General features: G+C 68.0%; 53 protein-coding genes and 3 pseudogenes. 26 read left to right on the forward strand and 30 right to left on the reverse strand.

Features of this window, described 5'->3' with window-relative positions:
• Nucleotides 1-81: 81 nt before the first annotated feature.
• Entirely contained in the window at nucleotides 82-615 is a 534-nt protein-coding gene (locus tag ACFY1U_RS38605) for a hypothetical protein (protein ID WP_390698722.1), read from the forward strand.
• A gap of 90 nt (nucleotides 616-705) precedes the next feature.
• On the opposite strand, the gene ACFY1U_RS38610 is transcribed toward ACFY1U_RS38605, so the two are convergent.
• From ACFY1U_RS38610 to ACFY1U_RS38625, 4 genes are all read right to left on the reverse strand, one after another.
• The gene (locus ACFY1U_RS38610; RefSeq protein WP_390698723.1) at nucleotides 706-4839 is read right to left on the reverse strand and encodes a hypothetical protein; all 4134 of its coding nucleotides are present in this window, start codon (nucleotides 4837-4839) and stop codon (nucleotides 706-708) included.
• A 384-nt stretch (nucleotides 4840-5223) separates the two neighbouring features.
• Nucleotides 5224-5727: a TetR/AcrR family transcriptional regulator gene (locus ACFY1U_RS38615; RefSeq protein WP_387861823.1), complete on the reverse strand. Its 504-nt coding sequence runs from the start codon at nucleotides 5725-5727 to the stop codon at nucleotides 5224-5226.
• A gap of 892 nt (nucleotides 5728-6619) precedes the next feature.
• Nucleotides 6620-7084, reverse strand: coding sequence for a MarR family winged helix-turn-helix transcriptional regulator (locus ACFY1U_RS38620; RefSeq protein ID WP_390698724.1), 465 nt, complete (start codon nucleotides 7082-7084; stop codon nucleotides 6620-6622).
• Between the two features lie 163 nt (nucleotides 7085-7247).
• Nucleotides 7248-8474, reverse strand: a complete 1227-nt coding sequence (locus ACFY1U_RS38625) for an acyl-CoA dehydrogenase family protein (protein WP_067257809.1) — start codon at nucleotides 8472-8474, stop codon at nucleotides 7248-7250.
• 63 nt (nucleotides 8475-8537) lie between these two features.
• Here ACFY1U_RS38625 and ACFY1U_RS38630 point away from each other — a divergent pair, with 63 nt between their 5' ends.
• From ACFY1U_RS38630 to ACFY1U_RS38645, 4 genes are all read left to right on the forward strand, one after another.
• A complete protein-coding gene (locus tag ACFY1U_RS38630; RefSeq protein ID WP_067257806.1) occupies nucleotides 8538-9365 on the forward strand; it encodes an NAD(P)-dependent oxidoreductase in 828 nt (275 codons plus the stop codon).
• 452 nt (nucleotides 9366-9817) lie between these two features.
• On the forward strand, nucleotides 9818-11305 hold the full coding sequence (locus tag ACFY1U_RS38635) for an amidase (protein WP_390698725.1): 1488 nt from the start codon (nucleotides 9818-9820) through the stop codon (nucleotides 11303-11305).
• 39 nt (nucleotides 11306-11344) lie between these two features.
• A complete protein-coding gene (locus ACFY1U_RS38640) occupies nucleotides 11345-11584 on the forward strand; it encodes an AMP-binding protein (protein WP_199832775.1) in 240 nt (79 codons plus the stop codon).
• 228 nt (nucleotides 11585-11812) lie between these two features.
• Nucleotides 11813-11923, forward strand: coding sequence for an AMP-binding protein (locus ACFY1U_RS38645; protein WP_324613857.1), 111 nt, complete (start codon nucleotides 11813-11815; stop codon nucleotides 11921-11923).
• Between the two features lie 50 nt (nucleotides 11924-11973).
• On the opposite strand, the gene lpdA is transcribed toward ACFY1U_RS38645, so the two are convergent.
• Together lpdA and ACFY1U_RS38655 are read right to left on the reverse strand one after the other, a co-directional pair.
• Nucleotides 11974-13386, reverse strand: a complete 1413-nt coding sequence (lpdA, locus tag ACFY1U_RS38650) for a dihydrolipoyl dehydrogenase (protein ID WP_390698726.1) — start codon at nucleotides 13384-13386, stop codon at nucleotides 11974-11976.
• 131 nt (nucleotides 13387-13517) lie between these two features.
• Nucleotides 13518-14744: a saccharopine dehydrogenase NADP-binding domain-containing protein gene (locus ACFY1U_RS38655; RefSeq protein WP_390698727.1), complete on the reverse strand. Its 1227-nt coding sequence runs from the start codon at nucleotides 14742-14744 to the stop codon at nucleotides 13518-13520.
• Nucleotides 14745-14788: 44 nt separating this feature from the next.
• On the opposite strand from ACFY1U_RS38655, the gene ACFY1U_RS38660 reads away from it, so the two are divergent.
• The gene (locus ACFY1U_RS38660; protein ID WP_390698728.1) at nucleotides 14789-15418 is read left to right on the forward strand and encodes a TetR/AcrR family transcriptional regulator; all 630 of its coding nucleotides are present in this window, start codon (nucleotides 14789-14791) and stop codon (nucleotides 15416-15418) included.
• Between the two features lie 50 nt (nucleotides 15419-15468).
• Here the strand turns inward: ACFY1U_RS38660 and ACFY1U_RS38665 are convergent, their stop codons facing one another.
• From ACFY1U_RS38665 to ACFY1U_RS38675, 3 genes are all read right to left on the reverse strand, one after another.
• Nucleotides 15469-16530, reverse strand: a complete 1062-nt coding sequence (locus tag ACFY1U_RS38665; RefSeq protein ID WP_387861808.1) for an LLM class flavin-dependent oxidoreductase — start codon at nucleotides 16528-16530, stop codon at nucleotides 15469-15471.
• Nucleotides 16530-17063: an SRPBCC family protein gene (locus ACFY1U_RS38670; protein ID WP_055705465.1), complete on the reverse strand. Its 534-nt coding sequence runs from the start codon at nucleotides 17061-17063 to the stop codon at nucleotides 16530-16532. Before ACFY1U_RS38670 ends, ACFY1U_RS38665 begins: the two co-directional genes overlap by 1 nt.
• Nucleotides 17064-17177: 114 nt before the next feature.
• Nucleotides 17178-17675, reverse strand: a complete 498-nt coding sequence (locus ACFY1U_RS38675; RefSeq protein ID WP_390698729.1) for a winged helix-turn-helix transcriptional regulator — start codon at nucleotides 17673-17675, stop codon at nucleotides 17178-17180.
• A 107-nt stretch (nucleotides 17676-17782) separates the two neighbouring features.
• Here ACFY1U_RS38675 and ACFY1U_RS38680 point away from each other — a divergent pair, with 107 nt between their 5' ends.
• The gene (locus ACFY1U_RS38680; protein ID WP_390698730.1) at nucleotides 17783-18679 is read left to right on the forward strand and encodes an SDR family oxidoreductase; all 897 of its coding nucleotides are present in this window, start codon (nucleotides 17783-17785) and stop codon (nucleotides 18677-18679) included.
• A 48-nt stretch (nucleotides 18680-18727) separates the two neighbouring features.
• On the opposite strand, the gene ACFY1U_RS38685 is transcribed toward ACFY1U_RS38680, so the two are convergent.
• Nucleotides 18728-19411, reverse strand: a complete 684-nt coding sequence (locus ACFY1U_RS38685) for a TetR/AcrR family transcriptional regulator (protein ID WP_390698731.1) — start codon at nucleotides 19409-19411, stop codon at nucleotides 18728-18730.
• A 211-nt stretch (nucleotides 19412-19622) separates the two neighbouring features.
• On the opposite strand from ACFY1U_RS38685, the gene ACFY1U_RS38690 reads away from it, so the two are divergent.
• From ACFY1U_RS38690 to ACFY1U_RS38700, 3 genes are read left to right on the forward strand one after another with little or no spacing between them, the layout of a single operon-like run.
• Nucleotides 19623-20597 carry an enoyl-CoA hydratase/isomerase family protein gene (locus ACFY1U_RS38690; protein WP_390698732.1) on the forward strand — a complete coding sequence of 325 codons (975 nt, stop codon included), beginning with the start codon at nucleotides 19623-19625 and terminating at the stop codon, nucleotides 20595-20597.
• Nucleotides 20598-20604: 7 nt separating this feature from the next.
• Nucleotides 20605-21525 (forward strand): alpha/beta hydrolase, encoded by a 921-nt coding sequence (locus ACFY1U_RS38695; RefSeq protein WP_067257782.1) that lies wholly within the window; start codon nucleotides 20605-20607, stop codon nucleotides 21523-21525.
• 35 nt (nucleotides 21526-21560) lie between these two features.
• A complete protein-coding gene (locus ACFY1U_RS38700; protein ID WP_390698733.1) occupies nucleotides 21561-23027 on the forward strand; it encodes a class I adenylate-forming enzyme family protein in 1467 nt (488 codons plus the stop codon).
• 229 nt (nucleotides 23028-23256) lie between these two features.
• Here the strand turns inward: ACFY1U_RS38700 and ACFY1U_RS38705 are convergent, their stop codons facing one another.
• Entirely contained in the window at nucleotides 23257-23535 is a 279-nt protein-coding gene (locus ACFY1U_RS38705; RefSeq protein WP_390698734.1) for an alpha/beta fold hydrolase, read from the reverse strand.
• Nucleotides 23536-23585: 50 nt separating this feature from the next.
• Nucleotides 23586-24128 carry an alpha/beta fold hydrolase gene (locus ACFY1U_RS38710; protein WP_390698735.1) on the reverse strand — a complete coding sequence of 181 codons (543 nt, stop codon included), beginning with the start codon at nucleotides 24126-24128 and terminating at the stop codon, nucleotides 23586-23588.
• A 65-nt stretch (nucleotides 24129-24193) separates the two neighbouring features.
• On the opposite strand from ACFY1U_RS38710, the gene ACFY1U_RS38715 reads away from it, so the two are divergent.
• Nucleotides 24194-24799, forward strand: coding sequence for an ABATE domain-containing protein (locus tag ACFY1U_RS38715; protein ID WP_055705473.1), 606 nt, complete (start codon nucleotides 24194-24196; stop codon nucleotides 24797-24799).
• A 34-nt stretch (nucleotides 24800-24833) separates the two neighbouring features.
• On the opposite strand, the gene ACFY1U_RS38720 is transcribed toward ACFY1U_RS38715, so the two are convergent.
• Entirely contained in the window at nucleotides 24834-25307 is a 474-nt protein-coding gene (locus ACFY1U_RS38720) for a helix-turn-helix domain-containing protein (RefSeq protein WP_031143657.1), read from the reverse strand.
• A 139-nt stretch (nucleotides 25308-25446) separates the two neighbouring features.
• Between ACFY1U_RS38720 and ACFY1U_RS38725 the strand changes: the two genes are divergently transcribed.
• Nucleotides 25447-26460, forward strand: a complete 1014-nt coding sequence (locus ACFY1U_RS38725; RefSeq protein ID WP_390698736.1) for an NADP-dependent oxidoreductase — start codon at nucleotides 25447-25449, stop codon at nucleotides 26458-26460.
• Nucleotides 26461-28123: 1663 nt separating this feature from the next.
• On the opposite strand, the gene ACFY1U_RS38730 is transcribed toward ACFY1U_RS38725, so the two are convergent.
• Entirely contained in the window at nucleotides 28124-28963 is an 840-nt protein-coding gene (locus ACFY1U_RS38730; protein WP_217236359.1) for an alpha/beta fold hydrolase, read from the reverse strand.
• Between the two features lie 68 nt (nucleotides 28964-29031).
• Here ACFY1U_RS38730 and ACFY1U_RS38735 point away from each other — a divergent pair, with 68 nt between their 5' ends.
• Complete coding sequence (locus ACFY1U_RS38735) at nucleotides 29032-29703, forward strand: TetR/AcrR family transcriptional regulator (RefSeq protein ID WP_232032676.1); 672 nt, start codon at nucleotides 29032-29034, stop codon at nucleotides 29701-29703.
• Between the two features lie 346 nt (nucleotides 29704-30049).
• On the opposite strand, the gene ACFY1U_RS38740 is transcribed toward ACFY1U_RS38735, so the two are convergent.
• Complete coding sequence (locus ACFY1U_RS38740; protein WP_055705477.1) at nucleotides 30050-30637, reverse strand: TetR/AcrR family transcriptional regulator; 588 nt, start codon at nucleotides 30635-30637, stop codon at nucleotides 30050-30052.
• Between the two features lie 167 nt (nucleotides 30638-30804).
• Here ACFY1U_RS38740 and ACFY1U_RS38745 point away from each other — a divergent pair, with 167 nt between their 5' ends.
• A complete protein-coding gene (locus tag ACFY1U_RS38745; RefSeq protein WP_055705478.1) occupies nucleotides 30805-31518 on the forward strand; it encodes an SDR family oxidoreductase in 714 nt (237 codons plus the stop codon).
• Nucleotides 31519-31770: 252 nt separating this feature from the next.
• Here the strand turns inward: ACFY1U_RS38745 and ACFY1U_RS38750 are convergent, their stop codons facing one another.
• The 4 genes from ACFY1U_RS38750 to ACFY1U_RS38765 all read right to left on the reverse strand — a co-directional run bounded on the left by ACFY1U_RS38750 (nucleotide 31771) and on the right by ACFY1U_RS38765 (nucleotide 35490).
• The gene (locus ACFY1U_RS38750) at nucleotides 31771-32604 is read right to left on the reverse strand and encodes an enoyl-CoA hydratase/isomerase family protein (RefSeq protein ID WP_055705479.1); all 834 of its coding nucleotides are present in this window, start codon (nucleotides 32602-32604) and stop codon (nucleotides 31771-31773) included.
• Nucleotides 32605-32723: 119 nt separating this feature from the next.
• On the reverse strand, nucleotides 32724-33530 hold the full coding sequence (locus ACFY1U_RS38755) for a strictosidine synthase (RefSeq protein WP_390698737.1): 807 nt from the start codon (nucleotides 33528-33530) through the stop codon (nucleotides 32724-32726).
• 31 nt (nucleotides 33531-33561) lie between these two features.
• Complete coding sequence (locus ACFY1U_RS38760; protein WP_390698738.1) at nucleotides 33562-34428, reverse strand: alpha/beta fold hydrolase; 867 nt, start codon at nucleotides 34426-34428, stop codon at nucleotides 33562-33564.
• A 66-nt stretch (nucleotides 34429-34494) separates the two neighbouring features.
• Nucleotides 34495-35490 carry an NADP-dependent oxidoreductase gene (locus ACFY1U_RS38765; protein ID WP_390698739.1) on the reverse strand — a complete coding sequence of 332 codons (996 nt, stop codon included), beginning with the start codon at nucleotides 35488-35490 and terminating at the stop codon, nucleotides 34495-34497.
• 158 nt (nucleotides 35491-35648) lie between these two features.
• Between ACFY1U_RS38765 and ACFY1U_RS38770 the strand changes: the two genes are divergently transcribed.
• The gene (locus tag ACFY1U_RS38770; protein ID WP_390698740.1) at nucleotides 35649-36272 is read left to right on the forward strand and encodes a TetR/AcrR family transcriptional regulator; all 624 of its coding nucleotides are present in this window, start codon (nucleotides 35649-35651) and stop codon (nucleotides 36270-36272) included.
• Nucleotides 36273-36463: 191 nt separating this feature from the next.
• Here ACFY1U_RS38770 and ACFY1U_RS38775 read toward each other — a convergent pair whose 3' ends face one another.
• The 3 genes from ACFY1U_RS38775 to ACFY1U_RS38785 form a co-directional block, all read right to left on the reverse strand.
• A complete protein-coding gene (locus ACFY1U_RS38775; RefSeq protein WP_390698741.1) occupies nucleotides 36464-37474 on the reverse strand; it encodes an enoyl-CoA hydratase/isomerase family protein in 1011 nt (336 codons plus the stop codon).
• A gap of 164 nt (nucleotides 37475-37638) precedes the next feature.
• A complete protein-coding gene (locus ACFY1U_RS38780) occupies nucleotides 37639-37863 on the reverse strand; it encodes an iron-containing alcohol dehydrogenase (RefSeq protein ID WP_232032683.1) in 225 nt (74 codons plus the stop codon).
• Nucleotides 37860-38009, reverse strand: a complete 150-nt coding sequence (locus ACFY1U_RS38785; RefSeq protein WP_362244096.1) for a hypothetical protein — start codon at nucleotides 38007-38009, stop codon at nucleotides 37860-37862. The genes ACFY1U_RS38780 and ACFY1U_RS38785 overlap by 4 nt, the downstream gene beginning before the upstream one ends.
• 468 nt (nucleotides 38010-38477) lie before the next feature.
• On the opposite strand from ACFY1U_RS38785, the gene ACFY1U_RS38790 reads away from it, so the two are divergent.
• The 4 genes and pseudogenes from ACFY1U_RS38790 (at nucleotide 38478) to ACFY1U_RS38805 (ending at nucleotide 42429) form a co-directional block, all read left to right on the forward strand.
• Nucleotides 38478-39389 carry an alpha/beta hydrolase gene (locus ACFY1U_RS38790; RefSeq protein ID WP_067257749.1) on the forward strand — a complete coding sequence of 304 codons (912 nt, stop codon included), beginning with the start codon at nucleotides 38478-38480 and terminating at the stop codon, nucleotides 39387-39389.
• Nucleotides 39390-39574: 185 nt separating this feature from the next.
• On the forward strand, nucleotides 39575-41464 hold the full coding sequence (locus tag ACFY1U_RS38795) for a propionyl-CoA synthetase (protein WP_390698742.1): 1890 nt from the start codon (nucleotides 39575-39577) through the stop codon (nucleotides 41462-41464).
• 160 nt (nucleotides 41465-41624) lie between these two features.
• Nucleotides 41625-42007 (forward strand): annotated as a pseudogene (locus ACFY1U_RS38800) (transposase); the annotation flags it as partial.
• On the forward strand, nucleotides 42007-42429 hold the full coding sequence (locus ACFY1U_RS38805; RefSeq protein WP_390698925.1) for a hypothetical protein: 423 nt from the start codon (nucleotides 42007-42009) through the stop codon (nucleotides 42427-42429). The pseudogene ACFY1U_RS38800 and the gene ACFY1U_RS38805, both read left to right, overlap by 1 nt.
• 75 nt (nucleotides 42430-42504) lie before the next feature.
• On the opposite strand, the gene ACFY1U_RS38810 is transcribed toward ACFY1U_RS38805, so the two are convergent.
• Nucleotides 42505-42933 carry an ester cyclase gene (locus tag ACFY1U_RS38810; RefSeq protein WP_067257740.1) on the reverse strand — a complete coding sequence of 143 codons (429 nt, stop codon included), beginning with the start codon at nucleotides 42931-42933 and terminating at the stop codon, nucleotides 42505-42507.
• A gap of 371 nt (nucleotides 42934-43304) precedes the next feature.
• On the opposite strand from ACFY1U_RS38810, the gene ACFY1U_RS38815 reads away from it, so the two are divergent.
• Together ACFY1U_RS38815 and ACFY1U_RS38820 are read left to right on the forward strand one after the other, a co-directional pair.
• Nucleotides 43305-43574: a hypothetical protein gene (locus tag ACFY1U_RS38815; RefSeq protein ID WP_390698743.1), complete on the forward strand. Its 270-nt coding sequence runs from the start codon at nucleotides 43305-43307 to the stop codon at nucleotides 43572-43574.
• A 650-nt stretch (nucleotides 43575-44224) separates the two neighbouring features.
• Nucleotides 44225-45292: an alkene reductase gene (locus tag ACFY1U_RS38820; protein WP_362243929.1), complete on the forward strand. Its 1068-nt coding sequence runs from the start codon at nucleotides 44225-44227 to the stop codon at nucleotides 45290-45292.
• A gap of 202 nt (nucleotides 45293-45494) precedes the next feature.
• On the opposite strand, the pseudogene ACFY1U_RS38825 reads toward ACFY1U_RS38820, so the two are convergent.
• Nucleotides 45495-45998: pseudogene (locus ACFY1U_RS38825) on the reverse strand (PaaI family thioesterase).
• Between the two features lie 92 nt (nucleotides 45999-46090).
• Between ACFY1U_RS38825 and ACFY1U_RS38830 the strand changes: the two are divergent.
• Together ACFY1U_RS38830 and ACFY1U_RS38835 are read left to right on the forward strand one after the other, a co-directional pair.
• A complete protein-coding gene (locus ACFY1U_RS38830; protein ID WP_390698744.1) occupies nucleotides 46091-46558 on the forward strand; it encodes a winged helix-turn-helix transcriptional regulator in 468 nt (155 codons plus the stop codon).
• A 117-nt stretch (nucleotides 46559-46675) separates the two neighbouring features.
• Nucleotides 46676-47248 carry a TetR/AcrR family transcriptional regulator gene (locus ACFY1U_RS38835; RefSeq protein ID WP_055705492.1) on the forward strand — a complete coding sequence of 191 codons (573 nt, stop codon included), beginning with the start codon at nucleotides 46676-46678 and terminating at the stop codon, nucleotides 47246-47248.
• 274 nt (nucleotides 47249-47522) lie between these two features.
• Here the strand turns inward: ACFY1U_RS38835 and ACFY1U_RS38840 are convergent, their stop codons facing one another.
• Nucleotides 47523-48125, reverse strand: a complete 603-nt coding sequence (locus ACFY1U_RS38840) for a TetR family transcriptional regulator (RefSeq protein WP_390698745.1) — start codon at nucleotides 48123-48125, stop codon at nucleotides 47523-47525.
• Between the two features lie 429 nt (nucleotides 48126-48554).
• On the opposite strand from ACFY1U_RS38840, the gene ACFY1U_RS38845 reads away from it, so the two are divergent.
• Nucleotides 48555-49427: an alpha/beta fold hydrolase gene (locus tag ACFY1U_RS38845; protein WP_390698746.1), complete on the forward strand. Its 873-nt coding sequence runs from the start codon at nucleotides 48555-48557 to the stop codon at nucleotides 49425-49427.
• 69 nt (nucleotides 49428-49496) lie between these two features.
• Here ACFY1U_RS38845 and ACFY1U_RS38850 read toward each other — a convergent pair whose 3' ends face one another.
• Nucleotides 49497-50093, reverse strand: coding sequence for an amidohydrolase family protein (locus ACFY1U_RS38850; protein ID WP_390698926.1), 597 nt, complete (start codon nucleotides 50091-50093; stop codon nucleotides 49497-49499).
• A gap of 146 nt (nucleotides 50094-50239) precedes the next feature.
• Complete coding sequence (locus ACFY1U_RS38855; protein WP_390698747.1) at nucleotides 50240-51652, reverse strand: UvrD-helicase domain-containing protein; 1413 nt, start codon at nucleotides 51650-51652, stop codon at nucleotides 50240-50242.
• Here ACFY1U_RS38855 and ACFY1U_RS38860 point away from each other — a divergent pair.
• Entirely contained in the window at nucleotides 51545-52117 is a 573-nt protein-coding gene (locus ACFY1U_RS38860; RefSeq protein ID WP_390698936.1) for a hypothetical protein, read from the forward strand. The genes ACFY1U_RS38855 and ACFY1U_RS38860 overlap by 108 nt on opposite strands.
• A gap of 155 nt (nucleotides 52118-52272) precedes the next feature.
• On the opposite strand, the gene ACFY1U_RS38865 is transcribed toward ACFY1U_RS38860, so the two are convergent.
• The 3 genes and pseudogenes from ACFY1U_RS38865 to ACFY1U_RS38875 all read right to left on the reverse strand — a co-directional run bounded on the left by ACFY1U_RS38865 (nucleotide 52273) and on the right by ACFY1U_RS38875 (nucleotide 53573).
• A complete protein-coding gene (locus ACFY1U_RS38865) occupies nucleotides 52273-52497 on the reverse strand; it encodes a hypothetical protein (protein ID WP_324613864.1) in 225 nt (74 codons plus the stop codon).
• Nucleotides 52498-52770: 273 nt separating this feature from the next.
• A pseudogene (locus ACFY1U_RS38870) lies at nucleotides 52771-53151 on the reverse strand (DUF6083 domain-containing protein); the annotation flags it as partial.
• A 152-nt stretch (nucleotides 53152-53303) separates the two neighbouring features.
• A complete protein-coding gene (locus ACFY1U_RS38875; RefSeq protein ID WP_067259018.1) occupies nucleotides 53304-53573 on the reverse strand; it encodes a helix-turn-helix transcriptional regulator in 270 nt (89 codons plus the stop codon).
• Nucleotides 53574-54006: 433 nt separating this feature from the next.
• Between ACFY1U_RS38875 and ACFY1U_RS38880 the strand changes: the two genes are divergently transcribed.
• A complete protein-coding gene (locus tag ACFY1U_RS38880) occupies nucleotides 54007-54792 on the forward strand; it encodes a hypothetical protein (RefSeq protein WP_390698748.1) in 786 nt (261 codons plus the stop codon).
• Nucleotides 54793-55228: the final 436 nt, after the last annotated feature.

Raw genomic sequence — 55228 nt, forward strand, 5'->3', positions numbered from 1 at the left:
TACGCAGCAGCGTGCCGATCAGCCCGCCTCACCGCATCAGGAACTGGCCGCGTTCATCCGTACGCGGGTGGGGACGTTCAGGTGTACGCCGACACCAGGCCACTCCTCGAACACCTCGCCACGGTCGCCGGCCACTCGCCCGAGGCACTCGAGCGCGCCCTGGCCGACGCCAGCGCCCTGGGTGGCGCCAACAGACCACGCCGCCGCCTGCCCAGGAAGAATCCCTTCGCCCGGCGCCAGGACCTGGCGCACCGCATCGCCCAAGAGGCCCTGAAAGGCACACGGGTCCACACGCTCGCCAAGCGCTACAACCTCCGCTGCTGGGATATCCGCTTCGCCCTGGAGACCCCACGCCTGACCACCACAGAGACGGGACAGCTGGCCGACCCGATCACGGGCGAACTCGCCGACCTGGTCGAGAACATGATCAGCAGAGGGCTGAACAAGAGGCAGATCTGGATCGAGCTCATGGACGACCACGACTACCTGGTCAAATACCACAGCATCCGCCACTACATCGACTACACGCGATCCGGCAGACAACGCAAGAAGCGGTCAGCTTCCCCCTTGACATCCAATCTAGTCGCCCCAGGTCAGCGCACTGCACGCGACTAACTTCGATGTCAAAGGACAGTCACCAGCCCTACGCACAGCCGACCGCTGGCGCAGTCGGCACGGGGCGCGTCGCCAGCCGCTGCAGGCTACTCAGAGGTGCTGCTCACCTTCTTGAAGCTCCTCAACAGACCGAGCAGGGGCCAATGCTGCCGTACGCCATTCGTCGCCCCTGGCGGGGAGGCCGCAGTCAAGGGTCACCGCGGCAACCGACACGCCCTTCATCTGTCGCTGCGTCTCCGCCTCCCTCTCCTGGTGCAACCTCACTTCGGCGAAACTGTGGGCGCGGGCCGGACACTTCCGCTGCTTTGAGTGACCCCAGCGATCGCAGTGGAAGTAGGCCGTGAGGAAAATCCCAGCAGTCCTGGGGGTTTGGAGGTACTCGGCTACGAGTTGCTGATCCAAGGCCGTTTCGAGTGCTGCGTTCCAGCAGCCCTTGCATTCGATGACTACCTTGATGGGGTCGTTCCCGGCCCCTTCTTGGGTGGGCACTTCGATTTGAATGTCGGTGCGCAGGCCCGGGAAGCCCGGTCTGCGGACCTGGACCTCTCGGTTGACGACGACTCGGTGGCCACCGATGTCGTGCAGGAGGAAGGTAGTGACGACATCGCTGAAGTCCTCTTCCCAACACGGCCACCATTCAGAGTGGTTTACTCCGGCTTGGTCTCGGTTCCACAGCGCCGTGATGAGCCCGTTGGGGCGGTGCAGTGCCTGGGCGAAGCGTTCGAGTGACTCCAGGACGATGTCCTGGAGGTGTCTCTCGTCCGCGATCCAGCGGAGTCGCGCGGTGTCGGCGAGTCGGATCAAGTGCTCGGGTTCGACCGGCACGGCGTATCGGGCGGCCGCAGCAAGCGTGGTAGTGCGGGCCTCGACACGCAGCCGCCAGATGGCCGGGTATTCGTCAGCAAGAGACCGCAGTTCGGCGGCAGCCTCCAGGGTGCCCTTGTGGGCGAGGATTTTGGGCAAGGAGCGAGCCATCTCGAGCAGTCGGTCGTCGTCGCCGACGAAACCGGAGTGCAGGGGAGCATTGGCCACGTCGTCGATGCCTATGTGGTTCACGAGCAGCCGATACAAGTCCGCGAGGCTGCCATCCAGCAGCAGGCCAGCGGCTGTGGGCCAGCTTCCCGGCGGAGCGGGCAGGCGCGTCAGCGCTTGCAGGTACGCCTCAAGGGTGGCCGGGGTGTCGAGTCGGCGCCTGATGAGTGGCCAGAAGGCCGGAAGGACTGTGAGATGCAGAAGGGCAACTGCTGCCAGCATCCAGCGCACGTGTTCTGGTGACTGTGGTGCGTGGTCCGATGGATCGTCGGTCAGTACAGCAGCCAGCTGGACCGATGCGTTCGTGTCCCCTCGGACCGCGAGTTCGCTCAGAACGCCCTGCCATTGCTCCGGTCGGCGGTCTTCGTGAGCGGCCCACGTCAGCAGGGCGTGGCGAATCTCGTCCTGCGGTAGCTCCGCAGACGCACGGGCGATGGTCCGGACAACATCGTCGCGGACGCCGTCAAGGACCTCCGTCATCAGCCGGGCAAGCTCGCCCTCGGCCCTGCTCGTGCACACGAGAAGCAGCCGCTGTTGCATCTCCTGGGCGTCACCATCGGCGTGAAGGCTGGAGAGGGCGACGGCCCATCCGGCCCACCGGCCGGGTTCGGCCGGGATGGCGGGGAGGGAGTCAAGGAGACCCAGTGCCGCGAGTTCGGGGGCGTTCGCAAAGCCGAGGGCTCCATGGGGAATCAGTCTCTCGGCACTCAACGGCTGAACAACACACAGCACATAGTGGGCGGCCTGCAGGAGAAGGCTGTCCAGCTCCGTGCCCGCCGACGGCCGAGAGGGTGCCTTGGTCACCGCCATGAGCCACGAGTTGTCCCACTTGGGAGACGAGCCGTCTGCTGTGCGGTGAAGTTCGGCGACAACCCGCCCCCAGGCACTCCTTACCTCGTCGGGCCCTGCGGCAAGGACACCAGCGAGTGCCTTACCCAGGGCGGCTTCGTCATAGGTGTTCCGCCGACGCTCGGCCTCTTCCAGCTCGCGTTGCTCTCGCTCCCACGAGGCCTCTTCTGGCGGATTGTCCCAAAAGGCCGTGGCCACGTGCAGACTCGGGTGGGAAGCGCGGGCTGCTCGGGCCCGGTCCAGGTCGGCTTGGTCTTCAGGTGGCGGGAAGGCAACGGCCAGGCGTGCGAGCCTCTCGTCGATCCCGGACAGCAGGTCCCAATGCTCCATCCAGTACAGGGCGTCTTCCCGGGGAAGCAAGGCCCTGGTGAGTCGTCCCATGTGCAGCGCGAAAAGTTGCTCGTCGGTAACCCGAGTCATCAGTGCGGAAGCAAGGGTGCGGCGGACCTCGACGTCCTTGCCGAGCGCAGCTGCCAGATCCTGCAACGGGGTATGTACGTGCTGACGCAGAAGGAGTTCATGACGGTCGGCGAGACCCACCAGAGCTTCCGCGGCCTCGGACAGCAAGGCGTCAGGGGTTGATGACTGGCCGGCGAGGCTGACGGCGCGGGCAAGAACTGCGATAGCCAGTGTCGTGCTTCCGCCCTCTGTCGTGTCGCAGCAGGTGTTGCGGGCCCAGTTAACGGCTTCTTCCACGTCCGTCGCGTGGATGAGCTCGGGGATCTCCTGGCGCAGCATGTAGGCACGGCCGATCAAGTCCGGCTCCGGGTCGCGCGCGTGCCCGAGAAACTCCGTCAACGTGATGTGGTGCGGCCACAATTGTCGCAGCGCCGCCGCCACGACCTCCGGGGAGTCGTCGTTCATCAGCTCCCGCATGCGCTCGACAGCTTCGGTTTGCGGCTCGGTGATGCCGAGCAAGGCCGAGACTCTGACGTCCGTGTAGGCGTCCTGGTCTTCGGCGAGCGCCAGCAGATCGGGCGTCAGCTCGGGCCGCCGACAAGCCCGGGCCATGCCAACTGCGCCGAAGAGGAGATTCACCTCTGTGGTGGCGTTCAGGTGCGGGCGCAGCTGGTTCGCGATTTCGGGGTGGTCCAAGCGATGAAGTGTCGTGTTGTCGAGTCTTATGGTGTCATCGCTCTTGAGCAGGGCGAGAAGCGCCTCGACGACGCGGCCCCGGTCGCGCTCCTTGCGCCGAGGGAGGTCGGCGAGGAGTAGAACCAGCGGGTCATCGCGGAGCAGGTCCTCGAACACCGTCGTGCTCGTGTTGCTGCGCCAGGCAGCTACCTCCTGATGGGCGGGCAGGACGTGCCGGGACGGCCCGTCGCCGATCCACAACAGTTCTCGTTCCACTGCGGGCTGAATCTCGCGGGCGCGCAGGAACTCGGCGGCAAGGAATTCCCGGTAGCTCTTGTGCACGAACGCCCAGCGATAGTCGCCGAGTGGAACCAACAGACTCGACTCGGTGAGCTGACTCAACTCATTCATCGTGCAGGGCACCGGGCTCCCAAGAGGTCCCGGCTCGTTGCCCGACGCCAAGCGGGACAGCTCAAGGTCGGCAACGGCCGATTCCGTCGACGGAGACCCTCCATCCACGAGCACCGTGTACGGGCCGAACTGCAGAGCTGCGGCAACCCGTGCCGCCGCTGCGAAGAGGGTCTCGGCCGTCGCCTGCGTGCGCCGCAGTTCCGTGCGCTTGGGACGACGGATCTCCTTGCACAGGTGCAGGCACGCCTCGTGGTACGCCTCCGCGGTCGAGTCGGGCAGGCTTCCACGCGCCGTGTAACTCGTCAGCATCTGCCGCAAGGTCATCGGGTGGGTGGCCAGCGCCACCAGACCTCGCTGCTGAACCGCCCTGCAGAAGGCTGTGGGGTCTTCGAGGCCCACGGTGTCGGCGGCGAGGACCACGTCATCCCGCGACAGCGGCGCCAGACCGACCATCTCCACGGCGTCCGCCGGCCAGAACCGCCTAAGGCCCGTCTCCAGCCCGCTCGGCCACCGAGCCGAACGGCAACTGATGCGCAGTCGCAAACTCCTCCTGGCCTCGTCCACCAGATCCTCCAGCTGCTCGACGATCAGCTGATCCAGATCCGGCAGATCGTCCAGCCCCTCGTCCAGGCCGTCGAGAAGCACATGCCACTCGGTCGCCTCCGCGGGCGGCTGGAACACCGCGCCGAGTTTCGCCGCAGCGCGGCTCGCGTCGGTCCCGCAGTTGCCGAGGTTGAGCCGTCGCACCACATGGCCTGCGGTCTCAAGATCGCGATGTTCCTGTTCCAACGCGAAAGACTTGCCCATTCCCCATTCGCCACGCAGGACCAGCAGCGAAAGGGCCCGCTCGTCAGCCAAAGACCGCCCGGGAGCGACCCCGGTAAACGGAGACAACAGCGGCCAGCCGTAGCGGTCCGACTCCGGAGGTTCCCCGAGCGGAAAAATTCGCCGTCTCCACGGCAAACACGGCCACTCCACGCTTCGCCACATCCCAACAGTCTTCAACCATTCCTCACCGCTCTACACGGCGCTCACACGATAGGCCTCACCACTGACAGAGCTCCCCCTCGGGCGACTTCCTCCGTACCTCGACCGCTGCAGCCGGAGGCAGCCCGCAGTCGACACCCGCCAATGCCACGAGGTGCGGTCCACCGCAACAGAGCGGCCATGACTCGCTGAGGGCAGCGACGGTGACCGGCTGACTGCCGGAACGGCGTCACCTACGGGACCAGCTCTACACCCCTACCTGGTTGCGTCGGCATTTCCAGGGAGGTTGCCGACCTCGGCGAGGGCTGCGTCGATCAACGACTCTGCGATGGATCGCGCGCACGCGGCGGTGTGGCTGCTGTTGAGGGCGGGGCCGCGTGCGGCCGCGCCGTCGAAGAACAGTGCCAGTCGCTCACCGAGGGTTTCCGGATCCGCGGCCCCGGCCTGCCGTGCGATGTCCGAGAGGCGGCGGGCGAACTCGCCCTTGTACGCCGCGGCCAGTTGGTGGGCGGAATGCCCAGGGTCGGGTACTTCAACGCTGACGTTCAGGAACGGGCACCCCCGGAACGGAGCGGTGGTTTCCGGCGGCTTCCAGTCGAAGACGGCGAGCAATTGCTCACGCGGGCTCGAGGTCGGTGGGGCGGACGGCGGGGGGACGGGGAGGAGGTCGTCGCCCAGGGACCGCAGGTATGCCCCGACCAGCTCGTCCTTACTGGGGAAGTGCGTGTAGAGAGTGCGCGGTGACGCCTCCCTCGTCATCCAGCCCGCCGTGCCTGTGGCCTGAGCCGCGGATCCTGCCGCCGACGGCCCCTGCCGTCGACGCCATTCTCCGTTCCGCTTCGTGTGCCTGGTGCGCGACGGTGCCGTGTGGCGGTCCGTGGCAGATCCCACCCAGCCGTCACAGCGCCATCGTGTCGATCGTTGGCGAAGCAGAGGGACAACGCGCGCCTTCGACCTCCTGGGCAGGAACGGTTGGCCGAGTAGGTGAGGGACTGGGGTATCAGCACTGCTGAACCTAGTCGCCGGACAAAAGCGTGAGGGCTCCCGACCACAGCACGTCCGGGTTGATGTACTCGGGGTGGAAACCCGTCATCCCCTCAAGGAACTCCATCGTTGTGGTGGAGTTCTTCAGTTGCCGGTCCGCAGCGTCGAGGTAGCGCCTCGTGCGGCCGATGTGGGGCCGCGTCGTCCGGGCGGGCCGGGTCTTGGTGGCCGGCCACCACGAACTCCACTCCGAGCGCCTTCACTTGGCGGGGTGCCCTTCGCGCGTCGCGGCCACCACCCTCGGATTCCGCGAGCGAGAGGTGCACGCCGTTGTAGACGACGCCCCCCTCGACGGGGACGAGCGCGTGCCCCTCCAGACTCAGTCTGCCGACCGGCGCACTTTTCGTGGAGCCCGGTCGCCCAACCCTCCGAGCAACACCACACAAACCGCTCGGCGAACGTGGTGACGAACCTGCCGGGAACGAGCACCTCGATCACGGTCAGGGACTCGGGTGTTGCCCCATGCTCGACCCAATTGACGCATGGCCTACGAACAGGGCGCCCCCTGCCCACCACAACGAGTCCGCCGGATGGCATACGGCCCGGCAAGCCGACTTCACCATAACCGGGGCATAGCGCTATACCTCGGGGCGATCCCCTAGAGCCGTTAAGCCCGTTTCCCACCGTTCTGCTCCCGGACGGTGTCGAACAGGGACGTCAGAGTGGGACTTGCCGCGAGACTGCCCAGCAGGACGTGAAGCGACTGCCGTTCCGTGGCACCCAGGTCTGCGAGGATTTCGCCGTCGAGATCTACGAGTGTGTGGTTGAGGCGGGCCAGGACCTTGCGCCCTTCGGTGGTGATGTCCACGGCGTAGCGGCGACGATCCTGCGGATCTCGTGTCCGCTCCGCGTATCCGGCGCGCTCCAGGTCGTCGAGACTCGTCACCATCGTCGCGGGGTCGATGCGCAGGAACGAGCCAAGTGCCAGTTGCGGCATCGCACCGTTGTCCGCCAAAGCCTGCAGGACGCTGTAATGCCGCACCCGCAGGCCGGTCCCGCCAATGCCGTCCTCGGCGATCCTGAACGCCACCTGCCCGAGTTTGACCAGCAGGCAGATGGTGTGTTCGGCCACTGTCCCCGGAACCAGCGGAGCCTCGGACATCGTTTATCCCGCCCATGGTTAGTCGTACGTATGGTCCTGTCCATCGTACGAGAAGGCCCGAGGCACCAGGACCGCTGCAGGCCGGCGGGATTCCCCACCTTCCGCCGGCTTACGGCCGGTGCGTCCTGGGTGCTCAGCCGACGATGGCCCGACCGAAGATCTGCCGGGCTATGACCCACTTCTGGATCTCGTTGGTGCCCTCATAGATCTCGCCGATCTTGCTGTCCCGGTAGATCGCCTCGACGGGGCCGGGGCTGCCGTCGGCACCCAGTTCGCGCGCGAAGCCGAGGCCTCCGAAGGCCTGGACGGCGTCGCGCGCCATGTCCACCGACAGCTTGGTGGCGTAGTACTTCGCCATCGCGGCCTCGGGCTCCGGGGACGGGTTGCCCGCGTCCAGGCGCAGGGCGGCCTTGGTGTAGAGGGTGCGGGCGTTCTCGATCTCGGTGGCCCGTTCGGCGAGCAGGAACTGCCAGTGCTGGTTGGCGGCCACCGGCTTGCCGAAGGCGTGTCGCGTCGACAGGTGGGCCACGGTGTGGTCGAAGGCGGCCTGCGCCATGCCGACCCCGGCAGCCGCGATGCCGATCCGGCCGTAGGTCAGAGTGGACAGTGCATGGCGCAGTCCGTGTCCCTCGGCGCCACCGAGGAGATCGTCGTCGGTCAGGTGCACATCCGTGAAGCGGACGTCCGCGGTGAGCTGGCCGCGGTTGCCCATCTTGCGGTCGGGAAGGCCGACCTCCACTCCGGGAAGCGCCGTGTCGACGATGAACATGCTCAGCCGGGTGCCGGTGCGGGCGAGAACCACCACGAACCCGGCGACGGGCGAGTTGGAGATCCACCGCTTGTGGCCGTTCAGCACCCAGCCGGCCTCGGTGCGTATCGCCTCGGTCTGAACCGCCTGCGGGGACAGGTCACTTGAGGCATCCGGCTCGGTGGTGGCGAACGCGCCGACCACTGAGCCCTCCGCGACCTTTCGCAGCCATCGCTGCTGCTGCTCCTCGGTGCCCTGCCGCAGGGCGTTGCCCGCCAGGATGCAGTGCACGTCGAAGACGGCCGCGACGCTGCTGGAGTAGTAGGCCAGTTCCTCGATGGCCGCGGCGGTGGCGCTCGCCGGGTGGGTCAGACCGTCGCCGCCGACCTCGCTGGGGAAGGGGATCCGGAAGACCCCCGCCGACGCAAGCCCGTCAAACACCTGCCGGGGGAAGCCGTCCGTGCGCTCGTCGCCGCCCGCGATCGCCACGGCGTGCGGAGCCACTTCGTGCTCTGCGATCCGGCGCACGGCAGCGCGAACGGACTGTGTCTCTTTGGGGGCCAGGAGCTCGTGGTAGAGCCGGTCGATCTGGCGTGCGGGAGTGGAAGTCATACGCGGAAGATACCATTAGCATCGCGTACGATTAGCTCGGCAATCTATTTTGGAGGTTCGACCATGACACAGACGCTGGCCGACAAGACCATCCTGATGTCGGGAGGCAGCCGCGGCATCGGACTCGCCATCGCTCTGCGCGCGGCCCGCGACGGTGCGAACGTGGTGATGCTCGCCAAGACCGCCGTGCCGCATCCGAAGCTCGAAGGCACGGTCCACACCGCCGTTGACGAGATTGAGCGCGCGGGCGGCAAGGGGCTGGCCGTCGTCGGTGACGTCCGCGACGAGGACGATGTGCGCACCGCTGTCGACGCGGCGGTCAGCGCCTTCGGTGGCATCGACATCGTGGTGAACAACGCCAGCGCGATCGACCTGTCGTCGTCGGAGCAGCTGGAGATGAAGCGGTACGACCTGATGCAGGACATCAACACGCGTGGCACGTTCCTGCTGAGCAAGGCCGCTATCCCGCACCTGCGCAAGGCGGGCAACCCGCACATCCTCACGCTCTCCCCGCCGTTGAACCTCGCGCCGCACTGGGTGGGGAAGCACCTCGGTTACACGCTGTCGAAGTACGGCATGAGTCTGTGCACCATCGGGCTCGCCGAGGAGCTCGCCGCCGACGGCATCGCCGCCAACTCGTTGTGGCCGAGGACCCTGATCGACACGGCCGCCGTGCGCAACGTGGTCGGCGGCGCCGGACAAGCCCGTAGTCCGCGGATCATGGCTGACGCCGCGTACGCCATCCTCACGCGTGACGCGCGGAAGTGCACCGCCAACCTGTTCATCGACGACGAGGTCCTGTCGGACGAGGGCGTCACCGACCTGTCCGTCTACAGCCCTGCCGACTTCGAAGGCGATCTCGCGCTCGACATATTCGTCGATCCGGCCTGATCCCACACTGCTCAGTCGATGAACGCGAGGGCGTTCTCGATGCCCTTCTCGAGGACCTCATCGGCGAGCTTCGAGTCGAAGGCGGCGCGGGACAGCTGCAGCGACCCAGGCCTTCGCAGCGGTCGAACTAGTCGATCAGGGCGCGGAGGGACATCCGACGCCGCACTGGTCCCGGTGCTCGGGCGACAGATAGCCGAGAACGAGATCCTCGAAGCTGGGCAGCCGGGCCGCCGGGCCGCAGAGTGCCGTGCCGCCTGCATGCGTAGCTCCTCTACGACGACGTTGGCGACGAGGTCGGCCCCTTGATGCCACAGGATCCTCTGACGCCACAGGATCCTCCGTTCATTCCGCAGGGCCATTGCCTTGCACGTCATCCCGAGCCTATGGTCTGTCGAATGTAATGCTATGACTCACATTTGATGGCGCCGTCAGAGTCAGAGATGAGGCATGCCGTGAGTGAGGTCCCCTTCCAGCCCGCAGTGGAGCAGTCACGCGCGCTGGCCGCGGGTGAGATCTCGAGCCGAGAACTCGTCGAGCTCTATCTTGAGCGGATCGCCACCCATAACACCGCGTTGAACGCGGTGGTGACCCTTGACCCCGAGCGGGCCCGTCGCGAGGCCGGGGAAGCGGACGCCGCGCGGGCGGCCGGGCGAGACCTCGGTCCTCTGCACGGTGTGCCGATCACGGTCAAGGACAGCTTCGAGACAGCCGGGATGCGCACCGTCTGCGGGCGAACAGACCTCAAGGACTACGTGCCCGACCAGGACGCCGAGGCGGTCAAGCGGCTGCGTTCGGCCGGTGCCGTGATCATGGGGAAGAGCAACATGCCTCCGGGTAACCAGGACGTCCAGGCCGACAACCCGGTGTTCGGTCCTTCATCGAACCCGTGGGACACGACCCGTACCTCGGGCGGATCCGCCGGGGGCGGCGCCGTCGCCACCGCCGCGGGCCTAACGGCGTTCGACTTCGGCTCGGAAATCGGCGGATCGACCAGGATCCCGTCCCACTTCAACGGCCTGTACGGGCACAAGTCGACCTGGCGGTCCATACCCCTCATCGGGCATGTGCCCTACGGCCCGGGCCCGGGACGATGGACCGAGGCCGACATGGGCTGCGGCGGCGCGCAGGTCCGCGACGCCCGTGACCTCGTCCCGATCTTGCGGGCAACGGTCGGGCCCGCCGACTACGACGGCGGTTTCAGCTACACACTCGCACCGCCGCGCGCGACCAAGCTCGCCGACTTCCGGGTCGCCGTCTGGAGTGAGGATCCCGCGTGTCCCGTCGACAGCGACGTCGCGGCAGCCGTGGACGATGCAGTCACTGTGCTGCGGGCGGCCGGCGCGAAGATCACGGTCCAGCCCGCCGGCCTCCCTGTCGACATCGCGACGAATCACGGGAAGGCTTTCCAGCCCCTGCTCTTCGGCGCGGGCGACCGCACCGGCCTCGCTCCTGCCTCCAGCGCCGCGGTGCTGGCGCGGTTCGTCCAGCACCCGCGGGGTGACGCCGGTCCCGCCCTGCTCGGAACCTTCCAGTCCCACTATCACTGGCTGCAGGCCCACATGGTGCGCAATGAGATCCGGCAGCGATGGTTCGAGTTCTTCCAGGACTTCGACATCGTGCTCATGCCGGTCACCCCGACGGCCGCCCCCGCCCACCACAACAAGCTGATCGACTGGTTCGGGCGGCCATTCGAAGTCGAAGGTGTGCGACGCCCTTACTGGGACCAGGTCAAGTGGAGCGCCGTCGCCAACGTCTCCGGGGGGCCGGCGACGACCATCCCGGTGCGCCGAGGCAGGAGCGGACTGCCCATCGGTCTGCAGGCCATGGGCCCGAGCGGGGGCGATCTCACCACCATCGAGTTCGCCGCCCTGCTGGGCCGGGAAGTAGACGGCTTCGTGCCGCCTCCGGCCTTCGTCCAGACCCCCACCACTGGACCCTGACCACCCGCCCGATGACCCCGAAGAACGACGATGCACGGCTTGAGCCGCAACGCGTCACGACTGCTGACGGATTCCGCGTCCCGCTACCCGGAACGCACCGCGATCGTCTTCGGCGACGACCGCATCACGTACGAGGCCCTCGACGCCGCGGCCAACCGGGGGGCGAACCTGCTCGTCTCGCGCGGGATCCAGCCCGGGGACAAGGTCGCGCTGTCCTGCCCCGATTCTCCGGCATCTACTTCGGCATCCTCAAGGCCGGCACCGCGGTCGTGCCGCTGAACGTGCTGTTGCAGGGCCGCGAGGTCGCCTACCACCTCACCGACTCCGACGCGAAGGGCGTACTTCGCCTTCGAGGGCACCCCGGAGCTGCCGATCGGAAAGGCCGCCTGGAAGGGATTCCGCGAGAGGGCGGACTGCACCCAGTTCTTCCTGATCGAGAGCGGCGGCGCGCCGTAGTCCGGGAACGAGACGCCGGAGTCCTACACCTCGGTCGTAGCCGAGCAGCCCGTGACGTTCCGGACGGTCGAACGCGACGAAGACGACACAGCGGTAGTCCCCTACACGTCCGGCACCACCGGCCACCCCAAGCGCAGAGCTGCGTCACCGCAACGTGTATGACAACGCGCTCGCCGGCATCGACCTGTTCGTTTTGAGGGGGCAGCGCCCTGTTACATGTTGATCATGTGGCCCGCGAGGCCGTGGACGGCTTCCTTGACCGCCTCGCCCAGGGTGGGGTGGGCGTGGACGTTGCGGGCGACCTCATGGACGGTGAGGTCCCACTGCTGGGCCAGGGTCAGCTCGGGAAGGAGTTCGGTGACGTCGGGGCCGATGAGGTGGCCGCCGAGGAGTTCGCCGTACTTGCCGTCGCTGATCAGCTTCACGAAGCCGCCCGCGTCGCCCAGGCCGTGGGCCTTGGCGTTCGCGGTGAACGGGAACTTGGCGACCTGGACGTCGTACCCCTTCTCCCTCGCCTGCGCCTCGGTGTAGCCGAAGCTGGCGATCTGCGGCTGGCAGAAGGTGGATCGCGGGATCATCACGTAGTCCAGCTCCATGGTCTCCGCGTCCGCGATCGTCTCGGCGGCGACCACGCCCATCGCCTCGGCGGCGTGCGCGAGCATCAGCTTCGCGGTGACGTCGCCGATGGCGTAGATGTGCGGTACGGAGGTGCGGCAGCGGCCGTCCACGTCGATCGCGCCGCGCTCGGTGACGCGGACGCCGGTGTTCTCCAGGCCGTATCCGGTGACGTTCGGGGCGAAGCCGATGGCCTGCAGGACCTTGTCGGCCTCCAGCACCTGCTGGGTGCCGTCCTTGCCGGTGACGGTGACTCGGACCTGCGGGCCGGACTCGTCGATCGACTCGACGCGGGTCGAGGTGAGCACGTCGATGCCCAACTTCCGGTACTGCTTGGCCAGTTCGGTGGAGACCTCGGCGTCCTCCAGCGGGGCGATACGGTCCAGGAACTCGACGACGGTGACCTTGACGCCGTAGTTGTGCAGCACATAGGCGAACTCGACGCCGATGGCCCCGGCGCCGGCGATCACGATCGACTGCGGAAGGTCCTCGGCGAGGATCTGCTCCTCGAACGTCACCACGCGCGCGCTGCGCTTGGTGCCGGGCAGCAGCTTGGGGGTCGCCCCGGCGGCGATGATGCAGTTCTCGAAGCCGATGGTGCGGGTGTTGCCGTCGTAGTCGGCCACCTGGAGTGTGTGCGGGTCGAGGAACGAGCCGCGTCCGCTGATTTCGGTGATCTTGTTCTTCTTCATCAGGTAGTGGACGCCCTTGACCCGGCCGTCCGCGACCTTCCGACTACGGCGGAATGCCTCCCCGTAGTCGAAGGAGACCTCACCGTCGACCTTGATGCCAAAGGTCTTCGCCTCGCGCGTGAAGACGTGCGCCAGTTCGGCGTTGCGCAGCAGGGCCTTGGTGGGGATGCAGCCCACGTTCAGGCAGACGCCGCCCCAGTACCTCTCCTCGACGACTGCTACACGCTTGCCCAGTTGGGCGGCCCTGATGGCGGCCACGTACCCGCCCGGGCCCGCGCCGAGTACGACGACGTCGAAGTGCTCACCCTGCTCGTCCATGGACCGTTCCTTTCCCCTGGGACCGTCGACTCCATGTCAGTGGCCGACTCGCTCCCGATCGCACAACCTGTTCATCAGCTCAGTCGCTGTGGTTCAACGTCCCGGTGCCGTGATCCATGCCCGCGCGGCGATCACCGACGGGCCGACGCCCCGTCGACTTCATGCACTCCCGCCTCGGCGGCACCGAGCCTGAGGGTGTCGAGCCCGAAGGCCGCGACCGGACCGTGCACACCGGGCTTGAGGACGGCATCCGGCGCCGCCGCACGGACTGCGCCCCACGCCAGGAGGGAGCCCGTCATCTCGTAGGGATCGGGTCCGGTGAGGGCCGTCGTGGCCAGGGGACGCCCGTGGCCGTCGCGGGCGACCGCGATCACCAGGGAACGGCCGTCGGGGTCCGGCTCGCGATGTGCTCCCGGGAGCCGCCCGGACCACCGCGTCAGGGCAGCCCGCGCCTTCGCCGACCTCAGCAAGGGCGCCTGGAGCATGGCGGCGATCTGTACCGGACGGGTCCAGCGCCCGAGCCAGCCCATCCCCACCTCGACGGTCTCCAACCGAGGGAAGACCTCGGGCAGGCCGAGATGCTCCGTACCCGGGACGGTCATGGCCGGGCGTCGCACACCGGCGTAGCGGAAGGTGAGGACCCGCTTGGCGGCCCGCTCGTCGACCAGTCGGGAAGCGGCTCCGGGGCGTGGGGAGCGGTAGGCGAACCCGTCCTCGGCCGCCGCGGCGACCAGCGTCTGGCGGGTGCCACCCGTGGTCAGGTCCCAGGAGTCGCGCAGGGTGCTCCGGTAATGCAGCTCACTCCCGCGCCCCGAACGGGTGATGAAGTAGCCGATCTCGACCTGGCATGCGCGCTCGCCCGCCTGTTCCAGGGCCAGGGCGCCGGCGAGGTTGCCGGGCACGTAGTCGTAGCCGAACGCGGGCACGAGCATCGCTCCCCGGTCGGCCGCGATGGAGTCCAGCTCAAGGAGGACCCGGCGGGCGAAGGGGCCCTCCCCCGTGGAGTCGAAGTAGTGCGCTCCCGCCCGCGCGGCAGCCGCGACCGTGGCGATGCCCAGCTGCATGAACGGCCCGACCGTGGAGACGACCACATCACTGGGGCCCAGAAGGCGCGTGAGGTGGGCGGAAGAGGTGTGGTCCACTTCTGCCACCGGCAGTTCCGCCTCGAAGCGGTCGGCCAGGGTCAGCATCTTCGTTCGGTTTCGCCCGACCAAGGTCGGCTTCTCACCTCGTGCGAGCAGTTCCCTGAGAACTCGCCGCCCCGTGTACCCAGTCGCACCCAGCAACAAGATTCTGCGCTTTTCCACGGCTACGTCTGCCTTCCGGAGGGCACTGTCACGATGACCCTGACCGACCACGAGTCATTCACTGACCTCAGGTCACCGAATATACGATGGTCGACATGAGAGGGCCAAACCGACGACAGCTGTATGCGGAGCAGACCCGGGCGGACCTGGTGGCGGCGGCGCGCAAACTCTTCGTCGACAACGGGTTCGCAGACACGTCGGTCGAGGCCATCACCGCGTCGGCGCAGGTGAGCAAGGGCACCTTCTACCACCACTTTCCGGACAAGAAGGCGATGTTCGCCGAGCTCTACACGGAGCTGCTCCAGCGGGTCGGAGCGCTCGCCGACGCGGCGTCCGAGGCGATCCGTGCGACGCCGGGCGAGCCCGCCTTGGCCGCCGTTTCGAACCTCACGCACGCCTTCTTGCGGCGGACCATCGACGATCCCCTGCATCGAGAGCTGATGGCCCAGGCGCCCTCGGTGCTGGTGGAGCAGTACCGGCGCATCAACGACACGGTGGCCCAGCCGCCGATCGAACGGCTCTTGACCGTCCTGGCCGAACGCGGTGAGGTGGAATCGAATGTTCCGGTCGCCACCGTCGCCCGGCTGCTGTTGGCCGTCCTGTGCGAGGGCAACCAGATCATCGCCGCCGCGGCGGACCGCGAGGACGCCCTGGCCAGGACGTTCCACACGATCACCCTGCTGATGTCGGGCCTGGCGGCGGACGGCGTCAGCGCGCACGGTTGACGTCGACCAACGCCTGCAACAGCACTCCTCGACCGCACCCGGCCGTGCCGCTACCGTGCCGCCTCGTCCTCGATGTCACGGACCAGGTCGATGGCCCGGCCGATAGTGGTGAGCCGAGCGTCGAGGGTCTCTCCGGCCGGATAGAAACGTACGGTGTCCACACCGGCGTCGCGCCACACACGCAGCCGTTGGCGCACCATGCCCTCGGTTCCGATCAGAGTGGTCGCCAGCACCATTTCGTCGGTGACCAGGCCGGCCGCGCCGTCCCGGTCCCCGGCCTGCCAACGTGTGCGGACTTCGGCCGCCACTTCGGCCCAACCCTGGCGGCTGTAGGCGTTGTTGTAGTAGTTTGTGGTCGCGGAACCCATGCCGCCGAGGCTGAAGGCAAGTTCCTTCTTGCGTCCGGCCACCATCGCGCTCAGCGCGTCCTCGTCGTCCGCGAAGGCGACCTCGGCGCCTTGGCAGATGTCGAGGTCGGCACGGGCGCGACCGGCGGCGGCAAGGCCCTGGTCCAGGTGGTCGAAGTACGCCTCCTTGGCGCCCTCGGGCACGAAACTGGTGCCCAGCCACCCATCGGCGATCTCACCGGTCAGGTGCAGCATCTTCGGCGAGAGAGTGGCGAGGTAGACCGGAATGTCATGCTCGGCACGCATCGACAGACGCATGGGCTTCGCCTGCCCGCCCGGCAGCGGAATCCGGAACTCCTTTCCTGAGTAGGAGACTTTGCCGCCCGCGGCGGCCTCCCGCACGATCTCGACGGTCTCCCGCATCCGCACCAGCGGCCGGGCGAAGGGCACGCCGTGCAGCCCCTCGATCACCTGCGGCCCGGAGGGGCCCAGGCCGAGAAGGAAGCGCCCCTCGGAGATCTGCGACAGTGTGATCGCGGCGCGGGCGATGGCCATCGGCGTGCGGGTGCCGAGTTGGATGATTCCGGATCCGAGGAGCATGCGCTCGGTCTTCGCCGCGAGGTAGCCCAACGGCGAGGGGGCCTCGGAGCCCCACGCCTCCGCCACCCAGCAGATGTCAAGACCGAGCTTCTCCGCCTCGGTGACATAGGCGACGATCTCCCGCCAGTCGCCCCCGGAAGCCTCGATCGTGGTGGAGGTACGCATCAGAGCCTCGCCTCGCCCGCGGGCCGGGCCCTCTCGGCCAGCTTCTTGATCTCTTCGAGGGTGATGGTCATGTTGGCCTCGAACTCCCGCATGCGCACGAAGACGATCTTCTGCTCCTTCTCCGGCATGCGATCGATGGCGAAGGAGAGGCCCGAACGGGCCGGCCCCATCTGCATCCATTCGCTCAGCAGAGTGCCACCGCCCTGCGGCTCCAACGTGAACCGCCAGATCGCCGTCGGGTTCTGCGGGTTCTCGACGGCCCAGGCAAGCAGCCTCGGCGGCTCGCACTCGACGATGTGGGAGGTGGTGGCCCACTCCCCGAGTGCCTCGTGCTTGCTCCGGCCGATGAACCGGGCTCCCAGGGCAGGGGCGGTCCTGCCGTCCAGCCATTCGACGGACTGCAGTTCGGAGCTCATACGCGGCATCAACTCGATGTCGGACACGAGCGTCCACACCTGTTCGGGCGGAGCAGCGATCCAGGTGCGGACCTCCACCGTCGGCTTGTCCGCATAGCGCGCGCCTGTCCACTCCATGTTCCTGCAGCCTCCATGCCGATCCGAGAACTCCCATGACCAGATGTGACCAGTAAAGTTGCGTAGATAGACTCACATGTCAAGGGAAAGCGCAGCCCCGGCAGAGCCGCTGAGTCAGCCGGCGAAACGCTCCCGCACATCCGGCCGTTCGGCCAGGTGTGGCGGATAGCCGGGGCCCATCCGAGGACTGGTGTTCTCCGCGGTCATCTGCTCACCACAGGAAGAACACACCACCTCGGCGTGGGCTTCCTGTCCGCAGGCCTCGTGCCGCATGACTACCGGCGAGCCCTGTTCACCGGACAGCCAGCGGTCCCCCCACCGGTTCATCACCAGCAGCACACCGTAGAAGTCGCGCCCCTTCTCCGTGAGCACGTAGTCGTACCGAACCGGCTCCGTCTGGTACGGCCGTTTCTCCAGCAGCCCCTCGTCCACCAGCCGACGCAACCGGTCCGTCAATGTGTTGCGCGCGATCCCCAGTGACACCTGGAACGCGTCGAACCGCCGGATCCCGTAGAACGCCTCACGCAGCACCAACGGCGTCCACCAGTCCCCGAGCAGGTCCATGGTGCGCGCGATCGAACAGGGCCAGTGCGCAAAGGATGTCCGCCTCATGACCGTCAGCATAGGTTCGTCCAGTCGTAAGACCCAGCAGGTGGAGCGGTGACAATTCATCCGCGCGACATCTTGCGCTCAATAAATAACGAAGTTATGTTGCGGCCATGAAACGTGACTTGCTGGGCAGAAAACTGGTTGTCACCGGAGCGGCGCGCGGCATCGGCGAGAAGGTGGCCCGCCTGGCCATCGCCCGAGGCGCTCAGGTGGCCTTGATCGGACTGGAACCCGATCGGCTCCGTGACCTCGCCCGCGAGCTGGGCCCCGCCGCTTCCTGGCGTGAGGCCGATGTGCGCGACGGCACCGTCCTGCGGTCAGCGATCGACGAGGCCGCGGGGGTCATGGGCGGCATCGATCTGGTCGTCGCCAATGCCGGGGTCGTGGCGTACGGGACCGTGCGACAGACGGACGAGGCGTCGTTCGAGCGGGTCCTGGACATCAATCTGAACGGTGTCTTCCGGACCCTCAAGTACGTGACGCCCCATCTGGAGCGCAGCCGGGGACACGTGCTGGTCGTGGCGTCCGCGCTGTCCTTCATGCCGCTGGCGGCGATGGCCTCCTACGGCGCCAGCAAGGCCGCGGCCGAGCTGCTCGCCCTGACCTACCGCCAGGAGGTGGCGCACCTCGGCGTCACGGTCGGCCTGGTGCACCCCTCCTGGATCGACACGGATCTCGTCCGGGGCGCCGAGGCGGACCTTCCCTCGTTCCAGGGCCTGCGCAACCGGCTTCCCTACCCGGGCAATGTCACCACGAGTGCCGACCGGGCGGCTGCCGCGATCGTCGACGGGCTCGCGCGCCGTCGCAGCCGCGTGTACGTCCCCCGCGCGGTCGTCATGGCCAACTGGGCCAAGGCAGCGCTGAATTCGCCACTGGCCTGGCCATGGGCGAGGCGCTTCGCGGCCCGTGCCGTTCCGTCCCTCGAACGGGAGGTCGCGGCGCTGGGGAGGCATGACCAGCTCACGCCGGGCACCGGTGCCTCTGCCGCGGAGACCAAGTCGCCCTAGCCGCACATGGGTGGTCCCGCGCGGGACAGCGCCCTGCCCTACCGACTTTCACCGACCTTGAACGATCGAGTCGTAAAGGCGCGCGCCCGCCTCGTGCGAGGCTTCGGCCCGTTCCCGCTCGTCGCCCAGACCGACAGAGAAGTTCACGCCCATCGGCCGCATCACCTGCGCCACGGGGTCCTCGAACTCGCCGAAGTGCTCGGCCAGCTCAAGGGTGATGTACCCGTGGACCAGACTCCACAACTGGGCGGCTATGACTTCAGGTTTCTGCCGCTCGGCCCTGCCCGAGTCCACGAGCCGTTGACATGCCGCGGTGATATGGACGTGGGCATCCCGGAAGGCCGGCGAATGTCCGCTCAAGCGAAGGTCCGCGTCCGACAGCGGCCGGTACGTCGCACGAGTGGACAGGCCGAACATCAGGTCGTACAGGTGAGGGTTCTCGTGGGCCACTCGGCGGCAGGTCAAAGCCATGGCGAAGAGATCCGCGATCGGATCATCCGTCACCGGCACCTGGGCGAACGCCGCGCCGAGCTCCCTGAAGCCGTGGTCGGCGACGGCGCGCATCAGTTCGGGGATCCCACCGAAGTGGCCGTAGACGACCATCGTCGACAGCCCGCTCGCGGACGCCACCGTACGCGCCTTAATGGCCGACGGCCCCTGTTCGGCCAGCAGGCCGACAGCGGCTCGCACAAGCCGCTCCGGTGCGTCATCGAGCCTCGGCCGCCCTGCCATGCCTCTCGCGCCTCCACCATTGACACTCTTGAAATAACTTGGTTATGTAACTCGTCACGGCAATAGTACACATCTCGAGCGACGTGCCGTTTCGGACACGGGCGCGCCTCCCCGGACGGGCTTTCACGCACTGTCCCAGATTCCTGGCGCCGGCAGCCCCTCCCTCACTCGCTTTGCACTCCCCCATGAACCCAGCACGGGAGCAGAATCCATGCCATACAAAGACAAGGGTCATCTGGAGATCGAGGACCGCGGAGCCGTCCTTGTCGTCCGGGTCGACGGCGGCCCGCACCAGTTGTTCGGCCTCGACATCGCCCATCAGCTGGACAAGCTGGTGACCCGGGTCGACCGCGATCCGAGCATCCGTGCCGTCGTCTTCACCGGGGCACATCCCGAGCGGTTCGTCAGCCATGCCGCGGTCCGGTGGCTGCAGGAAGAGGGCGCCGCGAGCCCGACGGTCGGCCGACGCGGTGCCGCCGCCGTCGTACGCATGGCGAAGCACGTGGACCGGTCCCGGGTCCTCGGGGCACTCATGCGCAGGACCCCGATGCGGGGTGCCCTCCAGCTGGAGCGTCTGCACACGACCTTCCTCCGGATGAACGCCAGCGGTGTCCTCTTCGTCGCCGCGCTCAACGGTTCGGCTCTCGGCCTCGGCGCCGAGTTCGCCTGGGCCTGCGATCTGCGGGTCATGGCCGACGGGGACTTCTTCATCGGCCAGCCCGAAATCCTCCTCGGCATCATCCCGGGCGGAGGCGGCACCCAGCGGCTGACCCGCCTGATCGGCACCCACCGGTCCCTGGCCGCGATCCTCGAAGGCAAGCCGTTCACGCCCGCGGAAGCGCTCGCCAACGGGGCGGTCGACAAGGTCGTACCCCAGGACAAGGTCGTCGCGCAGGCGGTCGAGCTCGCAGAGCACTTCGGCCGGCGGTCGAAGGGGTCGGTCGCGGCCGCCAAGAGGTCGGTATACCTCGGCGGCTCGATGCCCCTGGAGGACGGACTCCACGTCGAACGCGCCGAGTTCTTCACCCGAGTCATGTCGAAGGACGGCCAGGAACTGATGCTCGACTACATGAAGACGACGGACGTCACCGGCGAGCTCCCGCTCTACAACCCGGACACCTACGCCCAGGCGCTCGCCTCGGGCAGCGTGCCCGGGCACCGCTCGACGAAGACGACGCGGCGGTGAGCAGACGATGACCACTGCGCACTCCTTCACCCGCCACGACATCACCTTCCCCTCCGGCGACAGCACCTGTGCCGGATGGCTCTACCTCCCGACCGGCGTCACCTCCCCGCCCGTCGTCATCCTCGGGCACGGCCTCGGCGCCACCCGCGAGATGCGCCTGGACGCCTTCGCCGAGCGTTTCGCTCAGGCCGGCATCGCCGCCGTGGCCTTCACCTACCGGCACTTCGGCGACAGCGGCGGCCACCCGCGCCAGCTCCTGTCGATCAAGCGTCAGCTCGCCGACTGGGACGCCGCCATCGCCTACGTCAAGGCCCGCCCTGACGTCGACCGCTCCCGCATCGCGGTGTGGGGCAGCTCCTTCGGCGGAGGCCACGCCATCACCGTCGCCTCTCGGCATCCCGAACTGCGCGCGGCCGTGTCCCAGTGCCCGTTCACCGATGGTCTCGCCTCCGCGCTCGCGCTCGGCCCGGTCGCCTCGCTCAAAATGACCCCCGTGCTCGCTCGGGACATGGCGGCCAGAGTGCGCGGCAAGGCACCCGCGATGGTTCCCATCGCCTCCGCCCCCGGTTCGCCGGCCCTCATGAACGCCCCTGACGCCCTGCCCGGCTACCAGACGCTCCAGCCGCCCGGCACGACATTCCGCAACGAGGTGGCGGCACGGGTCATTCCGACCATCGCTACCTACCGGCCTGGGCGTGCCGCGAAGAAGGTCGCCATGCCGATCCTCTTCTGCGTCAGCAACACCGACTCCGTCACGCCTCCCGCCCAGACCCTCAGGTACGCGCGCACCGCACCCCGGGGAGAGATCAAGAGGTACGACGCCGGCCACTTCGACTTCTACACCGGCGAGACCTTCGAGGCCCTGGTCCGCGACCAGATCGAGTTCCTCACCCGGCAGCTGCGCCCCGCGCCGGCATCGACTCCTTGACCGGACCGCACAACACCGAGACAGGTACGCCCGCCATGAACTTCGCTTCACTGCCCGACCGCCGCGCCGCTCACGACCCCGATGGGGCAGCGGTCTCGGACGGGCGCCAGTCACTCACCAACACGCAGTTGCTGGACCGCGTCCGTGCGGCAGCGCGTCAGCTCCAGGACCTCGGCATCGGTCCCGGCGATGTCGTGGCCCTCAAGCTGACGAACCGCATCGAGTTCGTGCTGCTGTTGTTCGCCGCCTGGCGGATCGGCGCCACCATCACGCCGGTCAACCCGAGCATGACCGACGTCGAGGTGGACCGACAGGTCAGGGACTCCGGTGCGCGTCTGCTGGTGGTCGAAGACCGCGAGGCGCCCGTCACGGACGGTACCGCCGTACTCGCCGTCGGCGCACTGCACACGGAAGGGGCGAGTTCGGATCATGCACCGCATGTGGACCCGTCCGCACTGGCTCTCCTCATATACACCAGCGGCACCACCGGGACGCCCAAGGGCGTGATGCTGGACCACGCCAACATCGACGCCATGACGGAGATGGGCCGCCTGTCCCTGGACATCGGGCCCGCCGACCGGTGCCTGCTGATCCTGCCGCTCTTCCACGTCAACGGCATCGTGGTCAGCATTCTCACGCCTCTTCTCGCGGGGGCGAGCGTCGTCATCGCGGGCCGCCGGTTCGACCCACACAGCTTCTTCGACCTCGTCGAGCAGGAGCGCCCCACCTTCTTCAGCGCCGTGCCGACGATCTACGGCATGCTCACTGCGCTCCCGGACGACATACAGCCCGACACATCGTCGCTAAGGTTCGGAGTCTGTGGCGCCGCACCTGCCTCCGCCGAGTTGCTGAACCGGTTCGAAGCCCGGTACGGGTTCCCTCTTGTCGAGGGGTACGGCCTGTCCGAAGGAACCTGCGGGTCCACCGTCAACCCCGTCGCGGGCCCGCGACGTGCCGGCACCGTGGGACTTCCCTTCCCCGGCCAGGAGATTCGGATCGTCGACGCCGAAGGTACCGAGGTGGGGCCGGGCACGGACGGTGAGGTCCTCGTGAAGGGCCCCAACGTCATGCGTGGCTACCTCGGCCGCCCTGAGGAAACGGCCAGAGTCATCGTCGACGGCTGGTTGCACACGGGCGATGTGGGTCACCTCGACGCCGAGGGCTATCTGACCCTGGTCGGGCGCTCGAAAGACATGATCATCCGTGGCGGGGAGAACATCTACCCCAAGGAGATCGAGGACGTCCTCACAGGCGACCCATCGGTGCTCGAAGCTGCCGTGATCGGCGTACCCGACGAGAAGTGGGGAGAGGTGGTCGTGGCCTACATACAGCCGCGACCAGGCCTGACCGTCGATCTGACGGCGCTGCGGGAGCTCTGTGCGCGCAACCTCACCGGCTTCAAGCGTCCGACCGAGTTCTTCGTGGTGGAGGCCATAGCGAAGAACGCGGTCGGGAAGATCGACAAGGCCTCCTTGCGCGCTGCCCACATCGCGGTTTCCTGAGCTTCACCGCGCGCCGAGCCTGGACGCCCAGGCGGCGCATATCCGACAGCGCGGCCGCGGGGGACGCTTCGGCGGGTGTCCCGGTCTCGGCCCGGATCTGACTGCGTGGCGGCCTGACCGGAAGCAACTGGGCCGCCCCTCGGTCCGGGAGGCGGCTCGGACGACTTGCCCCGGCCGGCCAGTGAGACTGTGGACCCGCAGGGGCGCCGCTCTCGTCGTGGTGGCTGGGTCACCGACTCGCCTCGTGGGCCAGGAACGACCGCAAATGGCCCAGCAGTGCATCCGGTTGCTCTTCCGGGATGAAGTGGCCGCACTCCGGGATTTCTGCTCCGGTGACGTCGTCCGCGTAGGCGCGCCAGATCTCCAGCGTCGGCAGGCGGGAGGGCAGCCCTGCGGAACCCCAGAGCGCCAGTACCGGCATGGTGAGGCGGCGGCCCTCGGCGGCATCGATGTCGTCGAGGGCGACGTCCTGCTCCATGGCGCGGTAGTCGTCGAAACTCGCGCGCATGGCACCAGGGCGGGAGAAGGCTCGGACATATCTGTCGACCGCTTCGGGTGTCAGCCCGTGCCGGTTATAGGTCCACCGCTCGAAGAAGTACTCGAGATACCCGCGTACGTCGTGCCCACGAGCCGCTCGGGAAGGTCCGGCTGCATCTGGAACAGCCAGTGCCAGTACCCGGAGGCGAGCGAGGCGTCCAGCCGGCGGAACATCTCCCGGGTCGGCACGATGTCGAGCACAGCCAGCCGTTCCACCTGATCGGGGCGGTCCAGCGCCCAGCGGTGCCCCACGCGAGCGCCCCGGTCGTGACCCACGACGGCGGTCGTCTCGAAACCGAGTGCTTCGACGAGGCCCGCCATGTCGGCGGCCATCCGCCGCTTGTCGTATCCGGTCGAGGGCTTGTCGCTCAGGCCGTAGCCACGCAGGTCGGGTGCCACAACGGTGTGGTCTGCGGCAAGATCCGCCAGCACCGGCTGCCAGCAGTCGGAGGTCTGCGGCCAGCCGTGGAGCAGGACGAGCAGAGGACCGGATCCCGCTCGGAGGTAGTGCAGGCGGACCCCGTCCACCTGCGTCACGCCTGTGGTCACGGTGGGCTGTCCCATGGATGCGCCTCCCCGGCATGAACTAACCCTCTTAGGGGGTTAAACCTAACGTGCAGAATGAAGGCGTGACAACGGACGACAGGTGGATCTGGGACGGCGGGCGGGTCTGTCTGGACTTCACCAACACCCTCCGCCACCGGTGGCGGCCCACGCCGGGGGAGACGCTCCGGAACCCGGGTGATCTCACCCTCTGGCTTCAGCGGGCCGGACTGCTCACACCGGGCATCCCGGATCCCGTGGATGCCGCCGTCCTGGCATCGGGCCGACGGCTGCGCGAGGCGGTCGACCGGGCCGTACTCGCGGTCTCCGACGGCCGACTGCCCTCCTCCAGCGACGTCGTGCTGCTCAACGAATCGGCAGCACAGGTGCCCCGGCCGGCGCCGCAAATCACCATCAAGGGCGGCCACTTGGAGCCCGCCGGCACCACGACCATGGCACCTGATTCCGCGACCGCGCTGGCACTGATCGCGCAGGACGCCGTAGACCTGCTCCTGTCGACCGAGATCCGGCGCGTACGCGTGTGCGGCGCGGACACGTGCGCCCTACGCTTCCTGGACCGCTCGCCCGCCCACAACCGCCGCTGGTGCTCGATGTCCCGCTGCGGCAACCGCACCAAAGTCCGCCTCCACCAGGCCCGAGCCAGACGGAGTGAGCGCACCCCGGCGGACTGAGCCCACCCGGACTCCTGCCGCCACCGCGCTCAGCTCACTCCGCGGGCCTCAGACGAAATGCGGGGCCGGGGACACTCTCGATGTCCTCCGCCTGCACGGCGTGGCCGCGTTCGCAGCGGATCTGGGCATCGACGTGCGCACCGCATCCGCGGTGTCGCGTCAGTACGGCCGGGCCCTCCGGGTCGGCGCGGTAGCGGTCGCCCCACTGCAGGAGCCCCATCACGGCCGGGACCAGATCCACGCCCTTGGGTGTGATCACGTACTTCGGCCGACTCCGCGAACCCGGCTCCTTGTAGGTCTCGGTGGCCAGGATCCCTTCCTCGACAAGCATCCGGAGCCGGGCAGCGAGAAGGTTGCGGGGACAGCCCAGGACCCGTTCGAAGTCACTGAAGCGGGACGAGCCGTACCAGACCTCGCGCAGGATCAGGATCGTCCACTTCTCCCCCACGACCTCAAGGGTCCGGGCGATCGAGCAGTTCGACATGTCCCGGTCGAGTCGGGTGTCCATGCCGGCGTCCTGAAGAGCTTCCGTCCTCGCATCCATGGGGGTGATTCTAACCCGACCTGAGTTTACTTTTCCATACTCAACAAGTAGCGTCATGACCACACGCAGACGACCGAGAAGATCACATGGAAAGGCGGCCGACATGAAGGCATTCGTCGTCGAAAAGTACGGCAAGGACGGCGTGCGCGCCGCCGAGGTACCCGAGCCCAGCGTCGGTGACCGCGATGTTCTGGTCAGGGTGAGCGCCGCGAGCATCAACCCGCTGGACAAGATGGTCCGCAACGGGGAGTTCAAACAGCTGTTGAAGTACAAGCCTCCGTTCGTGCTCGGTCATGACGTGGCCGGCGTCGTGACGCGGGTCGGTTCCGCCGTGCGCGGCTTCGAAGTCGGCGACGAGGTCTACGCCCGTCCGCGCGACCTGCGGATCGGAGGCTTCGCGGAGTACATCGCGATCGACATGGACGACGTCGCGCCCAAGCCGGTCTCGCTCACCCCGCAGGAGGCGGCCGCGGTGCCGCTGGTGGCCCTGGCCGCCTGGCAGGTCCTCGTGGACCAGGCCCATGTGAAGCAGGGTCAGAAGGTGCTCGTCCACGCCGGTGCCGGCGGACTCGGATCGACGGTCATCCAGCTCGCCAAACACCTCGGTGCCACCGTGGCGACGACCGCGAGCACTGATTCCGAGAAGCTGGTCCGAAGCCTGGGTGCCGACGTCGTCGTCGACTACACCAAAGAGGACTTCTCCAAGGTGCTGTCCGGCTACGACCTGGTGCTGGACGCCGTGGGCGGGGCGAACCTGGAGAAGTCGCTGACCGTGCTGAAGCCCGGCGGCCTGGCTGTGAGCGTCGTGGGCCCGCCGGACGCCGGGTTCGCCAGGCAGCTCGGCGCTCCCTCCTTCCTGGGGCTGGTCATGAACGTGCTCAGTCGCAAGATCCGCAAGCAGGCGAAGGCCCTGGGCGTTCGCTACCAGTTCTTCTTCATGCAGGCCAATGGCTCCCAGTTGCGCGCGCTCGGCGCCCTCTACGACAGCGGGAAGCTCCGCCCGGTCATCGACAGCACCTTCCCGTTCGATCAGACGCTCGATGCGATGGCGTACGTCGAGCAAGGTCGCACCAAGGCCGGCAAGGTCGTGGTCTCGATGACGCCCGACAGCAACTGAGATCAGGCCGGCCACACGGCATCCTACTGGCATGATCACGGGGGGGCCGACGACGCGACGGCAGGGGCGAGAGCTGCTCGCCGCGTCGGGCGGAACAACATCGACGGCTCGCGTGTCCCGACGCTCATGACGGACACGGGAGTTGTCCAACGGCGCCCTCTACTCCGCTCTCGAATCCGAGGGCCGCCGGCGGCCGCGGCAGTCTGCGGAGCCACGCGCCCCGCGTGCCTCGGGTTGCATCCAGGTAAGTGGTGTACGGGTTCGACGTGATCCGGGGTTCGCTCCGGCATCGGGTTTGGTGCCCGCATAGATGAACGGCCATCGGCTGATCTTCGAGGTGTCGAAGCCCGAAGGACGTCAGCACGATGACCGCACCTGCCAGTGCGCCCGCACGCCCTCGCCGAGGACTACCTCGCCGCGCCGAGTCCCGATCTGCTGCGCGCGACGGGCTGAACGTTCGCCGACACGCTCATGCCCGGGACCTGCGCACATACGTGGCCTTCCTGTGGTTCACGCGACGCAGGCGGGACCGGCGTGATGCGTCCATGGACCACCGAGCGGCGTTCGAGTGGCGGCGGCGTCGTGATGAGCGTGGCCCTCGTTCGGAAGAGGCGAGTTGGGTCCGGGAGGTGTCCACGGTCAACGAGTTCTACCTGTGGGCAGGACGTCGTGAGGGCCGATCCCATCCGTCAGCGCGCGGGCTTCGGTGTGGTCGCCGTGGCGGGACGGGGCTGGCGGCACGATGGTGCGGCAAGTGCCGGCCGCGGCACTACGCCGCCCTGGTCGACGTGCGCTTCCGGCCCCGCATCCCGGCGCCGGCCCGGCCTGCGACGCCGACGGAACCCTCCGGATCCGACGTACGTACGGAAGCCAACCTGAGCCGGCCACGGAAGGAGAACACCGACCTGCGCGCACTCTGGCTCTGTACGAGGAGGCCATCCGCCGGCCGGCTCTCGAAATCGGCGCACTGCACAGCGGCGGCACCGTTCTTCCACTGCCAACCGCAGCAGGCCCGCGCCGCCCGGGCCCTCCTGAATCCGACACCCCCCAGGCGCCTGGCGTGCGAAAGGACGTCGGGCGTGGCGCGCAGCCGACTACCGATGATCAAGGAATCACCTCCTGGACGGCGGACGAGATCCAGAGGCGTTGCACTGATGACCGAGCTCGGGCAGTTCGGCGGCGGCGGTCAGGCCCTGTACGACCCCGTCTCGGCGAGCGGAGCCTCAGGGACCGGTCCGGCGACTATCCCCGCCGCCCCCGGGCCGACTCGCCCAGCGGACCGGCCCGGGGCACGCTGGAAGGAGCGGCGTCGCCCACGTCGTCAAGGCCAGCAGCGAGGGCGTCGAGTGGCTCTGCCCGGATACCACGATCGAGCGGATCGCCGCCCAGTGGCTGGACCTCAGGCGCTCCTCGTCGTGGTCACCGACGGAGCGGCCGGCGCCCACGTCTTCGACGCCCGTGCGGCACGTATCAGCCGTCCCGGCCGGAGGGTCGCGGCGGTGGACACCGTGGGAGCGGGCAGGGCAGCCGGGCGACGGCGCACCCCGCCTCGCTCACGGAGGATGCGCCTACCTGAGCCAGCCGCTCCGGCGGCCGGAGTCCGGCCTGCCGGATTCTCGCGCACGGACCAGGCGTCAGCGACTGCACCGAAGCCCTGCGGGCGTTACTCGTCGAGGAACTGAATGGCGTGCTTCAGAAACCGCTCGGGATACTGGAACTGCGCTCCATGCCCGGCATCGGGGTAGATCAGCAGCTGAGCGTTGGGGATGTTCTGGGCGAGGTGCCAGGAGTTGATCGAGGCGATCATCACGTCGTTCTCGCCGTTGAGGACCAGCGTCGGCTGGGTGATCGCGTTCAGGTGGGCGTAGGGGTTCTCGCCCGGCAGCGGTTCCGCGTAGGCCATAGTCGCTTCGAACTGCGCCTGTGCGACCGCGGGCGAGCTCGGCGGGTCCTGGTCGACCCGCTGGTGACGGCGCTCCCAGAAGGCCTTGCCCGCTTGCTTCGCGGCTTCCGAGCGGCCGAAGAACAGGAAGAGGAAGTCCTCCAGGGTGGGGACCGGATTCAGGGCGTACTGAGGCACCTGGGGGTCACTTGTCGGGTCCCCGCCTCGGAGGCCGGTGCCGAGCAGGAGGAGCTTGCGCACCAGCTGGGGGTGGCGCAGCGTGACTTCCTGCGCCTGGAAACCGCCGAGCGAGAAGCCGAGCAGGTCGACCTGCTCCAGCCCCAGTGCCCGGATGACCGCGGCGATGTCGTCGGCCATGTCCTCGATCCGATTACGGGGCGTGCCCGATGACGAGGCGACGCCGCGGCCGTTGAACAGGATGACCTCACGGCCTTCCGCCAAGCCGTCGGTGAGCAGCGGGTCCCAGTTGTCCATCCCTCCACGGAAGTGCTGGACCAGGAAGATCGGGACGCCCGAGGGCTTGCCCCAGCGCCGGTAGGCGAACCGGTCGCCGTCAACCTCGATGTACTGAGTCGGTGCGGTCACATGCGTGTCACTCATGGCCTGAGCCTTTCTGGAGAGGGTGAGCAATACGATGACGATCGTAATCTAAAAAGTCAACCTCTTCGATGTCGATCGACATCTATGTATGCTGGACCGTCGAGCGCCGATCGACGAAGGGACGGCTGGACATGCGGGTCACCAAGGCACAGGCAGAGCAGAACCGTGCCCACATCGTCGCGACAGCCTCCAGGCTGTTCCGTGAGCGCGGCTATGACGGTGTCGGTGTGGCAGAGCTGATGGCGGCCGCCGGGTTCACCCACGGCGGGTTCTACAAGCACTTCCGCTCCAAGGCCGACCTGATGGCCGAAGCGTCCGCGAGCGGGCTCTCGCAGACCGTGGCACGGGCACAAGGTCTGGACCCCGCCGAGTTCGTCGAGCGCTACGTCTCGCGGGAGCATCGCGACGGGCGCAGCGACGGCTGCACCATCGCGGCCCTCGGCGGCGACGCCGCACGTCAGCCGGCGGACATCAGAACAGAGTTCGCAGCCGGGATCGAGAACCTGCTGACGGCCCTTCAGTCCCAAGGCGATACACCGGGAGATGCGGACCAGCGCGCGGCCCGCATGATGGTGATCGACATGCTCGCCCATTCGGTCGGCGCGATCATGTTGTCGCGGGCATGCCCGGACGGCTCTCCGCTGGCGGACGAGATCCTCGATGTCTGCCGCAAGGAGATTCTCGCGTCACTGGCACAGGTCAACAGCGACCAGCTGGCGGCAAGCAGTCCGGAGACCTGACGGCAGCCGACCGACGCAAGCCCAGCCCAATACCTTGAACAGCACGAGGCCAGCTCCCAATTACCTCAGCACTAACACCGGCAGCACCACCCCGCCGCCCTTTCGGGCGACCATTTTCAACGCGGTCCAGGCGCGGGGTGGGAGTGGGACCCGACGCCGTACAGGTGGGCAATCTCGGGAATTCCAGCAGCACGCGGTGGCGGTAGCCCTCCGGCCGGCTGCCCCAGCCGTCCAGTCGTACCGGTATGGGCAGCAACGGCCGGATGACCTGCCATTCGGGGATTCGGGCCATACCACAACCGAGGACTGCCCGGATGGTCACCCGGGCCGGAGACCGGGCCGCACTTCAGCGAGGCAGCAGGACCTCGACCTGCCCCCGGATGTCCTGCACGATCTCCTCCACGCTCAAGGCGATGTTCACGCTCACCGCCATGCTGAGGAACATCACGGCGGACACGATGTGTGCCAGCGTCGCGGCGTCGCCCTCGGTGACCCGCTCGTCTCGGCGCAGCACGGCGGCGACGGCCTCCTCAGTCTGCGCGACGATGGCGAGTGCCGCGCCGTGCCGGGGCTCCTCGGGGTCGCCGAAGACCATCTCTCGCAGGTAGGTGCGTCCGTTGTCGATCTGGACGCGGTTGCACTCGACGATCGGCCGGACGATCGCCAGCACCGCGTCCAGCACGCCTGGGACGGTCTCGGCGTCCGCCCGGCCCCGCTCAAGTGCTTCGACGTACTTGGCGTTCTGGACAAGGAGGAGGAGTTCGCCCTTGGTCTTGGCATAAAGGAACAGGGTCCCGGTGCCGATGTCGGCCTTGTCCGCGATCTGCTGGGTCGTGACCTCATCGACGCCGTGCTCGGCGAACAGATCACTGGCGGCAGCGACAATGCGGTCGAGTTTCTCCTGCTTGTTCCGCTCGCGCCGTCCGAGAGGCATGGCGGTGTCCTCCAGGAATAGATTCTGACTGTAATCAGTTATGATTGTACTCAATGTCATGTGGGCTCGAATGTGGCTCCGCTCATTCTCCCATCGCGGGGCGATGTGTCCTTGCCCCATCCGTGCGCAGCCACGTACTTCACATCCCCCTCGGAAAGAAGGAACCCATGCCCTCCCTCGATGGAGCAGTCGTCCTCGTCACCGGCGCCAATGGCGGTATCGGCACCCACTTCGTCCACGACGCCCTGGCGCGCGGCGCCGTCAAGGTCTACGCCACCGCCCGCTCCCCCCGCGCCTGGGACGACGACCGCATCGTCCCCCTGACCCTTGACGTGACCGACCGCACGTCGATCGACGCGGCCGTGGCCGCCGCGGCGGACGTCACCGTGCTCGTCAACAACGCTGGCGCCACCCCGCCGAGCGCGAGCCTGCTGGACGTCACCGAGGCAGACATCCGGGCGAACATGGAGACGAACTTCTTCGGACCGGTCTTCCTCGCCCGCGCCTTCGCACCGATCCTCGCCGCCAACAAGGGGTCAGTCCTCATCGACGTGCACTCCGTTGCCAGCTGGTATGCCTTCGGCGGCGCCTACAGCGCCTCCAAGGCCGCACTGTGGTCGGCCACCAACTCGTTGCGCATCGAGTTCGCACCCATGGGCGTCCACGTGACGGGGGTGCACATGGGCTACGTCGACACCGATATGGCCGCGCACGCCGACGGCCCCAAGATGCTGCCGACACAGCTGGTGACGACGGTCTACGACGCCGTCGAGGCCGGAGAATACGAGGTCCTGGCCGACGACTTGACCAAGGGGGTCAAGGCGGCTCTGAGCGGCCCGGTCGAGGCGCTTTACCCGGACCTGCACAGCACGGAAGCCTGAGCTTGTTGTTCGGTCCCGACGCGATCTCTTCACGTCGGGGACCCAGTGATCCCTGGCGTGCGAACGGTCGGCCGACCGGTGTCCAGAAGCGGTGCACCGTCGCGGCCGTCGAGCGGTGGAGGACATCGGCGGTCGATCCGGCAGCAGCCCGATCCGACCATCGTGCCGAAGACGTCGGAAATCAGGTGGACCCCGCGGCAAATGAGGACGGACGCAGCATCCGCTGCGTCCGTGCTCACTTTCTGATGGGTGTCAGCTTTGCTGGTTGGCGATGCCGATGTAGTGCCCGAGACGGTACTCGAAGTCGATGCCGGCCTGTTCGACGACGGCCTGCGTGCCTGCGGCCCGGGTGAGGAAACCGGGAAGGGTGAGGGAGTGGGCGAACTCGCCGTACGCGGCGACCAGGTCCCCGTCCGGGGGCAGGGTTGCCCGGTTGATCTGGGCTTTGGCCGAGGCGAGTGAGGCGCGGTCGAAGGAGGCGAGTCGGGCGGCGACGGTGCCGACGAAGGCGTCGAGTTCGCTGTCGGGGAGGGCGCGGGTGATCCAGCCCCAGCGTTCGGCGGTGTCGGCGTCGTAGTCGTCGCTGGTGAGGATGGCTTCCAGGGCGCGGTCGCGTCCGATGGCCCGGGGCAGGCGTTCGCTGCCACCACCGCCGGGCAGCAGTCCGCTGCCGACCTCGGGCTGTCCGAAGATCGCCTTCTCACGACTGGCGTAGCGCAGATCGAGGGCGAGGGCGAGCTCGTTCCCGCCGCCGCGGGTGCGTCCACGGATGACCGCGATCGTGATGTACGGCGCTTTGGAGAGTTCCAGGACCAGATTCGTCCATGCCGGCACCGCGTCCGGGTCCTCGGGGGCGGGGAAGTCGGCGGCGGCGGCCAGGTCGAAGTGGTTGTAGAAGAAGTCGGGGGTGGCGCTGTCGAACAGCACGACCTGGATGTCCGGGTCGGTGGCCAGTTCGGTGACGATCTCGATGAGGCGCAGGACCGTCTCGCCGACGATGAGGTTGACGGGCGGATTGGCGAAGGTGATCTTCGCGATCTGCGGTGAGGTGCGCTCGTAGTGGATGGTGCTCTGCTGCTCGCTCATGGCTGGCTCCGGATGCGTGGTGGGTATCAGACGGCGATTGGGGTGCGAGGAGGGCAAGGAAGCCGGGGCGGATGGATGTGCCGAGCAGATCCGGCGGAACCGCTTCCCGCCTGCGCTGCTCACTCCTGGTAGTGCGGGAGGATCTCGCCGTTCTTGACGTAGGTGAGGGCGGCGGCGACGTCGTAGGCGTGGATCGCGGAGACCTGCGGTGCCAGCCGGTCGGACAGGTCCTCGATCGCGTTGCCTCTGAAGAAGGCGTCCCGTGCCGCGGTGTCGGTGAACCCGAGACTGACCGAGGCGTGGAAGCGCTGGTCGTGGGGGTTGTCGTGGGCGACGTCCGGGGTGTCCCAGAGCTTTTTCGTCCAGGGCAGGAACGTCTGCGTGCGCAGTTCCTTCAGCACTCCGGTGCGGGCGAGCGCGGGTGCGAGCTCCTCGTTGACGAACTTCCGGAAGGCGCCGGCGCCGACCCCGTCCCTGCGGCGAAGGTAGATCAGCGCGCGGGCACCGACCGTCTCTCCGGGGCCCGCGACGTCGTACCACCGGGAGGAGTTCGGCGGGCCGGCGTAGAGCAGGGTGCGGCGGAACACGTTGATCTCGTCGGCGTAGGCCAGCTTCGTCTGCTCGCGCCCTTTCAGGGGTGCGAGCACCGATTGGAAGGTGACTTCCGCGACGCCGTCGATCTTCCGGTCTGCTGGGATCGCGGTCTGGACCCCGTCGATGGCCGGCCACAGGCCCGTGTTCTGCTCGGCGAGGTGGATCTGCCGGTACTCCTCCAGCCCCGGGGTGGCGGAGATGATCCCTGAGTGCGGGCCCTTCCAGTGGTCCATGCCGGTCTGGCGGGGCTGGTCGGTGCGCACCCACAGCAGGATCGAGGAGGTGAGAGGCTTCTTCACTTCCGGGGGCGCGGCGACCGGTGACGTGCTCATGATGTTGCCCTTTTTCCTGGTCAGGTGGTGGTCATCGAGCCAGGAACTCGACCGCGACGGGGGCGAACTCCTGGTGGTACTGGAAGATGCCGCCGTGCCCGGAGTCGGGGTAGATGATCAGCTCGCTGCCCTTGATGCGGTGGTGCAGGTCCTCCGACAGGACCGACGGCACCATGCGGTCGTTGTCGCCGTTGGCGATCAGGGTGGGCTGCGTGATCGACGACAGGTCGTCGGGAGCGGAGCGCCCCCACTTCTTGATGGCCTTCAGCTGCGTCTGGAACGCCTTGGTCTTGATGTCCGCGTCGCGGTCGACGGTGCGCTCCTTGAGCCGGTTGACGAACGCGCGTGCGGCGGGCTTGCCGGTGGCATTGCGGTTGAAGAACAGGAACTCCTTGGGGTCCGAACGGGTCAACGTGGCGCGCAGGATGTCCCAGTAGGTGACTCTGGCGACCTTGTCCATGTCCTTGCCGCCCTTGGGCCCGGTGCCGGTGAGGACCAGCTTGCGGACGAGCTCGGGGTGCTTCACCACCAGGGCCTGAGCGACCATGCCGCCGAGGGAGAAGGAGAAGACGTCGATCTTGTCGTACCCGAGCGCCTTGATGAAGGTGTAGGCGTCGTCGGCCATCGCCTCGACACTGTCCGGCACCTGGCCGGTGGATGCCCCGACACCGCGGTTGTCGAAGGCGATGACGTGACGTCCCTTCGCGATGGGGTCGATGATGCGGGGGTCCCAGTTGTCCAGGGTCGCGGCGAGGTGGACGAAGAAGACGACGGGGATGCCGCCCTTCGGTCCCAGCTCGCGGTAGGCGTAGGTGACGCCGCCTGCGCGGACGGTGCGGGCCGGGGCCTTCGCGTAGGAGGTGATGACGGGTTCGTTCGGGGCGTCTGTGCTGCTCATGACCGATTCTCCTTGCGTGTTCTGTGTCGCTGTGTGTTTCGTGTCGCCCGTCGCGGTTGCGGCGGGTCAGCTGTTGCCGATGACGGCCTTGCCGCGGATGCCGCCCTGGGACAGGGACTGCAGCGCGTGCGGGGTCTGGTCGAAGGGGAACACCTTTCCCACGACCGGGCGCACCGCGCCCTGGTCGATGAGGGTGGTGATCTGGCGGAGCTGGTCGCCGCCGCCGTGCATGAACAGGAACTCGTACGTCACGCCGAGCTTCTTGGCCTGCTTGCGGATCTTGCGGCTCAGGGCTGTGACCGCCAGGCGCAGCAGCGGATTCAGGCCGGCCTGGCGGGCGAACGCGGGGTCCGGGGGACCGGCGATCCCGATGGCCTTGCCGCCGGGCCTGAGCATCCGCAGGGACTTCTCGAGGGTCTCTCCACCGAGGCTGTCCAGCACCAGGTCGTAGCCGGTCAGGAGCTGCTCGAAGTCCTGGGTGCGGTAATCAATCACCGTGTCCGCGCCGAGCGCGCGCACATAGGCCGCGTTGGAACCGCTGGCAGTGGTGGCGACACTCGCGCCGAGGTGCGCGGCGAGCTGGATCGCGATCGAACCGACCCCGCCGGCACCGGCGTGGATGAGCACCTTCTGCCCGGGCCGCAGCTTCCCGCGCTCCACCAGCGCCTGCCATGCCGTGAGCGCCGCCAGCGGCAGCGAGCCGGCCTCTTCCATGCTGATCGAAGCGGGCTTGAGCGCCAGGTCGCCCTCCGCTACGGCGATGCGCTCGGCGAACGTGCCGATGCGGTCCTGGTGGGGCCGGGCGTAGACCTCGTCTCCGGGCTTGAAGCCGCGAACCGCCGTCCCGACGCGGACGACGGTGCCCGCGACGTCGTTGCCCAGGATCAGCGGCAGCTTGTAGGGCAGGATCTGCTTGAACTCACCGGCGCGGATCTTCTCATCCAGCGGGTTCAGCCCGGCGGCCTCCACTCGCACAAGCACGTCGTGCTCCCCCACGGTGGGCTCGGGGACCTCCGCCTCCTGCAGCGGCTCCTTGTACTTGGTGACGACGAACGCTCGCATGGGGCGCCACTCCTGATAGTTGTCCTATTTATCCGGGTCTGAGACTGGATCGGCAAACCCGGCGCGACATCCGGGGGCCTCACGGCCTCGCCCCATCCGGTCAATCCGAGTACACTCAACTATGAGTCCACTCATAATTATTGTCAAGGGGGGTCCCCATGGGAAGCGATCACATGCCGATCGGGCGCCGCGAGAGGGCCAAACAGGACAAGCGCGAGCGCATCATGACCGCCGCCCGCGAGCTGTTCGCCGAACACGGCGTGGACAGGGTCACGACGCAGCAGGTCGCCCGCCGGGCCGATGTCGCCATCGGGACGCTCTACCTGTACGCGTCCACGAAGGCCGAGCTGCTGATCATGGTGCAGAACGAGAAGTTCGCCGCCGCCGTCGATTCCGGCCTCGCCGCCGCCGACGCCGCCGTAGGACAGGGCGCGCTGGAGCGGGTCATCGCTCTCATCCGCCCCCTGGTGGAGTGCGTGCGGGAGCACCTCGAGAACGGCCGCACCTATCTGCGCGAACTTGTCTTCGGCGACCCGGCCGAGCCATACCGGCAAGTGGGTCTGACCCTTGCCGGCCGCGTCGAGGACGGCATCACGGGCCTGCTCACGCGCAACGAGGACATCGGCGCCGCCGACGCGGCAACGCTGGCGCGGGTGATCACCGCGATCATTCACATCAGCACCACCGCCACCGTGTGCCTGCACCGCAGCGACGAGGCCGTGCTCGCCGACATCCGCGACCAGGTCCACGCCACCCTGGCGCAGCACATCCGCGCCGCATGACCGCTCGCTCCACGAGCCGACCATGTCCCCGGAACGGGGGCACTTCGTGAGCACGCGCTACGGCGTGGTCACCATCGGCGGCGGAAGCGCGGGCACGTCACCGCGATCCGCGCCGCGCAACTCGGCAAGAACAACCTGTCCGGCAGTGCGGCAGTGCGGACAACGGGCAGCCACTAACCCTGCACTCCCGGTCAGGCCGGCGGCGTCCGCCCGCCCTGCGCCTCACGTTCCCAGGTGGGACTGCGGTCCTTGTCGACCAAGGCCGCTCGGACGCCCTCCAGGAAGTCCGGCGTGCGGATGGTCGTGCGCGTGAGAGTGAGCTCGGCGGCAAGGCACTCGCGCAACGTCTGCTGTCTGCCCCGGGCCAGCAGGTTGTGAGTGATCTCCAAGCTCTGCGGCGAGGCGGACTCCAGGGCGATCAACGCGTCTGACGCCCAGGCGGTGTCGAGGTGACGCAGGCGTTTCTCGATCTCACCGAGGGTCGGCGCGCCGAACGCCCAGTCCATCTCCCCGCGTACCTCCGCCAGCCTGCTCGCCCCCACCGGCGAACGGTCGGCAAGGCGGTTCAGGACGACGTCCACCGGGGCGCCTGGGCTGTCCGCCAGGGCGTCTGCGACCGCACCGAGCCTGTCCGTGGGGACGAAGTGCGTGGCCAGCCCCGCGTACAGGGCGTCGGCAGCGTCGAGACGGTGCCCGGTCAGTCCCAGGTACATGCCCATCGCGCCGGGCAGCCGCGGCAGAAAGTAGCTGGCCCCGATGTCGGGGAAGAAACCGATCCCGGTCTCGGGCATCGCCAGCACCGCACGCTCGGTGACGACGCGGAAGGTGCCGTGGACCGACAGACCGAGACCACCGCCCATGCACATGCCGTCGATGAGCGACACGACCGGCACGGGATACTCAGCGATCCGGGCGTTGAGCCGGTACTCGGAGGCGAAGAACCGCTCACTGGCCTCGGCATCCCCAGCGAGGCTGTGCTCACGGATCGTGCGGATGTCGCCGCCGGCGCAGAAGGCCTTCACACTGGTGCTGGCGATCACCACAGCGGACAGCGGTGTGTGCTCCCAAGCGGCGAGCGCACCGTCAATGGCCGCGACCATGCCTGTCGTCAGGGCGTTGAGCGCCTTGGGTCGGTTCAGAAGGATCCGGCCGACGCCCCGGTGCACATCGGTGAGAACCTCGCCCTCAGCAATGTCAGTCATGCGTCTCATCTCGTACTCCGCGCGGACCTGGCTGTTGTGCCATCACCGTTCCTCCGTCGCCGACTGTCGCCCCTCATGGCTGAGCAGGCGCTCGTGTCCGGATCCCCTGCCAACAACCCCGTTGTGCCCACCGTGGACGAGATCCAGGACCTCTACCTGCAGATCTACGGCTGAAGGTCAAGATCCTCGCACAGGTCGCGGAGCGCCTCCACGAACCTCCCGGCCGCCAGGGCATCGCCGTCGCCGTCGGCGGCAACTCCGAACGCGCGGGCGCAGTCGGCGTACCGGCTCTCGGCGGCCGGTACGGAGAACGCCGTCACCGCGGGGAGGAGCATCGCGTTCGACAGACCATGAGCGACGTGGAAGTGCGCGCCGATCGGGCGGCTCATGCCGTGCCATGGTCGACTCGCCCCACGCCATCTACCCCGGCACGGACGAGAGCGTTCAGCGCGAGGCCGCCGGAGAGCGGATTTGCCTTGCGGCTCACGTACGCCTCGACGGCACGACTGAGCGCGTCGACGACGGCGACCGACAGGAACGCCGGTACGGAACAGAGTCATCTTCTCGTCCGTGGCGCTGTCGTGATGCTGAGGTTCGTGTGCGGAGCCTTGTAGTCCCGCATCCGGCCGCCCTGTACGCCCCACAGGCAGGCCGGCGCCAAGCGAATCGGTCGTCGGATCCGGGACGGTCCCGGCAGACAGACACGGCTGCAGTCCGGCGTCCTCACGCATCACCATCAGGCGTTCCGCCGCACCGGCCCAGGCGACGGGGGGACTGCTCCTCCCAGACAGTCGGACCTCAGACCGCTGATCCGCAACGGCAGAGATTCTGGAGCGTTGATCACCCTCGGCCGCCCGCACCGCGCCGCCGCGCCCGCAGCCAGAGGTGCCCCTACTCCTCTGGGTTTACTTTCTTATACTCAGCCAGTAGCGTCAGGACCAGCACATCAACCTGGCTGCACGCGGGACGTGGGCGTGGCAGCAACCTGCGAAGGAGCACCACCATGGGCGTAAGCCGAGAGGCACAGGAGTTCGCGGAGTTCCTCGCGAGCGTGAGCGCGAAGTCGTCGACACCCGGTCTCGACCTGGCCGTCATCCGCGACATCGTGGACTCGAACCACAAGGCGTCGACCGAGCCGGAAGGCGTCACGTACGCCGAGGTGGACGCGGGCGGCGTCCCCGCCCTCTGGGCCATCCCCGAGGGCGCCGACCCCGACAAGGCACTGCTCCACTTCCACTTCGGCGGATCCGTCACCGCCTCCATGCACTCGGACCGCAAGGCCGCAGGCCACATCGCCAAGGCAGCCGGAGCCCGCTCCCTCGTCGTGGACTTCCGCCTGGCACCCGAACACCCCTACCCGGCGCAGCTCGACGACGCCGAGACGGCGTACCGGTGGCTGCTCTCGCAGGGCTACGAGCCGCGGAACATCGGCAGCACGGGCCACTCGATCGGCGGCACCCTCGCGGTGATGCTCCCGCTGCGCCTACTCGCGAAGGGCGAGGCGACGCCGGGCGCGATCGTCAGCGTCTCGCCGTGGACCGACCTCACCATCCAGAACGCGTCGGTGGACGAGAACGAGGACAACGACAAGATGCTCAGCAGGAGCACCCTCGAACTCTTCCGAGGAGCCTGGCTGCAGGATCCCGCCGTGGACTTCACCGACCCCGCGATCAGCATCGCAAACGCCGATCTGACCGGCCTGCCGCCCACGACCGTCCACTACGGCGAGTACGAGACCCTCGCCGACGACGGCGCCGAACTCGGCCGACGCCTCGCGGACTTCAAGGTCACCTCAGAGGTCCACCCGATGCCCGAAGGGCAGCACTCGTTCATCCTGGGCGCCGGGCGCGTACCCGAGGTGGACCAGGCGATCCAGCAGATGGGCCAATGGCTGCGCAAGCACCTCGGCGCGTGAGCTGAAGGCACACTGGGCGGAGCGGCCCTTCGGCCGGACCGCCGCACCACCGCGACGCCGGTGACCGGTTCCCGCCGGTCGCCGGCATCCTGCCAGACCATGTCGGCCGGCATGCGGTGCCTGTGTCCGACACGGTTCCGCACCCAGCCACATCACCGTCCCTTGATGCCACAAAGGAGTGCGCGATGGGAACATACGAAGATGTCTTCCGCGCCAGTACCGAGGACCCGGAGAGCTTCTGGCTGAAGGCGGCGGAGGGCGTCGACTGGGATGTCGCTCCGCGACGCGCTCTGGACTCCTCGGGCGCGCCCTTCTACCGCTGGTTTCCCGACGGACGGCTCAACGTCTGCTTCAACGCGCTCGACCGGCACATCGAAGCCGGCCGGGGCGAGCAACCCGCGCTCGTCCACGACTCCCCCGTGACGGGCACCCGGCGCACCTACACCTACGAACAGCTGAGGGACGAGGTGGCGGCCTTCGCCGGAGCACTCGCACAGCTCGGCGTGGGACACGGCGACCGCGTGGTCATCTACATGCCGATGGTCCCCGAGGCCGCCGTCGCGATGCTGGCCTGCGCACGCATCGGCGCGGTCCACTCCGTCGTCTTCGGCGGATTCGCCGCACGCGAACTCGCCCTTCGCATCGACGACGCCGCCCCCAAAGTGGTCGTCTCCGCCTCCTGCGGCATCGAGGGCAAGCGCGTCATCGCGTACAAGCCCCTGCTCGACCAGGCGATCGAACTCGCGGCCCACAAGCCGCAGAAGAGTGTCATCCTGCAACGCCCACAGGAGACGGCTGAGTTGGGGCCTCACGATCTCGACTGGGCCGACCTGGTGGCTACCGCGCCACCGGCCGACTGTGTTCCCGTCCCCGCAACCGACCCCCTCTACATCCTCTACACCTCCGGAACCACCGGAAAGCCCAAGGGAGTCGTGCGTGACTGCGGCGGCTACGCGGTCGCCCTCCACTGGTCGATGGGGGCCGTGTACGACGTGGGCCCGGGCGAGACCATGTTCACCGGCTCCGATGTCGGCTGGGTCGTCGGGCACTCGTACATCGTCTACGCGCCCTTGCTGGTCGGCGCGACCACGGTGCTGTACGAGGGCAAGCCGGTCGGCACCCCGGACGCGGGCCAGTTCTGGCGGGTGGCCGCCGAGTACGGCGTCAAGACCATGTTCACGGCGCCCACCGCCTTCCGGGCGATCAGGAAGGAGGACCCGAAGGGGACGCTCACCGCCGGCTACGACCTCTCCCACCTGCGCTATCTCTTCCTGGCCGGTGAACGCCTCGACCCCGAGACCTATCACTGGGCGAGCGACCTGCTGGGCGTCCCGGTGATCGACCACTGGTGGCAGACCGAGACCGGCTGGCCCATCGTCGCCAACCCTGTGGGCATCGAAGCCGCTCCCCTCAAGCCCGGCTCCCCGACCCGCCCGCTGCCGGGCTGGGACGTCCGTGTCCTCGACGCTTCGGGCAAGCCGGTGCCCGCGGGCGTCGACGGCGCGATCGTCGTGAGGCTTCCCCTGCCGCCCGGCGCGCTCCCCACGCTCTGGAAAGATGACGACCGCTACGTCGCCTCCTACCTCTCCGCCTACGACGGCTACTACCTCACCGGCGACAGCGGCCACCTCGACGACGACGGCTACGTCTTCGTCATGGGCCGCACCGACGATGTCATCAATGTCGCCGGACACCGGCTGTCCACCGGCAGCATGGAAGAGGCCCTGGCCGCCCACCCCGACGTCGCCGAATGCGCCGTCATAGGCGTCGCCGACGAACTCAAGGGACAGATCCCGCGCGGCTTCGTCGTCCTGAAAGCCGGCAGCGACCGCGAACCGGGCGAGGTCGAGGCCGAACTCGTCCAGCTCGTACGCGAGCGCATCGGCGCCGTCGCCTCCCTCAAGGACGTCACGGTCGTGGCCGCCCTGCCCAAGACCCGCTCGGGAAAGATCCTCCGCAAGACGATGCGCGGCATCGCCGACGGGCACGACGAACCGATCCCCTCCACCGTGGACGACCCCGGTGTCATCGAGGCCCTGCGCCCTGTTCTCCGCCGCGCCGGTCACACCCCGTGATCGGCTGTGGCCTTCCCTGGCTTGCGGTGGGCGGTAGCGCCCGGCGGACTGCCCCACCGGAGCCTTTGACGCCGATCACGCGACCTGGGGTCTCCCCAGCAACCTGGCAGTCGTCTCCACGGCCCGCGTCCAGGCATCCGATCAACTGACCACCTGAGATATCGAGCCGGTGATTGTCGCGTGGAAGGCCGCACACCGTTCGGTCAGCGGCCACCAGGGACGGTACGAGATGCGGGAGATCGTCAACTCACTCCTCTACCAGGGCCGTACCGGCCGCCAGTGGGACCTGCTTCCGCACGACCTGCCGCCGGGCGGCGCGGTGACGTACCAACTTCGCCAAGTGGCGCGACGACGGCACCGACCAGACCATCCACGACCTGCTGCGCCGGCAGGTGCGGGAGATTGCGCGGCCGAAATCGGACCCGAGCCTGGTGGTGCTCGACACCCAGAGCATGCATGCGGCGGCCGGGGTGCCCGCGGAGTCGACGGGGTGTGATGCGGCAAAAAAAGTACCGGGCCGCAAGCGCGGCCTGGCGCAGCACATGACCGGCGGGGAGCTGACCCTCGGGGCGGTGCTGGCCCGGCTGGAGGAGCGGGAACGGGAGATCGCCGCGCTGGCCGAGACGACAGGAGAGCAGATCGAGCAGCTGACCGCACGGCTGGACGAGCTCGGCAGGGCCGCTGAGGAGATCCGGATCACCCGCAAGACACTGCTGGAGCTGCCCGATCCGCAGCCACCCGCGCCGCCGGCGCCGAAGCTGCCCGACCATCCGGCCTACCAGCAGATCCTGGCCGTATTCACCGCGGCCGACGCTCCGCTGCGTGCGCGGCAGGTGTGCGAGGCGATGGACATGGAGATCGCGTCCAACACCATCAACAACACCCGCCTGAAGCTCAAGCGGCTGACCGAGCGCGGAATCCTGGTCGAGACCGGGCAGGGTTCGTTCACCCAGTCGCGGCCGTAGCCGCCCGGCGACGCTGCGACCGGCCCGCCTGCCCCTCCCGAAAGGGGGAAGCAGGCATCAACTCACGTACCCCTCTCAGGACTGCAACTGGGCGAAGAGCGTCGCCAGGTCGATGAGGCCCCAGTGGTCGGTGAGCTTTCCGTCGGCCACCTTGAACATGTGGACCTCCAGCACCTTGATCGATCGGCCGGTGGCGGGAGTGCCGTTGAAGGACCCGGTGTTCGTGCCGGTGAGGATGAAGCTGATCGCGAACCAGTCGTCCTCGGCGATGACACGGACCGGTGTGGCGGCGAAGTCGGGGACCGCGTCGAGGAACGACGCAAGCACCGCGCGGGCCTCCTCGAGGCCGGTGGTGGTGCCATCGGCGGCGTGGTTGCGGAAGTCCGGCGCGTACAGGGCGAACAGGGCGTCGAGGTCGCGCAGGTTGACGCGCCTGACGTACTCATCGGCAAGCCGGTGCAAGTCGGCGGCGGACGTTCGGGGCTCGGCGTTCGAGGAAGACATGTGCTTCTCCAATGTGGATGGACGGAGCGGCTCCGCCCCGGTGACGGACAGGGGAATCGGATCGAACAGGCGGGTTGGACGAGCAGGGTCTGGCACGTTTCCGACGTGCGCGAGTGCGACCGCCCCTTCCGAGCCCGGGCCCCGCCGGTCACGAGCGTCATCACGGGGAGGGCGAGGGCGACCACTCATTACCTTACGATCGTAATGCTATCGGAGCGACCGAGGGGCCGCAAGCAAGTTCCGAGGTGACTGTGATCGTGTGGCGGCCTACCGGTCGAGCACGGGGGGCACGCCGTCAGCCGTGAACGTCACGGCGGAGAACGGGGCGCAGCATGTGCGGCAGAAAGCGCCGCGTCGGCGATGACGAACACTTGACGATCAACCGGAAGACCATTACTGCTCTCGCTGACCGTCTCCCGGCCCAGACCGCCGCGCCCGACCTGCCCGAGCACCCGAACTACCCCCGCATCCCCGTCTTCAACGAGGTCACCGGCCCCCTCCGGGCCCGTGATGCATGCGAAGCCCTCGACCACGAACCGCTGCCGAAGAACATCGATGGCACCCGCGCCGAGCTGAAACGCCTCGTCAGGCTCGACGTCCTCACCGAGGCCGACGCCGGCAGCTTCACCAGAAAGGCGTAGCCGACCAAGCCCCCGCGACCAGCAGCCCTGCCCCAACCTCACCTGCAAACGGACAACACCTCACGAACCGCCCTCCGAGAGCTGGAGGAACTGGTCTTCACCCCCCGAACTCGCGGTCTGTGAACTCGTGGTCACCGAACTGGTGACGACCGCCATCCGCTACGGCAAGAGCCCTGTCAAACTGCGGATGATCCTTCAGTCCGCCCTGACGAGCGAATCTCCGACGCCAGCAGCACCGCCCCGCACCTGCGCCGCGCCCAGGTCTCGACGACGGCGGCCGCGGCCTGCTCCTCGTCGCCCACCCCACCGAATACTGGAGCACACGGCACACCCGCAAGGACAAGGTCATCCAGGCGGAGCAGGCGGTTCCAGCTTCCGTTGCGGAACTCCCACCGCTCTGGCGTGAGGTCCTTGCGCGAGCTGCGCCGCGCGGCTTCGCACCCCCTGCCGGGACCCACTTGCCACAGCCCACCCGGACCGCTTAGTATTACGTTCGTAATTTGATAGGCCACTGCCGACTGCGACTCGACCGGCGGGCGCAGGGCGGGTGCGTCTTCGGACCCGGAGGCAGAAGAGCCAGGTGTCCACGTCCACGCGGTGTCCGCCCCCGCCCTTTTCGGCACCACCACACACCACCTGAGGAATGACCCATGCTCAACGCCCTGTGGAACCCGACCGTCGTCGGAGAGATCGCCCTGCCGCACCGGCTGGCCATGGCCCCCCTGACCCGCAGCAGGGCCACCCCGGACGGCGTGCCGACCGAGCTGAACGCCGAGTACTACGCCCAGCGCGCCTCGCACGCGCTCATCATCACCGAGGGCACCCAGCCCTCCGCCGACGGCCAGGGCTACCCGGTGACCCCGGGCATCTACACCGAGGATCACATCGCCGGCTGGCGCAAGGTCACCGACGCCGTACACAAGGCCGGCGGACGCATCGTCATCCAGCTGATGCACACCGGGCGCATCTCCCACCCGGACAACACCCCCCACCACCGGCAGCCGGTGGCACCCTCCGCGATCAAGCCGGGCGGCCAGACGTTCACCCCGTCCGGGCTCCAGGAGATGCCGGAGCCGCGCGAACTGTCCACCGAGGAGGTCGCCGCGACGGTCGACGACTTCCGGCGCGCCGCCGCGGCCGCCATCGCGGCCGGCGCCGACGGCGTCGAGATCCACGGGGCCAACGGCTACCTGGTCAACCAGTTCCTCTTCCCCAGCACCAACCAGCGCACCGACCAGTACGGGGGCTCCCTCGACAACCGCATCCGTTTCGCGGTGGAGGTCGCCACGGCCGTTGCCGACGAGATCGGCGCCGGCCGCACCGGCATCCGGATCTCTCCCGGCAACCCCTTCAAGCTCAACGACCTCGCGGAGAGCGACCCGCACGAGCTCTACCCGCACCTCCTGCGCGCCCTCGCCCCCCTCAACCTCGCCTACCTGCACATCGGTCACGGCGGCGACGAGGAACTCCTCTCCACCCTCCGCAAGTTGTGGCCGACCACGCTGATCCTCAACCGGGCCGGTGCCGACATCGCCGCCCGCGCCAAGGACGTCGAAGACGGTCTGGCCGACGTCGTCACCGTCGGCACCATGGCCCTCGCCAATCCCGACCTCGTCGAGCGCGTACGCGCCGGCGCCCCCCTGAACACCCCCGACCCCGCCACCTTCTACGGCGGCGGCGCGGCCGGCTACACCGACTACCCCACCCACGCCGCCTGACGAAGAGCAGCCCGGCGCCCGAGGGAACCACCACCTTCGGGCGCCTCGACACAGCTGCGGCGCACGGAGGCCGGCGGCCCGAGGAGTTACGGGCCGCGACCGACGTGCGCCGCAGCGGTTTCACCTCACACCCCGGCGCTCTGCGCCGCGATCGAGGGAGTGCGACGTCACGGCCCGGACCGATACCGGTCGCCGCCGAGGCTCACCCCTGCGAGGGTTGTGGCACCGGGAAGAGCATGCAGCTGCTGGTGGCATGGGCGAGCAGACGGTCCGTGCCGTCGACCAACTGCGCCTGGGCCAGGGCGGTTTGACGGCCCTTGCTGACCACCGTGCCGATGGCGCGTACCGTGCCCGTGTCCACGGTGATCCGTCGCAGGAACTTCACCGTGAGGTCGAGCGAGGTGTACGCAACGCCCTGCGGAAGGGTCTACTGGACTGCGCAACCAGCCGCCGAGTCGAGCAGGGTGGCGTGGATGCCGCCGTGCACGCCGGCGATCGGGTTGTAGTGCTCCTCACCCGGCGTCAGGGAGAAGACCGCCCTGCCGGGCTCCACCTCGCTCAGAGTGAAGTCGATGGAGTAATTGATGGGCGGCGCCGGCAGTCGCCCCGCCTGCAACTCACGCAGGAAGTCGATGCCGGCCATGCGTCCGGCTGCTTCCGCCAGGATCGCGGGATCTTCCCATTGATACGTACGCGTTCGTCCCACGACCGGGCACTTTCCATCTGACTTTTGAAAACGAAGCTAGTTTCCCGCTCGCCTGACAGTCGATGCCGAAGCCAGACCCTTACGCTGGCGGGATGGAGTGGCTTGAGGCGAGCACGGAGAACTGCCCCGTCCAGCGCACGCTCGACGTGGTCGGAGAGAAATGGACGTTGCTGATCCTGCGTGGCGCCGTCAACGGAGGCCGCCGCTTCGACGACTTCCACCGCCACATCGGCCTGTCTGAAGCCGTCCTCGGCGACTGCCTCCGGAAGCTGATCGCGGCCGGCATCCTGAAGACCGTCCCCTACCAGGAGCCGGGCAGCCGCTCCCGCAACGAGTACCGCCTGACCCGCAAGGGCTGGGATCTGTGGCCTGTCCTGATGGCGCTGAGCCAGTGGGGCGAGGCGTACGCCCTCGGCCCCGAGGGGCCCGTACTGGACATCCGTCACACCGACTGCGACGCCCCGGTCCGCGTCGTCGTCGAGTGTTCCGCGGAGCACTCCACCCTCAGCCCCGCGGAAGTCACCGCCCGACTCGGACCCGGTGCCCGCATCCGGTCGTGAGCACGCCGGTCATGGGGTCGCCGGTCATGGGGTCGCCGGTCATGATATCACGTGCGTCAGGCCATGGATTACCCTTGAGTGCGAAGCATGGCCTTACGGAGCGAACGGAGAAAGCTCGTGGTGCGCTACGCCAAGGAGCACAAGCAGGTGACGCGGCGACGCATCATCGAAAAGGCCGGCCACCGGTTCAAGCAGGACGGCATCGACGGCTCGGGTATCTCCACGCTGATGGCGGACGCGGGGCTCACCAACGGAGCCTTCTACGCCCACTTCGCGTCCAAGGACGACCTCGTCGCCCATGTCGTGGCCGAAGAACTGCACACGCAGGTCGCGAGTTACAGCACCCTGCGGCCCGGCCGCCCGGGACTCGAGGACCTCATCCGCGAGTACCTGTCTCCCGAGCACCGGGACCACCCCGGCCTCGGATGCCCCTCCGCCGCCCTTCTCGACGAGATCGGCCGCTGCGAGGACGGGACCAGGCAGGCCTACAGCGACGGCGCGCGGGCCATCCTGGAGGAGATCTCCGCCCGCCTGACACCCGAGGACCCGCGGTCCGCTCAGGCCAAGGCCATCGGGCTGTTCACCATGCTGGTGGGGACGATGCAGCTGTCCCGCGCCCTGTCCGACCGGAAGCGCGCCGATGAGGTCCTTGAGCTGGGGATCGAGAACGCTCTCGCGTTCATGGGGTGAGGCGGAAGGCGAGGTCGCGTCAGTGAACGGGCGCCTCGAGCCGCTCGCCCAAAGGGCGCCACGCCCCTGAGGCACCACCCTCGGCCCGGACTACGACCGCACCGCACGCCTTTTGCCGCTCGAGGAACTCGAGAACCGTCTCCACGAACTGCCCGTGGAACTGGAAGATGCCGCCATGGCCGGCGTCGGGCTAGAGGGACCAACTCGCCGTTCGGCACTCGCGCGCCAGGTCGACCGAGTTCCGGGTCGGAACCATCCAAGGGGTGCGGGTGTGTCACATCCCGGGGCTGGAGTGCCCGTGCTCCACGCCCAGCAGGGCGAGGGCGTTGTGGATGCCCTGTTCGAGCAGTTCGTCGGCAAGCTGCCGGTCGGTGAGGGCTCGGGAGAGCTGGAGCGTCCCGGCCATCATCGCGTAGGCGCCGAGCGCCTTGGTGCGGGCCGAGAGGGGATCGTCGGGTGCCAGGCGGGCGGCGATGCCGTCGATGACCATCAGTACGCCGTCGGTGTAAGCCTGCTTGGTCGGGCCTGTGCAGCGCCGGATTTCGTCGAGCAGGGCGGCGGAGGGGCAGCCGTCGTCGGAGCTGTCGCGATGCTGGGCGGACAGGTACCGGCGCACGATCTGCTCAAGTCCTGCGCGCCCGGGTGCCGCCTGCGCGACGATCCTCGCGTTCTGCGCCTGCAATTGGTCGGAGACCGCGGTGGCCACGAGGTCGTCTTTCGACGTGAAATGGGTGTAGAAGGCGCCGTTGGTCAGCCCCGCGTCCGTCATGAGGGTTGAGATGCCCGAGCCGTCGATGCCGTCCCGCTTGAACCGGCGACCGGCCGCCTCGATGATCCGCTGCCGGGTCGCCTGCTTGTGCTCTTTCCCGTAGCGCACCGCGCGCTCCTTTGCTCGTCGGAGAGGCTGCTTGCTCTTGGCGGGCACTCTTATCATTTTACATTTCGATCGTACTTCAATGGATTCGAGGCTCCGACGGCCGCCCGTTCGGCGGCGAGGTGCCGTGCCAGGTGGAGCGGTATCCCCTCACTCGGGGGCGTTCATTTGCGCACCATGGAGTGCGGTCGACTGCGGGGGCCCGCTTGCCATCCATCGTCTTCATGCACAGTATTATGAGTGTAATCCAATGTCCCTCGGTTGGCGCCGCCTCAGCGCTCGGCGAGGCGGATGCCGGGTGTGATCAGAACGAGCCGGATGACATGGGTCGGTACCCACCACTGTGTGACCTGGTCGACAGTGTCGGTGCAGTGCATCGGGCGCCGGCGAAGAGAACTCCGTCCTTGAAACTCGCTACAGAAGGACCTGGACATGAACACACCGCGGAATTCACCGTCCTCCTCGCCCTCGTCGTCGTACCAGAACGCGCCGACCCGCTCCGTGTCCGTCCGCGGCGAGGACTTCGCCTACCGGGAACTCGGCCCTGAGGACGGCGTACCGCTGATCCTCCTGATTCACCTGGCCGGGGTCCTGGACAACTGGGACCCGCGCGTCGTCGACGGACTCGCCGCACGACGCCGGGTCATCGCCTTCGACAACCGCGGAGTGGGCGGATCGAGCGGCTCCACGCCGGACACGATCGAGGCGATGGCCCGCGACGCGGTGCTGTTCATCCGAGCCCTCGGGTTCGACCAGGTCGATCTGCTCGGCCTGTCGATGGTTGGCTTCATCGCACAGGTCATCGCGGAACAAGAACCTCACCTCATCCGCAAGGTCATCCTGGCGGGCACAGGCCCTGCCGGTGGCCCCGGCATCGACAAGGTCCCGGCGCTCACCCTCCAGGCCACGCTCAAGGGCGCCCTGACCCGCCAGGATCCCAAGCTCTCCCTCTTCTTCACCGAAACCGAGGGCGGTCGGCGGGCGGGACGGGCCTTGCTGGAACGGCTGAAGGAGCGCACGCACCACCGCGACAAGGACATCTCATTGCCGGCGTTCCGAGCCCAGCTGAAGGCCATCAGACAATGGGGCCGTCAGGCGCCGTCGGACCTGTCGGAGATTCGCCAACCGGTGCTCGTGGCAAACGGCGAGAACGACCGCATGGTGCCCAGCCACAACACACTCGACCTGGCCGCCCGCCTGCCCAGGAGTGAACTCGTGCCCCTCTACCCGGATGCCGGACACGGGGGGATCTTCCAGTACCACGATGAATTCGTGGCAAGGGCACTCGAGTTCCTTGGGTCTTGAGCCCGAGCCAAGCCGCGCTGCCCGCACCTTCACGCTCGCACAACGCCCTCGGAAACGTCAGCTCGGCCGTCACCGTTCGCCGGCCCTGGCCGTGGAAGGCGGCCCCCCTGCTCGGCCGTGCCTGAGTGCGGCCCTGTACGTCATCGGTCGGCCCGCGCGACGAAAGGGCGTCCAAGCAAACAGTCGCGCTGGGTTGGCGCACAGTATCCGCAGGGCTTCGGTGGGGTTGAGTTCCGCCGTGAGCCAGGTCGGGGTGCTGTAGGCACGGCCATTTGCACGACAAGGCACGGCCGCCTTCGCCCACACATACTGTCCGGCCAGCAGGCGGGAGAGCGCAGCGCATCCGGGGTAGGGCAGAGACAAGGCCGCCGGCAGCCCCCGATGATCGACAACCACCGCGCCGGGCCAGCCGAGCAGCCAGGGTTCCAGCTCCTCCCACTGGCGTTGCTGTCCCTGGACTTCCAAGTGGAGTCCAGGGGCGGCGATTTCGTGCACCAGTCGCTGCCAGAGCCGGTCTTCCAGCGGGGGCACCGGGCCGCTGATCAGGTTGAGGCGGATCCCGCACGCACCCGTCTCCACGAGCCGGTCGAGCTCCCCCGACGTCCGGGGTCTACGACGGCCACGCCGCAGAGAGGGCCCCGACGTCTTGCCGAAGGCCTGGAGCAGGTAGGAGTTGTCCGTGCCGAGGCATGTTCACGGGAAGCGCCCACGGCATCGCCGTCGTCGCTGTGCTCCCCGAGACCCTCGCACAGGAAACTCGATACCCCCGCACTCCCCGCGGCCGAAGCTACCGCCCCGCCGGTCGCCTCCGCTCACTGAACCACTCCGTCCGAGGCGGCTGGAATGAGGTCGATCCATGCAAGACCACCGAGATCGAGCCGACTGCGGGCACGTGTCACGGCAACGTAGGCGAGGCGGGCGTCCGTTTCACTCACGGGTTCCGAGATCGGGCGACCACGGTCGTCGTGTTGATCGCTGTCCGGGGGCGGGGGGAAGTCATCGGCGATCTTGACGGTGGGCCATTCCCGGCCTTTGGCCTTGTGGGCCGTGGAGACCGTGACGTCGGCCTTGTCCTCGTCGGTCAGTGCGTGGACCGCGGTGATGATGGCCTCGGGTCCGTGCTGGTCGACAAGTTCTACGAAAGGCTGCAGATCACGGCCGGCCGGATCGTGATCCGCGTACTCCTGCAGCTCACCCCAGGAGGCGAAGAGAACGAGTTCTGGGTGGGCGGTGCGACGGCCGTCTTTGAGGTCCCGTGCAGCCAGCGCCAGCGCGACGAGCGTATGCCCTCCCCGCGTCAGCGCGACGCGGTGGCCGGCGGCCAGCAGTCGCATGACCTCGGTCATGGCCCCGATGTTGGTGCGGCACAGCACCGCGTCCGGAGAGGCGACGAGACCGACCTTCGTCGGGACCGCCTCGGTACCTGTCAGTCGGATGGGCGCGTCGGTGAACGCGAGCCACCGGTTGGCTTGTTCGGCAAGGAGGGGGCCGAAGCGGAAGGATCGAGTCAGGGTGAGGTGGGTGGCGTCGAAGCTTGTCATGATGTCCCGGGCTCCGCGCCAGCCGTAGATCGCCTGTGCGGAGTCGCCGACCATGACCAGCTGGGTGTGGGCGCGTTGAGCCGCGAAGACCTGTTCCAGGACAGGGTTGGTGTCCTGTGCTTCGTCGAGGAAGAGGAAGTCGGCGTCGATCTTTGGTTCGGTGAGAGCCCACATCTTCAGGTAGTGGTCATGCTCGAAACGGACCACGCCCTGCTCGGGATTCTGCAGGTCTCCCCACGCCTTGTCCGCGAACGACGTCACGACCTCGGCGAGGCGGGCGTGTTCGTCCGGCGCACTCAGGCCGCGCAGCGCGGGTACGTGGTGAGAAGCCAGCGTGCGATCAGCCGAGTGGCAGAAGCGGGTCACCGTGCGCAGGACGCTGTGTGACAACGTCCTGTGGCTGATCTCGTGATCTCCGATTCGGACCGGAGAGGTGATGCCGAGGGCCTGCCCGATCTTCCACGCAGGTTGGCGGGGGCTGTTGAGTCTGCGAGCGAAGCGGTGGCCAAGGGCTGCGTAGGCCGTGGCGTGGGCGGTCTTGCACATCACGGATCGCGGGAAGCGTGCGGAGGCGTCGTGTGCGATGTCTTTGTTGAAGGCGAGGTAGCGCCCTCGGCGTTTGGTACTCGCGGCGAGCAGGCTCAGCGTGCTGGTCTTTCCTGTGCCGGCGCCGGCCTGCAGCACGAGGTGATGGCCTTCTCGGAATGCTTCGACAGCATGAGCCTGTTCGTCTGTGGGCGTGTGCAACAAGGGCTCCACGGAGGAGAAGGGCTAAGGGTTCGGGTGCGCGTGAGACTGGCTCCGTCCAGCGCGGCCAGCGGCGTACGCGTCAGATACGGCCGGATCACGACGACGGAGCAGGATGTCGGCTGTGCAAGCCAGTACGTCCTCGGAGGAGTGGAGGGCGAGCAGGCCTTCGAGTTGCGCCGTCAGTTGCAGGGAGCGTTCTCTCTCGTTCCGATCGAGGGCTGCGGTCACGCTCCGGGCGACGAAGTCTCCGGGCCGCTGTCCTCTGGCGGTCGCGGCCTGGCGGATCGCCGCTCGCGCGGTACGGCTGAACTCGAGATTAAGAAGGACCTGCCCGTGCTGGTCGGGGTAGTGGGTGGTCAGGGCATCGATGGGCAGAAGGTGGTGCAGCCGTCGCCGTAGTGACCGCAGCGCGCGGCCTGGCGTCCTGGCCGGCTGAACGGCCATCAACCGGGTGCGGTCGGCGTTCGCTGCGAGCGACACCGTACGACGAGCTCGGTGGAGCTCGCCATTGGTGGCTGGCCTGGTCAGCAGGATTTCAATGCCATCGTGCGAGGTCACGACCCAGCCGTTCCATACTCGTGGTGCGTCGGGCGCGGACGACGGACGTGGTTCGGCAGGCGGTTGTGGATGTGCGCGCGGTGGAGCATGGGGTCGAAGGGCTCCCAGTCGGCCAGCGCGAGGTCCGCTGCTGACTGGGTTGCGGTGTGGGTGGAACAGCGCTGCATGCGCCAGCGCAGCTGCTCGGCGTAAGGCAGGGCGGTGAGGTCATATACAGCCATGAGCTCACAGGGCAAGGCCAGTTGCCCCCGTGTGGCCGTAGCGGGTACCAGCCTCCAGACGCCCACGGGGCCGTCCGCAGTGAGCAGCCTCTGCGAGCAGCGGTCGCGACGCCGCGTCTGCGCGACGCACTGGATTTCGTCCACAGGTTGCGCAGCGAGGTAGCCGACATACAGGAACTGCACTACGGGTCTGGCGGGTTGGCAGCCGTCCGGTTGAGCCGTTGGCCGGCTCGAAGGGGGCATTGGAGTGAACACGCCGGTGTCAATCAGGCGGCGTGTGTGCAGGGCCAGATCCCGGCGCAGCCCGTCCAGCGCGGAGGCTTCGGGCGCAGCGTCGCGAGCGGGACAGACTGGGGCGTGAGCCAGGCGGCACCAGGCTCTGCCATCGCCAGCCGGATGGGCGACACCAGAGCTTACGTGCCAACGGTAGGCGGTGGGCACCTCGGCCGCGGGCACTTCCCGGGGGTGCAGGCGGACGGGCCGCGCAAAGCTGCGGTGGTACCACTCGACCGGGTTGCCGCACTCTCGGCAGCGATCACGCTGAGCGCAGCGGAGGAGCCGACTGGGGCTGTCGTGCTCGATACGCAGTGAGCGTCGGGGGTAGGCGACAGCGGGGCTGCCGTCCCAGTGCCGCGGTGTGGATGAAGAACGCATGCGTGCGAAGGTGCCAGGCAACTCGCCGCATCCACAGCGCCGAGGCTGGAGGGTCCCTCGAACAGCCCCATTCCATGAAACGCACGTTCGAGTTGTCGATCAGAGATTCGTGTCGCTTCGCCGGTCCGGGTGATTGGCGCGAGCCCTCCCAGTCAACGGTCAGCGCCGGTCGGCCCCGGGGGCTCGTGCCCCTCACACACGGCTCCGAAGAGCTCGTCGAGCGGAGTGCTCAAGGCATGGGCGAGGGCGTGCCAGGTCTTGAGAGTGCCGATGGTGCGTCCCTGCTCGATCTCGATGAGGGTCCTTCTGGCCAGGCCGCTTCGATCAGCGAGCTCGTCATAGGTCCAGCCGCGCGCCGCCCGCAGCCGCGCAAGCTCCAGACGCAGCGCCTCGAAATCTGGGTCGGGCGGGAGGATCGTCACCCGACAATCCGACGGTGCAGACCACTGCCCTGTCAGTGCAGACCTCTGCCCTATTTCTGCAGGTGACGCCATCAAGTGAAGGGCAGAGGTCTGCACTACCGTGTGCGGGCCACCCCACCCTCCGCGGGTACAGCGCAGACATGACGGGAGGAACACGCCCCCCATGAGGCTTTGCACGACGCGACCCGGCGTCCGGCGCGCCTGGACCGTGGAACTGCGCCCGCAGCCCGGCGGACCGATCCTCGTATGCCAGCAGTGCTCCCGCAGCGACCGACTGCTCAGTGGCACGTCCGCTCGGTCGGAGCTCCTGGCCCACCTGGCACGACACGCTCGCCGCGATCTCCTCCCTGCTCACCTTCGTACCTGCCAGTGCCACGAGCGCGGCTGCAGCTGGCACCCGCGCCATCGAGGCTGTGGTGGGCCCATCCGGCTCGTGCTCGCACGCGAGCGAGGCGGACGGCTGTGGCGCCTCGCGGACGCGTGCACGGCCTGCGCCGCCGCCACGTCACAAGCGGCCGTCGTTCCCGACACGTTCATCAACGCTGCGACGACGCCGCCGGCGCATGCGGACATCCGTCGAAAGCACCGAAGCCCCAGAGGCCCGGACAGGCAGACCCGGGTGCGGGAGATGCTCAACTACCTCGCCTCCGCGCTGCCGACTGAGACCGGACCTGCCGCCCGACTGATCGCCCTGCAATGCGCCTTGCGCATGAACGACTCGGCTCAAGTCCGCTTGCCGCTCGGGGTACTGCGCAGCCTTCGATTGGAACCTGCCACGGATTCCTGGCGGGATCTCCACCAGGCACGATGGCTATGCGCAACCCTGCCCACGTCGCACTCCAGCGCACGCGCTGTAGTCATCCAGCTCCTCGACGTCGGGCTCTTCGCCCAATGCCCGGCCCGTCCCGACCGGCTCGCTGCCGCAGACTGGGCGCTGCGAGCCGCTTGCGGCATCCGCATGGACTGCGCCCCGTTTTCCCAGCTCATTGCCATGTGTATCAAGGCCCATACCGCTCCCGAGAGCACCCATGGAACAGCTGAAGTGGATCAGCTGGCACGCGAGTGCGGGCTGGCCGCAACGGATTTCACGGATGCACTTGACCAATTGACGGCCGCAGGACACATCAGCTCCTGGAGCGTGCAGCCGGCGTCGGGAGATCTGTACTGGACACTGACAGAGCCCGGCGAGCGTGGATGCGAAGGAACGACTCGTCGGTGACTGGCAGACGTCGACGGTCCGTCACACGCAACGTCGATATCGCAAACATCCGCGCCGAGGCGCCGGGGGCATCGCTCTCGCTCTCAGCGCCGACGCGGGATCCTGATCGACTAACGTCGAATTCCCGCCGGACATTCCGCTGATCGTGGAGTTGGCGGAGACAGGCCGCCTCGATCTCGCGTCGATGGTCACGCGCCGCGTACCACTGCACGAGGTGAACGACGCCATTCGAGCGTTGGAGGCGCGGTGAGCAGATCCGCACCGTCGTCGTATGACCCTCTGAAGTCAATCCAACCGCCATGGAGGCCAGCGCCGCACGCGGAGCTGGCCTCCGGGTTTCTTCCTCTCACCCACAAAGAGGAACACCTGTGCCCTACGACGCGTCGCTGTCCCCCACCTACTGCTTGTCGGAGCTGGAGCAATGGGCGTCATAACC

Source organism: Streptomyces sp. NPDC001351 (assembly GCF_042896045.1).
In the GTDB taxonomy this organism is placed as follows: Bacteria; Actinomycetota; Actinomycetes; order Streptomycetales; family Streptomycetaceae; genus Streptomyces.

Excerpts from the sequence above, each read along its gene's own strand:
- ACFY1U_RS38695 (WP_067257782.1), top strand. The coding sequence starts at position 20,605 with ATGACCACTGCGCACTCCTTCACCCGCCACGACATCACCTTCCCCTCC.
- ACFY1U_RS38755 (WP_390698737.1), bottom strand. The coding sequence starts at position 33,530 with ATGAGCACGTCACCGGTCGCCGCGCCCCCGGAAGTGAAGAAGCCTCTC.
- ACFY1U_RS38820 (WP_362243929.1), top strand. The coding sequence starts at position 44,225 with ATGCTCAACGCCCTGTGGAACCCGACCGTCGTCGGAGAGATCGCCCTG.
- ACFY1U_RS38830 (WP_390698744.1), top strand. The coding sequence starts at position 46,091 with ATGGAGTGGCTTGAGGCGAGCACGGAGAACTGCCCCGTCCAGCGCACG.
- ACFY1U_RS38630 (WP_067257806.1), top strand. The coding sequence starts at position 8,538 with ATGACACAGACGCTGGCCGACAAGACCATCCTGATGTCGGGAGGCAGC.
- ACFY1U_RS38670 (WP_055705465.1), bottom strand. The coding sequence starts at position 17,063 with ATGGAGTGGACAGGCGCGCGCTATGCGGACAAGCCGACGGTGGAGGTC.
- ACFY1U_RS38685 (WP_390698731.1), bottom strand. The coding sequence starts at position 19,411 with ATGGCAGGGCGGCCGAGGCTCGATGACGCACCGGAGCGGCTTGTGCGA.
- ACFY1U_RS38770 (WP_390698740.1), top strand. The coding sequence starts at position 35,649 with ATGGGAAGCGATCACATGCCGATCGGGCGCCGCGAGAGGGCCAAACAG.
- ACFY1U_RS38680 (WP_390698730.1), top strand. The coding sequence starts at position 17,783 with ATGAAACGTGACTTGCTGGGCAGAAAACTGGTTGTCACCGGAGCGGCG.
- ACFY1U_RS38775 (WP_390698741.1), bottom strand. The coding sequence starts at position 37,474 with ATGACTGACATTGCTGAGGGCGAGGTTCTCACCGATGTGCACCGGGGC.
- ACFY1U_RS38735 (WP_232032676.1), top strand. The coding sequence starts at position 29,032 with ATGTCGATCGACATCTATGTATGCTGGACCGTCGAGCGCCGATCGACG.
- ACFY1U_RS38790 (WP_067257749.1), top strand. The coding sequence starts at position 38,478 with ATGGGCGTAAGCCGAGAGGCACAGGAGTTCGCGGAGTTCCTCGCGAGC.
- ACFY1U_RS38740 (WP_055705477.1), bottom strand. The coding sequence starts at position 30,637 with ATGCCTCTCGGACGGCGCGAGCGGAACAAGCAGGAGAAACTCGACCGC.
- ACFY1U_RS38750 (WP_055705479.1), bottom strand. The coding sequence starts at position 32,604 with ATGAGCGAGCAGCAGAGCACCATCCACTACGAGCGCACCTCACCGCAG.
- ACFY1U_RS38730 (WP_217236359.1), bottom strand. The coding sequence starts at position 28,963 with ATGAGTGACACGCATGTGACCGCACCGACTCAGTACATCGAGGTTGAC.
- ACFY1U_RS38705 (WP_390698734.1), bottom strand. The coding sequence starts at position 23,535 with ATGCGCGCGAGTTTCGACGACTACCGCGCCATGGAGCAGGACGTCGCC.
- ACFY1U_RS38845 (WP_390698746.1), top strand. The coding sequence starts at position 48,555 with ATGAACACACCGCGGAATTCACCGTCCTCCTCGCCCTCGTCGTCGTAC.
- ACFY1U_RS38865 (WP_324613864.1), bottom strand. The coding sequence starts at position 52,497 with ATGGCTGTATATGACCTCACCGCCCTGCCTTACGCCGAGCAGCTGCGC.
- ACFY1U_RS38725 (WP_390698736.1), top strand. The coding sequence starts at position 25,447 with ATGAAGGCATTCGTCGTCGAAAAGTACGGCAAGGACGGCGTGCGCGCC.
- lpdA (WP_390698726.1), bottom strand. The coding sequence starts at position 13,386 with ATGGACGAGCAGGGTGAGCACTTCGACGTCGTCGTACTCGGCGCGGGC.
- ACFY1U_RS38625 (WP_067257809.1), bottom strand. The coding sequence starts at position 8,474 with ATGACTTCCACTCCCGCACGCCAGATCGACCGGCTCTACCACGAGCTC.
- ACFY1U_RS38690 (WP_390698732.1), top strand. The coding sequence starts at position 19,623 with ATGCCATACAAAGACAAGGGTCATCTGGAGATCGAGGACCGCGGAGCC.
- ACFY1U_RS38665 (WP_387861808.1), bottom strand. The coding sequence starts at position 16,530 with ATGCGTACCTCCACCACGATCGAGGCTTCCGGGGGCGACTGGCGGGAG.
- ACFY1U_RS38710 (WP_390698735.1), bottom strand. The coding sequence starts at position 24,128 with ATGGGACAGCCCACCGTGACCACAGGCGTGACGCAGGTGGACGGGGTC.
- ACFY1U_RS38805 (WP_390698925.1), top strand. The coding sequence starts at position 42,007 with ATGACCGGCGGGGAGCTGACCCTCGGGGCGGTGCTGGCCCGGCTGGAG.
- ACFY1U_RS38810 (WP_067257740.1), bottom strand. The coding sequence starts at position 42,933 with ATGTCTTCCTCGAACGCCGAGCCCCGAACGTCCGCCGCCGACTTGCAC.
- ACFY1U_RS38795 (WP_390698742.1), top strand. The coding sequence starts at position 39,575 with ATGGGAACATACGAAGATGTCTTCCGCGCCAGTACCGAGGACCCGGAG.
- ACFY1U_RS38720 (WP_031143657.1), bottom strand. The coding sequence starts at position 25,307 with ATGGACACCCGACTCGACCGGGACATGTCGAACTGCTCGATCGCCCGG.
- ACFY1U_RS38700 (WP_390698733.1), top strand. The coding sequence starts at position 21,561 with ATGAACTTCGCTTCACTGCCCGACCGCCGCGCCGCTCACGACCCCGAT.
- ACFY1U_RS38765 (WP_390698739.1), bottom strand. The coding sequence starts at position 35,490 with ATGCGAGCGTTCGTCGTCACCAAGTACAAGGAGCCGCTGCAGGAGGCG.
- ACFY1U_RS38615 (WP_387861823.1), bottom strand. The coding sequence starts at position 5,727 with ATGACGAGGGAGGCGTCACCGCGCACTCTCTACACGCACTTCCCCAGT.
- ACFY1U_RS38760 (WP_390698738.1), bottom strand. The coding sequence starts at position 34,428 with ATGAGCAGCACAGACGCCCCGAACGAACCCGTCATCACCTCCTACGCG.
- ACFY1U_RS38780 (WP_232032683.1), bottom strand. The coding sequence starts at position 37,863 with ATGAGCCGCCCGATCGGCGCGCACTTCCACGTCGCTCATGGTCTGTCG.
- ACFY1U_RS38675 (WP_390698729.1), bottom strand. The coding sequence starts at position 17,675 with ATGAGGCGGACATCCTTTGCGCACTGGCCCTGTTCGATCGCGCGCACC.
- ACFY1U_RS38660 (WP_390698728.1), top strand. The coding sequence starts at position 14,789 with ATGAGAGGGCCAAACCGACGACAGCTGTATGCGGAGCAGACCCGGGCG.
- ACFY1U_RS38745 (WP_055705478.1), top strand. The coding sequence starts at position 30,805 with ATGCCCTCCCTCGATGGAGCAGTCGTCCTCGTCACCGGCGCCAATGGC.